The 57,025-nt window shown below is 63.1% G+C and carries 48 protein-coding genes, 1 pseudogene and 1 riboswitch; of the genes and pseudogenes, 20 read left to right on the forward strand and 29 right to left on the reverse strand.

Features of this window, described 5'->3' with window-relative positions; translation table 11 throughout:
- Positions 1-197: 197 nt before the first annotated feature.
- Complete coding sequence (pyk, locus tag NMG70_RS01225) at positions 198-1,631, reverse strand: pyruvate kinase (RefSeq protein ID WP_254022845.1); 1,434 nt, start codon at positions 1,629-1,631, stop codon at positions 198-200.
- Positions 1,628-2,116 (reverse strand): DUF1036 domain-containing protein, encoded by a 489-nt coding sequence (locus tag NMG70_RS01230; RefSeq protein ID WP_436798328.1) that lies wholly within the window; start codon positions 2,114-2,116, stop codon positions 1,628-1,630. Before NMG70_RS01230 ends, pyk begins: the two co-directional genes overlap by 4 nt.
- A 241-nt stretch (positions 2,117-2,357) precedes the next feature.
- Here NMG70_RS01230 and NMG70_RS01235 point away from each other — a divergent pair, with 241 nt between their 5' ends.
- The 3 genes from NMG70_RS01235 (at position 2,358) to NMG70_RS01245 (ending at position 4,824) form a co-directional block, all read left to right on the forward strand.
- On the forward strand, positions 2,358-3,155 hold the full coding sequence (locus tag NMG70_RS01235) for an N-formylglutamate amidohydrolase (RefSeq protein WP_254022846.1): 798 nt from the start codon (positions 2,358-2,360) through the stop codon (positions 3,153-3,155).
- Between the two features lie 25 nt (positions 3,156-3,180).
- Positions 3,181-3,489 carry a DUF1244 domain-containing protein gene (locus NMG70_RS01240; RefSeq protein ID WP_254022847.1) on the forward strand — a complete coding sequence of 103 codons (309 nt, stop codon included), beginning with the start codon at positions 3,181-3,183 and terminating at the stop codon, positions 3,487-3,489.
- A 138-nt stretch (positions 3,490-3,627) separates the two neighbouring features.
- Entirely contained in the window at positions 3,628-4,824 is a 1,197-nt protein-coding gene (locus NMG70_RS01245) for an MFS transporter (protein WP_254022848.1), read from the forward strand.
- Here NMG70_RS01245 and NMG70_RS01250 read toward each other — a convergent pair.
- Positions 4,782-5,693: a LysR family transcriptional regulator gene (locus NMG70_RS01250; RefSeq protein ID WP_254022849.1), complete on the reverse strand. Its 912-nt coding sequence runs from the start codon at positions 5,691-5,693 to the stop codon at positions 4,782-4,784. The two genes, NMG70_RS01245 and NMG70_RS01250, sit on opposite strands and share 43 nt — an antisense overlap.
- 94 nt (positions 5,694-5,787) lie before the next feature.
- On the opposite strand from NMG70_RS01250, the pseudogene NMG70_RS01255 reads away from it, so the two are divergent.
- Positions 5,788-6,744: pseudogene (locus NMG70_RS01255) on the forward strand (NAD-dependent epimerase/dehydratase family protein); the annotation flags it as partial.
- A gap of 136 nt (positions 6,745-6,880) precedes the next feature.
- Here the strand turns inward: NMG70_RS01255 and NMG70_RS01260 are convergent.
- From NMG70_RS01260 to NMG70_RS01285, 6 genes are all read right to left on the reverse strand, one after another.
- The gene (locus NMG70_RS01260) at positions 6,881-7,039 is read right to left on the reverse strand and encodes a DUF3309 family protein (protein ID WP_036267059.1); all 159 of its coding nucleotides are present in this window, start codon (positions 7,037-7,039) and stop codon (positions 6,881-6,883) included.
- 98 nt (positions 7,040-7,137) lie between these two features.
- On the reverse strand, positions 7,138-10,314 hold the full coding sequence (locus tag NMG70_RS01265) for an efflux RND transporter permease subunit (RefSeq protein ID WP_254022850.1): 3,177 nt from the start codon (positions 10,312-10,314) through the stop codon (positions 7,138-7,140).
- 2 nt (positions 10,315-10,316) lie between these two features.
- Positions 10,317-11,498 (reverse strand): efflux RND transporter periplasmic adaptor subunit, encoded by a 1,182-nt coding sequence (locus NMG70_RS01270; RefSeq protein WP_254022851.1) that lies wholly within the window; start codon positions 11,496-11,498, stop codon positions 10,317-10,319.
- Between the two features lie 121 nt (positions 11,499-11,619).
- A complete protein-coding gene (locus tag NMG70_RS01275) occupies positions 11,620-11,898 on the reverse strand; it encodes a hypothetical protein (protein WP_254022852.1) in 279 nt (92 codons plus the stop codon).
- Entirely contained in the window at positions 11,891-14,164 is a 2,274-nt protein-coding gene (locus NMG70_RS01280; protein ID WP_254022853.1) for a xanthine dehydrogenase family protein molybdopterin-binding subunit, read from the reverse strand. The genes NMG70_RS01275 and NMG70_RS01280 overlap by 8 nt, the downstream gene beginning before the upstream one ends.
- Positions 14,165-14,166: 2 nt before the next feature.
- Positions 14,167-14,628, reverse strand: a complete 462-nt coding sequence (locus tag NMG70_RS01285) for a (2Fe-2S)-binding protein (protein ID WP_254022854.1) — start codon at positions 14,626-14,628, stop codon at positions 14,167-14,169.
- Positions 14,629-14,750: 122 nt separating this feature from the next.
- Between NMG70_RS01285 and NMG70_RS01290 the strand changes: the two genes are divergently transcribed.
- Positions 14,751-15,347 carry a TetR/AcrR family transcriptional regulator gene (locus tag NMG70_RS01290; RefSeq protein WP_254022855.1) on the forward strand — a complete coding sequence of 199 codons (597 nt, stop codon included), beginning with the start codon at positions 14,751-14,753 and terminating at the stop codon, positions 15,345-15,347.
- A gap of 12 nt (positions 15,348-15,359) precedes the next feature.
- Here the strand turns inward: NMG70_RS01290 and NMG70_RS01295 are convergent, their stop codons facing one another.
- From NMG70_RS01295 to NMG70_RS01305, 3 genes are all read right to left on the reverse strand, one after another.
- Entirely contained in the window at positions 15,360-16,490 is a 1,131-nt protein-coding gene (locus NMG70_RS01295; RefSeq protein ID WP_254022856.1) for a patatin-like phospholipase family protein, read from the reverse strand.
- 46 nt (positions 16,491-16,536) lie between these two features.
- Positions 16,537-17,319, reverse strand: a complete 783-nt coding sequence (locus NMG70_RS01300) for a 3-hydroxybutyrate dehydrogenase (RefSeq protein ID WP_436798325.1) — start codon at positions 17,317-17,319, stop codon at positions 16,537-16,539.
- 170 nt (positions 17,320-17,489) lie between these two features.
- Positions 17,490-18,167 carry a TetR/AcrR family transcriptional regulator gene (locus NMG70_RS01305; protein ID WP_254022954.1) on the reverse strand — a complete coding sequence of 226 codons (678 nt, stop codon included), beginning with the start codon at positions 18,165-18,167 and terminating at the stop codon, positions 17,490-17,492.
- A 100-nt stretch (positions 18,168-18,267) separates the two neighbouring features.
- Between NMG70_RS01305 and NMG70_RS01310 the strand changes: the two genes are divergently transcribed.
- The gene (locus tag NMG70_RS01310; protein ID WP_254022858.1) at positions 18,268-18,714 is read left to right on the forward strand and encodes a hypothetical protein; all 447 of its coding nucleotides are present in this window, start codon (positions 18,268-18,270) and stop codon (positions 18,712-18,714) included.
- Between the two features lie 191 nt (positions 18,715-18,905).
- Here NMG70_RS01310 and phaR read toward each other — a convergent pair whose 3' ends face one another.
- The gene (gene phaR, locus NMG70_RS01315) at positions 18,906-19,517 is read right to left on the reverse strand and encodes a polyhydroxyalkanoate synthesis repressor PhaR (protein WP_123150291.1); all 612 of its coding nucleotides are present in this window, start codon (positions 19,515-19,517) and stop codon (positions 18,906-18,908) included.
- A 312-nt stretch (positions 19,518-19,829) separates the two neighbouring features.
- Here phaR and NMG70_RS01320 point away from each other — a divergent pair, with 312 nt between their 5' ends.
- Together NMG70_RS01320 and phbB are read left to right on the forward strand one after the other, a co-directional pair.
- Positions 19,830-21,008, forward strand: a complete 1,179-nt coding sequence (locus NMG70_RS01320) for an acetyl-CoA C-acetyltransferase (protein ID WP_254022859.1) — start codon at positions 19,830-19,832, stop codon at positions 21,006-21,008.
- Between the two features lie 125 nt (positions 21,009-21,133).
- Positions 21,134-21,859 (forward strand): acetoacetyl-CoA reductase, encoded by a 726-nt coding sequence (gene phbB / locus NMG70_RS01325; protein ID WP_254022860.1) that lies wholly within the window; start codon positions 21,134-21,136, stop codon positions 21,857-21,859.
- Positions 21,860-21,954: 95 nt separating this feature from the next.
- On the opposite strand, the gene NMG70_RS01330 is transcribed toward phbB, so the two are convergent.
- Positions 21,955-23,205 carry an FAD-dependent monooxygenase gene (locus tag NMG70_RS01330; RefSeq protein ID WP_254022861.1) on the reverse strand — a complete coding sequence of 417 codons (1,251 nt, stop codon included), beginning with the start codon at positions 23,203-23,205 and terminating at the stop codon, positions 21,955-21,957.
- A gap of 81 nt (positions 23,206-23,286) precedes the next feature.
- Between NMG70_RS01330 and NMG70_RS01335 the strand changes: the two genes are divergently transcribed.
- The 5 genes from NMG70_RS01335 (at position 23,287) to NMG70_RS01355 (ending at position 29,954) form a co-directional block, all read left to right on the forward strand.
- Positions 23,287-23,865, forward strand: coding sequence for a TetR/AcrR family transcriptional regulator (locus NMG70_RS01335; protein ID WP_254022862.1), 579 nt, complete (start codon positions 23,287-23,289; stop codon positions 23,863-23,865).
- A gap of 699 nt (positions 23,866-24,564) precedes the next feature.
- Positions 24,565-27,948, forward strand: coding sequence for a helicase-related protein (locus NMG70_RS01340; protein WP_254022863.1), 3,384 nt, complete (start codon positions 24,565-24,567; stop codon positions 27,946-27,948).
- A 14-nt stretch (positions 27,949-27,962) separates the two neighbouring features.
- On the forward strand, positions 27,963-28,349 hold the full coding sequence (locus NMG70_RS01345; protein ID WP_254022864.1) for an RNA-binding S4 domain-containing protein: 387 nt from the start codon (positions 27,963-27,965) through the stop codon (positions 28,347-28,349).
- 220 nt (positions 28,350-28,569) lie between these two features.
- A complete protein-coding gene (gene fdxA, locus NMG70_RS01350; protein ID WP_023803892.1) occupies positions 28,570-28,908 on the forward strand; it encodes a ferredoxin FdxA in 339 nt (112 codons plus the stop codon).
- Positions 28,909-29,372: 464 nt separating this feature from the next.
- On the forward strand, positions 29,373-29,954 hold the full coding sequence (locus tag NMG70_RS01355) for a CarD family transcriptional regulator (RefSeq protein WP_027152934.1): 582 nt from the start codon (positions 29,373-29,375) through the stop codon (positions 29,952-29,954).
- A gap of 98 nt (positions 29,955-30,052) precedes the next feature.
- On the opposite strand, the gene NMG70_RS01360 is transcribed toward NMG70_RS01355, so the two are convergent.
- From NMG70_RS01360 to NMG70_RS01370, 3 genes are all read right to left on the reverse strand, one after another.
- Positions 30,053-30,826, reverse strand: coding sequence for an amino acid ABC transporter ATP-binding protein (locus NMG70_RS01360; protein ID WP_254022865.1), 774 nt, complete (start codon positions 30,824-30,826; stop codon positions 30,053-30,055).
- Positions 30,823-31,503, reverse strand: coding sequence for an ABC transporter permease subunit (locus tag NMG70_RS01365; RefSeq protein WP_254022866.1), 681 nt, complete (start codon positions 31,501-31,503; stop codon positions 30,823-30,825). The genes NMG70_RS01360 and NMG70_RS01365 overlap by 4 nt, the downstream gene beginning before the upstream one ends.
- 161 nt (positions 31,504-31,664) lie before the next feature.
- Entirely contained in the window at positions 31,665-32,438 is a 774-nt protein-coding gene (locus NMG70_RS01370; RefSeq protein WP_254022867.1) for an amino acid ABC transporter substrate-binding protein, read from the reverse strand.
- A 332-nt stretch (positions 32,439-32,770) separates the two neighbouring features.
- Between NMG70_RS01370 and NMG70_RS01375 the strand changes: the two genes are divergently transcribed.
- A complete protein-coding gene (locus NMG70_RS01375) occupies positions 32,771-33,634 on the forward strand; it encodes an RNA polymerase factor sigma-32 (protein WP_254022868.1) in 864 nt (287 codons plus the stop codon).
- 226 nt (positions 33,635-33,860) lie between these two features.
- On the opposite strand, the gene NMG70_RS01380 is transcribed toward NMG70_RS01375, so the two are convergent.
- The 4 genes from NMG70_RS01380 to thiB form a co-directional block, all read right to left on the reverse strand.
- Positions 33,861-35,288 carry a M48 family metalloprotease gene (locus tag NMG70_RS01380; RefSeq protein WP_254022955.1) on the reverse strand — a complete coding sequence of 476 codons (1,428 nt, stop codon included), beginning with the start codon at positions 35,286-35,288 and terminating at the stop codon, positions 33,861-33,863.
- A 292-nt stretch (positions 35,289-35,580) separates the two neighbouring features.
- Positions 35,581-36,351, reverse strand: coding sequence for a thiamine ABC transporter ATP-binding protein (thiQ, locus tag NMG70_RS01385; RefSeq protein ID WP_254022869.1), 771 nt, complete (start codon positions 36,349-36,351; stop codon positions 35,581-35,583).
- Positions 36,348-37,967, reverse strand: a complete 1,620-nt coding sequence (thiP, locus tag NMG70_RS01390) for a thiamine/thiamine pyrophosphate ABC transporter permease (protein WP_254022870.1) — start codon at positions 37,965-37,967, stop codon at positions 36,348-36,350. The genes thiQ and thiP overlap by 4 nt, the downstream gene beginning before the upstream one ends.
- Before the next feature lie 248 nt (positions 37,968-38,215).
- A complete protein-coding gene (gene thiB, locus NMG70_RS01395) occupies positions 38,216-39,229 on the reverse strand; it encodes a thiamine ABC transporter substrate binding subunit (protein ID WP_254022871.1) in 1,014 nt (337 codons plus the stop codon).
- Positions 39,230-39,272: 43 nt separating this feature from the next.
- Positions 39,273-39,386: riboswitch (TPP riboswitch) on the reverse strand.
- Between the two features lie 118 nt (positions 39,387-39,504).
- Between thiB and NMG70_RS01400 the strand changes: the two genes are divergently transcribed.
- The 4 genes from NMG70_RS01400 (at position 39,505) to NMG70_RS01415 (ending at position 42,580) form a co-directional block, all read left to right on the forward strand.
- Positions 39,505-40,149, forward strand: coding sequence for a thiamine diphosphokinase (locus NMG70_RS01400; RefSeq protein WP_254022872.1), 645 nt, complete (start codon positions 39,505-39,507; stop codon positions 40,147-40,149).
- A gap of 1 nt (position 40,150) precedes the next feature.
- Positions 40,151-41,971 (forward strand): ABC-F family ATP-binding cassette domain-containing protein, encoded by a 1,821-nt coding sequence (locus NMG70_RS01405; protein ID WP_254022873.1) that lies wholly within the window; start codon positions 40,151-40,153, stop codon positions 41,969-41,971.
- A gap of 67 nt (positions 41,972-42,038) precedes the next feature.
- The gene (locus tag NMG70_RS01410; protein WP_254022874.1) at positions 42,039-42,281 is read left to right on the forward strand and encodes a type II toxin-antitoxin system CcdA family antitoxin; all 243 of its coding nucleotides are present in this window, start codon (positions 42,039-42,041) and stop codon (positions 42,279-42,281) included.
- Complete coding sequence (locus NMG70_RS01415) at positions 42,281-42,580, forward strand: CcdB family protein (protein ID WP_254022875.1); 300 nt, start codon at positions 42,281-42,283, stop codon at positions 42,578-42,580. Before NMG70_RS01410 ends, NMG70_RS01415 begins: the two co-directional genes overlap by 1 nt.
- Positions 42,581-42,606: 26 nt before the next feature.
- On the opposite strand, the gene NMG70_RS01420 is transcribed toward NMG70_RS01415, so the two are convergent.
- Together NMG70_RS01420 and NMG70_RS01425 are read right to left on the reverse strand one after the other, a co-directional pair.
- Complete coding sequence (locus NMG70_RS01420; protein WP_254022876.1) at positions 42,607-44,262, reverse strand: hypothetical protein; 1,656 nt, start codon at positions 44,260-44,262, stop codon at positions 42,607-42,609.
- A 74-nt stretch (positions 44,263-44,336) separates the two neighbouring features.
- Complete coding sequence (locus NMG70_RS01425) at positions 44,337-45,635, reverse strand: adenylosuccinate synthase (protein ID WP_254022877.1); 1,299 nt, start codon at positions 45,633-45,635, stop codon at positions 44,337-44,339.
- 321 nt (positions 45,636-45,956) lie between these two features.
- On the opposite strand from NMG70_RS01425, the gene NMG70_RS01430 reads away from it, so the two are divergent.
- Entirely contained in the window at positions 45,957-46,847 is an 891-nt protein-coding gene (locus NMG70_RS01430; protein WP_254022878.1) for a DMT family transporter, read from the forward strand.
- Positions 46,848-46,952: 105 nt separating this feature from the next.
- Here the strand turns inward: NMG70_RS01430 and serA are convergent, their stop codons facing one another.
- The 5 genes from serA to glmM form a co-directional block, all read right to left on the reverse strand.
- A complete protein-coding gene (gene serA / locus NMG70_RS01435) occupies positions 46,953-48,551 on the reverse strand; it encodes a phosphoglycerate dehydrogenase (protein ID WP_254022879.1) in 1,599 nt (532 codons plus the stop codon).
- A 177-nt stretch (positions 48,552-48,728) separates the two neighbouring features.
- Positions 48,729-49,904, reverse strand: a complete 1,176-nt coding sequence (locus NMG70_RS01440; RefSeq protein ID WP_254022880.1) for a phosphoserine transaminase — start codon at positions 49,902-49,904, stop codon at positions 48,729-48,731.
- 186 nt (positions 49,905-50,090) lie between these two features.
- Complete coding sequence (locus NMG70_RS01445) at positions 50,091-50,864, reverse strand: outer membrane protein (protein ID WP_254022881.1); 774 nt, start codon at positions 50,862-50,864, stop codon at positions 50,091-50,093.
- A 190-nt stretch (positions 50,865-51,054) separates the two neighbouring features.
- A complete protein-coding gene (locus NMG70_RS01450; RefSeq protein WP_254022882.1) occupies positions 51,055-51,885 on the reverse strand; it encodes an outer membrane protein in 831 nt (276 codons plus the stop codon).
- Positions 51,886-52,112: 227 nt separating this feature from the next.
- Entirely contained in the window at positions 52,113-53,465 is a 1,353-nt protein-coding gene (gene glmM, locus NMG70_RS01455) for a phosphoglucosamine mutase (RefSeq protein ID WP_254022883.1), read from the reverse strand.
- 515 nt (positions 53,466-53,980) lie between these two features.
- On the opposite strand from glmM, the gene NMG70_RS01460 reads away from it, so the two are divergent.
- On the forward strand, positions 53,981-54,643 hold the full coding sequence (locus tag NMG70_RS01460) for a hypothetical protein (RefSeq protein WP_254022884.1): 663 nt from the start codon (positions 53,981-53,983) through the stop codon (positions 54,641-54,643).
- 440 nt (positions 54,644-55,083) lie between these two features.
- Here NMG70_RS01460 and ftsH read toward each other — a convergent pair whose 3' ends face one another.
- On the reverse strand, positions 55,084-57,012 hold the full coding sequence (gene ftsH, locus NMG70_RS01465) for an ATP-dependent zinc metalloprotease FtsH (protein ID WP_023799979.1): 1,929 nt from the start codon (positions 57,010-57,012) through the stop codon (positions 55,084-55,086).
- Between the last annotated feature and the right edge of the window lie 13 nt (positions 57,013-57,025).

Below are 57,025 nucleotides of genomic sequence, written 5' to 3' on the forward strand. Positions count from 1 at the left end.
CGTCAAATCTGGAAACGCTCTAGAGCAACCTCGCTGAAATCATTCGAAGCGACGGCCAGGCTGAGCGGCCTAAGGCATGTCGCGCAGAAGCACGCCACGGGCTTGGACCGAGGGTGCGCAGCGGTTTTGCGATAACGACATGCATAAAAGCAATAACTTAAAGCGCGTCGCATGAATCCATTCACCCGCGACGCGCTTTAGCGGGCCTGCACGTCCGATCCGATATAGGCGATGCGCAGCATGTTGGTGGAGCCGGGCGTCCTCAACGGCACGCCGGCGGTGATGATGACCCGATCGCCGGGTTTGCCGAACCCTTCGTCCAAAGCGATGCGGCAGGCGCGGTCGACCATGTCGTCGAGGTCGATGGCATCGGGCGAAACCACGCAATGCGTGCCCCATAAGAGCGACAGCCGCCGCGCCGTGTTGACGATCGGCGACAGCGCGACGATCGGCACCTGCGGCCGCTCGCGCGCGGCGCGCAGGCCGGTCGTGCCCGAGGCCGTATAGCTGATGATCGCCGACAGTTTCAGCGTCTCGGCGATTTCGCGGGCGGCGAGCGAGATGGCGTCGGCGCCGGTCGCTTCCGGCTCCGAGCGCTGCGCGTTGATGATGCCGGCATAGGTCGGGTCGGTTTCGACCTTGCTGGCGATGCGGTTCATCATCGCCACCGCCTCGACCGGGTAGGCGCCGGCCGCGGATTCGGCCGAGAGCATGACGGCGTCGGCGCCTTCGAACACGGCGATCGAGACGTCAGACACCTCGGCGCGGGTCGGCACCGGCGCGGTGATCATCGATTCCAGCATCTGCGTGGCGATCACCACCGGCTTGCCGGCGCGGCGCGCGGCGCGGGTGATCTGCTTCTGGATGCCGGGCACGGCTTCGAGCGGCATTTCGACGCCGAGGTCGCCGCGGGCAACCATCAGTGCGTCCGAAAGTTCGATGATCTCGGCCAGCCTGGCGACTGCCTGGGGCTTTTCGATCTTGGCCATGATCAGCGCCCGGCCGCGCGCGATCTTGCGCGCTTCCGCCAGATCCTCGGGCCGCTGCACGAACGACAGCGCCACCCAGTCGACGCCGGTGGCCAGCACAGCATCGAGATCGCTGCGGTCCTTTTCGGTCAGCGCGCCGACCGGCAGGTCGGTGTCGGGCAGGCTGACGCCCTTCTTGTCGGAGATGCTGGTGCCGGCGACGACGGTGCAGACGATCGCCTTGCCGTCGCTCTTCACCGCCTTCAGCTCGAGCTTGCCGTCGTCGATCAAAAGGCGGTCACCGGCCTCGACCGATCTCAGGATTTCCGGATGGGGCAGATAGACCCTGGTCGAGTTGCCGGGCTCGGGATTGTCGTCGAGCGTGAAGGTCTGGCCGAGTGTCAGCGTCGCCTTGCCGTTGACAAACTTGCCGACCCGAAGCTTGGGTCCCTGCAGGTCGGCGAGAATGCCGATTGGCCGGCCGACCGCTTTCTCTACGGTGCGGATGCGACCGACAAGTGTGCGCATCAATTCATGATCGGTGTGGCTCATATTGATGCGAAACACGTCGGCGCCGGCTTCGAAGAGCTTCTTCAGCATGTCCTCGGAGGAGGAGGCCGGACCGATGGTGGCGAGTATCTTGACCTTGCGGCTGCGTCTCATTGACTGTTTGTTCCCGGAGCGGCTGGAACGCCCCCCGTTGCGGGGTCATCGGTCAGCTGGACCATCCAGCTTGCCTGCTCGCCCGTGTCATATTCCTGGAATCCGGCGCGCTGGAAGCCCCGGGCGACGCAATCGCTAACGCCGGCGATCTTGAACTCTTTTTCGGCCACGCACATGTTGATCGGACCATCCCAGCGCCCGCCGCGCTCGGCGTCTTCTGCATAAAGATAGTAAAATCTTGATGACAGCGGGCCTTCGATCAGCGTCTTGCAGCTCGATCCCTCGATGTGCCACCAGCCTTCGGTGATCCAGCCGGCCTTGGCGCGATAGCCGATGCCGACGCCGACCAGGTTCTGCGTGGCGTTGCAGACACGGAAATCGGCGCGCGCCGGCGAGGCAGCAACCATCGCCACGAAGCCCACGGCAAAGGTCAGGAGCGGCATGGCGAAGCCATAGCGCAAGCGCGGCCTGCCGGCGGAACCCATCCTGAAACCTCTCAAGAACCACATTTGCATCTCTCAACGCCCCTTTTCGGAAAAGTCGGGGCGCATGTCAACGCGCCCTTTTGCTCAATTCCAATCGATTTAGAAAGGCCTCTAGCGCACGCTCTATCGCCTTCCGCCAGATTTCCGCAGAAACCGTGGCCAAACGACGGCATTGCGTAATCGTCCCCTTCGTGGAATGACGATACCATCCTCCCCTCAGCGAACAGACCATTTCCCGCCGATGACCCGATCCACAGTTTTCGCGCCTTTCGACATCGTCGAGGGCGACCGCAAGCGAGGCATCGTGCTCCTGGCCGATCACGCCCGTCGCGACCTGCCGGAAGAGTATGGCAGCCTCGGCCTGCCGGCGGCGGAATTCGACCGCCATATCGCCTACGACATCGGTGTCGAGACGGTGACGCGCGAACTGGCCGCTTTGCTCGGCGTGCCGGCGGTACTCGCCAATTTTTCGCGGCTTCTGATCGATCCCAATCGCGGTGAGGATGATCCGACGCTGATCCGCCAACTCTATGACGGCACTGTCATTTCGGGAAACTATCCCTTGGTCTGGGAAGAGCGCGAAAGGCGGCTCGACGGCTTCTATCGGCCCTACCACGATGCGGTCGGCGCCATGATCGCCTCGGTGGCGCAGGCCTGCGCAAGCGCCCCTTTTATCTTGTCGGTACATTCCTTCACCCCGTTCATGCAGGGGTTCGTGCGCCCTTGGCATGTTGGTATCTTGTGGGATCGCGACGACCGGGTGGCGCGACCGCTGATCGACATGCTCGCCGAGGACAAAAGCCTTATCGTCGGCGACAACGAGCCCTACGACGGCGCGCTGCGTGGCGACACCATGTTCAGGCATGCCATCGTCAACGGCTTTGCCCATGCGCTGATCGAAATCCGTCAGGACCTGATCGCCGATCGGCAGGATGCGGTCGCCTGGGCCGAACGGCTGGCGCCGATCGTTGACGCGATCAACCGCCGTCCCGATATGCATCAGATCAGACGATTCGGCTCGCGCACCGGGCCGCTCTAAGGAGGCCCAAGGAGGCCAAGAACACATGACCGAACTCAGCGACGAGCAGAAACGCGATTTCGAAGCCGCCGCCTTCCGACGGCTGGTCGCGCATCTGCGCCAACGCACGGACGTGCAGAACATCGACCTGATGAACCTCGCCGGCTTCTGCCGCAATTGCCTCTCCAACTGGTATCGCGACGCCGCGGAGGCCGAGGGTGTCGATCTCAGCAAGGACCAGTCGCGCGAGATCATCTACGGCATGCCCTATGCCGAATGGCAGGCGCTCAACCAGACCGACGCCTCCGATGTCAAGAAGGCCGCGTTCGAGGCAAGACGCCCCAGGGATCACTGAGTCTCCCCGGAGAGGCGCGAACGGGACGGCCCTTTTTCGCTTTTTGGCCCAAGCACTTTCAAGAACGAGCGCTTGACTGGGGATTGAATCGATCTAATTTGCCGCGCGAGAGCTATTTTTCGCATCGGATTCTACACGATGGACACGCTAAACCGCATGCAGACCGCCATTCGTGGACGATGGGCCGTGGCGGCCATCTTCCTGGCCAATGGCTTTCTGACCGGCGCCTGGGCGCCGCAGATCCCGGTGGTCCTGACCCGGTTGGATATCAGCAAGTTCACGCTTGGCCTGCTGATCCTGCTGTTCGGCGCCGGCGCGGTCACAGCGATGACCTGGTGCGGCCACCTGATCTCGAGGCATGGGTCGCGCGCCGTGCTGCGCTGGTTCGGTCTCATCGGCAGCTTCGGCCTGCTGGTTGTGGCGCTGGCTCCAAACGTGCCGCTGGCGGCGGTCGCCATGTTCATCTTTGGCGGTTCGATCGGCGGCATGGATGTCGCCATGAACGCCAATGCGGTCACGGTGGAGCGGCGCTTGTCCCGCGCCATCATGTCGTCCTCGCACGGCTTCTGGAGTCTTGGCGGTTTCGCCGGCGGCGCTCTCGGTGGCCTCGCCATACAGAATTACGGTCATCTTGCCCATGCGACGGTGGTGACTGCGCTCGCTTTTGCCGTGATTGCAGTGGCAGTCCGCTACCTGATCGCCGAGGACAAGTCGCCCCAAGGATCATCGGGGGTCATCGGGCATCGCAAATTCGCGCTGCCTGGAAATCCGCTGGTCTATCTGGTCGGGCTGATGGCGCTGCTGACGATGATCTCCGAGGGCGCGGTGCTCGACTGGGCGGCGCTTTACCTGCAACAGGAACTGAGCGCCGATCTTGCCATCGCTGGCCTTGCCTATGCCGCGTTTTCCGCCGTCATGGCCGTCATGCGCTTCTTTGGCGACGGCGTCCGCAACCGTTTCGGTGCCGTGACGACGCTCCGGGTTTCGGCGCTCGTCGCCGCCGCCGGCATGCTGGTGGCCGGACTGGCGCCCTCGCCCTGGCTCGCCATTTCAGCTTTTGCGCTTTGCGGCTTCGGCATCGCCAATATGGTGCCGATCCTGTTTTCGGCCGGCGGCAACCAGGAAGGCATGTCGACCGGCACCGGCATGAGCGTCGTCACCACAATGGGCTATTCCGGCATCCTGGTGGCGCCGTCGGCAATCGGCTTCATCGCCGAGCATTCAAGCTTCGGTCCGATCTTCGTCGCCTTGTCGGGGCTGCTGGTCGTCGTGTTTTTGATGGCCGGGCTAGCTCACCGCGCTGAATTCGCCCCTGACGCGGCCCCGGCCGAATAGCGTTTTAGCTCCTCGTAGAGGAAATCCGCGACACGGCGGATGCGAACGCTGGTGCGCACGTCGCGGTGCATGGCCAGCCATACCGGCAGAGTCGGCAGCGCCAGGCCTGGCAGCACTGTCTCCACCAGCGGATCGCGATCGGCCAGCGGCTCCTGGCCAAAGCCGATGCCGTTTCCCGCCCGCACCGCCTCCCACACCACGATTTGGTTGTCGGTCCTGAAGCGGAAGGCATTGCGCGTGAGCGGGACACCGAATTGGGCAATGCCGCGAATGATCTCATCGCTGCGGTCGAAGCCGATCAGATCGTGGCCGGCAAGATCGCCGGGTTCGCGCAGACGGCCACGGCGGTCGAGATAGGATTTTGCCGCGCAGGCGCGGAGCGGAATGTCTGCCACTTTACGCGCCACCAGCTCGTTCTGTGCCGGCTTGACCATGCGGATAGCGATGTCGGCATCGCGGCGCAAAAGATTCTCAACCTGGTTCGACGCGACGATCTCGACCTCGATGCCGGGCTCCTCGGCGCCCAGCCGAGCCGTCATCTCTGGCAGGACATAGGCCGCCACCACCTCGCTGGCGGCAATGCGCACCGTGCCCTCGATCGCCTCGACCGATCCCAGCGCCAACAGCGAAAAGGCGCTCGCCTGCTCGCTCACCGCCCGGCCGCGTTCATAGAGCGTACTGCCGGCTTCCGTCAGGGCGTAGCCGCGCCGCCCGCGCCGGAACAGGGTGACACCGAGCGCCTGCTCCAGCTCGGCGATATGGCGGCCGAGCGTCGGCTGGCTTGCAGCCAGCTTGCGCGCGGCAGCGGACAGGCTTCCGGTTTCCGCCACGGTGACGAAACTCTTGATCAGGTTCCAGTCGATTTCCATTCAAAACTGAATATCACAACGCCAACTTCAGTCAATTTCTATTCGTTTGCGAGCGGACCATGTTGTGGCCGTAACGCAAACACGGAGACGAAACATGACCAAGATCGCAATTCTGGGTGCCAATGGCCGGCTCGGCCGCGTGGTTTCCAAGGCATTCATCGACGCTGGCTATGATGTCCGCGCCATCACCCGCAGCGGCAAGATACCGGCAGAACTCACCGGCGCCACAGCCGTCGCCGGCGACGGGCTCGATCGCGAAGCGCTTATCCGCGCCACCGAAGGCGTCGACATCATCTTCAACGGCCTCAACCCGATCTATACCGATTGGGGCAAGTGCCTGCCGATGGCCGAGAACGTCATGGCCGCGTGCCGGGCGAACGACGCATTGCACCTCGCTCCAGGCAACGTTTACATCTACGGCTCGTCGATGCCGGCGCTCATCACCGAAGACACGCCATTCCACCCGACGACGGAAAAGGGCCGCATCCGCGTCGCCATGGAAGACCTCTTTCGCCGAGAGGCCGAAGCGGGTCGAGTGCGAACCATTCTGCTGCGAGCCGGCGATTTCTTCGGCGGCACCGGCACCGGAGCGTAGTTCGATCTGGTTGTGGCCGCCAAGATGGACAAGGGCGTCTATACCGCTCCCGGGCCGGTCGATCTCGTGCATGAGTGGGCCTACCTTCCGGACTTGGCCAAGGCGTTTGTCGGGCTAGCCGAGAATCTCGACAAGCTCGGCTCCTACGAAGCGCTGAACTTTCCCGGCCACGCCGTCACCGATCTCGAGATCAAGGCGGCCGCGGAAAAAGCGCTCGGGCGCACGCTGAAACTCACGTCGATGCCGTGGTGGGTGCTGCGCGCTGGCAGCCCGTTCGTGGCAATGTGGCGCGAGATCGTCTCGATGTCCTACCTTCGCTTCGAACCGCACCGGCTGGTCTCGGCAAGGCTGGAAGGCATCATCGGCACAATCCCGCATACGCCGCTGGATAGGGCGGTGGCAGACGCTCTCGATGATATCGGTGTCGCCGCGACTGACGGCGTTTCGAAAGCTGCCTGCAACGGAAAGCCGCACTACCCAACGGATTATCCGAACCGGAGGCTCGGAAAGGACCATGCGAAAATCAAATGCTACAGCGCTGCGCCCTCAAAAGGCGCGCAGCGCTGTACTTTGTCGAGCACCAAACTGCGGGTCAAATCCTGCCCATCAGCAGCAACACCAGCAACACGATCAGGATAACGCCAACAATGCCGGAGGGACCATAACCCCAGGAACGCGAATGAGGCCATGCCGGCACCGCGCCGATCAGAATGAGGATCAGAATGATGACGAGAATGGTGCTGAGCGTCATGAAAAACTCCCCGCTGTGAGGTGTCGCATGACAAGACAATGCAAAAGGCCGCCGGGTTGTTCCCGGCGGCCTTTTCTACCTGGGCTGAAGGGACCAACCTATTCGGCGGCCTTCGGGAAGGCGATTTCCGGCTCGTCGAGCGAGCCCGGCCTTGCGGAGGTCTCCATAGTCGCATTGGCTGGCGTTCCGCGCCGGAACACCCGGCGGAAGAATGCATAGAAGCGGCTGTTCTTGCTACGCGTGAACACCATCAGCATCGACGGTGTCACCACCAGCGTCAGCAAGGTGGCGAAGGACAGGCCGAAGACGATCGCCGAGGACAGTGAAATCCACCATTGCGTCGACGGCGCGTTGATCGTCGTCTCGTGATGGAAGATTTCGAGACCGAGGCCGAAGGCGATCGGCAGCACGCCGAGGATCGCCGACACCGCCGTCAGCACGACCGGGCGGGCACGTTCGCGGCAGGTCTGCAGCACCGCGTCCATCTTGTCCCAGCCCTCTTCGCGCAGCCGGTCATAGGTGTCGATCAGCACGATGTTGTTGTTCACCACCACGCCGGCCAGCGCGATGACGCCGATGCCCGACATGACGATGCCGAACGCCTCTCCGGTCAACAGCAATCCCAGGAACACGCCGACGGTCGCCATGACCACGCAGGACAGCACCAGCCAGACGCTGGTGAACTTGTTGAACTGCATCAGGAGCACGAGGAAGATCAGGAAGATCGCCGCACCGAAGGCCTTGCTGAGGAACGCGCTGGCCTCGGCGCTGTCCTCGTTCGAGCCGGCAAGCTTCCAGCGTATACCGCTGCCGAGATCCATATCGGCGACAGCCTGGGTGACCTGCTGCTGGACAGAAGCGACCTGCTCGCCGGCGGCGACATTGGCCTGGACGACCACGGTGCGCGCGCCGTCGATGCGGTTGAGGATACCGACGGTCGGCTCGGGCTTGCGCACGACGAAATTCGAGATCGGCACCGACCCTTGCGAAGTCTGCACCCTGAGGTCATCGAGTGTCGACAGCGTGCGCCGGTCCTCGGGCAGACGCAGCCTGATGTCGACGGCGTCGTCAGCACCGGCTGGCCGGTATTCGCTGAGCTTCAGCCCGTTCGTCACCAGTTGCACCACCGTTCCGACCGAGGTCGGGCTGATGCCGTATTGCGCCGCCTTGGCGCGATCGACGTCGAGCGCCCAGTCGACGCCGGGCGGCGGCAGGCCGTCGGAAATATCGATGACGCCGGGCACCTTGGCAATGCGCGCGGCGACGGCGCGCGCCTTGTCGTCGAGGCCTTTCGGGTCGACGGCCGAAAGCCTGATCTGGATCGGCTTGCCGGTGGGCGGGCCGGCCTCGGGCACGCGAACCTCGACGTCGACGCCGGGAATGCCGGCCATGACGCCGCGCAGCTCGTCCAGGATCGCGTTCGCCGATTTGCGCTCGCGCCAGTCGACGAACTCGTACTGGATCACGCCGACCACGTCTTCAGGAATATCCTGGCCGCCGCCTTGCGTCTTGCCGACACGGGTATAGACCGATTTCACGCCTGGCCAGCCGAGAAGCCGGTTTTCCGCGGTCGTTGTGGCGGCATCCATTTCTGCGAGCGAAAGGTTGCCGCGGGCGTGCACATAGAGCAGGCCGTAGTCAGGCTCGACATTCGGGAAGAACTCGACGCCGGCGCCGTATTTCGAATAGGCAAAGCCGACACCGAACAAAAGCCCGACGGTGAGCAGAATGACGGTGAGGGGAAAGCGAACCGCCTGCTTGACCACCGCCATGTACCAGCCGTCGCGGTTGTCATTCTCGTGATGCGGCGGCGCCTTCGCGAACAAGGCGCCCAGCGCCGGTGCAAAAACCAGCGCATAAAGCATCGAGGCCGAGAGCGTGACGATCAGCGTGATCGGCATGTATTTCATGAAGTCGCCGATGATGCCCGGCCAGAACAGCAGCGGCGAGAAGGCGGCGATGCGCGTCATCGTCGCCGCAATAACCGGACCGGCCATCCGCTTGGCGGCAAGCGCGAAGGCCTCCGCCTTGGGCATGCCTTCGCTCATCCGCCGCTCGGCGAATTCGGTGACGATGATGGCGTCGTCGACCAGCATGCCGACCGCCAGGATGAGGCTGAACAGCACGATCATGTTGATCGTGTAGCCCATCATGGCCAACAGCAGGATGCCGATCAGGAAAGACGATGGAATAGCGAGGCCGATCAGCAGCGAAGCGCGGCCCGACAGCGCGTAGAGAATGACGATGAACACTAGGATCACGGCGATCATGACGTGGTTCTGCAGATCGCCGAGCAACTGGTTGACGAAGATCGATTTGTCCTGCGTGTAGGTGACGTGCATGCCTTCCGGCATGGTCCTTATGAAGGCATCGGACACGGCCCTCACTTGGGCGATCGTGTCGATCAGGTTGGAGCCGATGCGCTTCTTCACCTCGATGGCGATCGCCGGCTTGCCGTCAAGACGGGTCACCGTCTCGGCGTCCTTGAAGGTGGAGCGGACGGTGGCGATATCCTTGGCCTGCACCACGGCATTGGGGCCGGCGACGATCGGAAGCGCCGCCACGTCCTGCGGCGTTTCGATCAGCGACGGCACCTTGACCGCGTATTTGCCCTCGGACCCTTCGATGTTGCCGGCGGCGACAAGACTGTTGGAATCGCCGACCGCGCCGATCAGCTGCTCGAGCTGCAGCCCGTAGGAAGACAGTTTCATCGGATCGATGACAACTTCGACGAGATCGTCGCGCGCACCTTGCAGCGCGCCTTCCAGCACGCCCGGCACTTCCTCGATGCGGTCGCGCAACTCGCGCGCCGCCGCCGTGAGGATGCGCTCGGGCACCTCGCCCGACAGCGTCACGACAAGGACGGGGAACTCGGAGACGTTGACTTCGGAGACCACAGGCTCCTCGGCTGCCTGCGGCAGGTCGGCCTTGCCGTCCTGGACCTTGCTGCGTGTGTCCTGCAGCGCCGTCGCCAGATCCGTCTGCGGGTGGAATTCGACCAGCACATAGCCGCCACCCTGGAAGGCGGCCGAGCGCATCTCCTTGAGACCCTTGAGGCTCTTCAGCTTGGCTTCCATCGGCCGCAGCAGAAGGCGTTCCGAATCCTCAGGCGAGATGCCCTGATAGATCAGGCTGACATACATCATGGGAATCGGAACGTCGGGTTCGGCTTCCTTCGGTGTCGACTGATAGGCGACCGCACCGGCAAGGATAAGGAACACCAGCACCGAAATGGTCAGCCTGGCATTGCTGATTGCGAGTTTTACGATATCCATGATTACTGCGTCCCGGCTGTCGCTTCGCCCAGCAGCTTCTGGATGGTCGCCTGGTCAGCCTCGACCGGCTTGACCACTTCGCCTTCCTTCACCAGTTCCTGGCCGGCGACGATGATGCGCGCATCGGCAGGGATGCCGCCGAGCACCAGGCCGGTTGGCGTATCGTCGACAAGATCGATCGGGAAGAACACGACCTTGTTATCCTTGTCGACGGCGCGGATGCCGAGGTCGCCCTTGTCGCCGAGCGTCACCACGGAGCGCGGCAGCATGACAGCGTCGGTCGGCTGCGCGCTCAGCCCGATCTCGGCCGTCATCCCAGCGGGAATGGTGCCCTCAGGATTAGGGATTGCGATCTCGACCCGGAAGGTGCGGGTGGCGGACGACGCGTCGCGGCTGATGTAGCGCACGGTGCCCTCGACATTCTGGCCGCTGACCAGCCGTACATTCGCCTTGTCGCCGATCTTCAGATAGCCGAGATCACGCTCGCTGACCTCGCCGCGGGCGATCACAGGGTCTAGGCTCAGAATGGTTGCCACCTCGCCGCCCTGCATCACCGAACTGCCAAGCTCCACCGGCACCCGGTCGATGACGCCGTCGAACGGAGCCCTCACCTCATTGCGATCAAGCTGGGCTTGCATGGCTTCCAGCATCGACTGCGCTAAGGTCAGGGTGGAGCGAGCGTTGTCGAGCTGCAGCTTGGGCAGATTGCCGGTTTTCGCCAGCCGCGAGGCCGCATCAAGTTCGGCCTGACGCTGCGCGACAAGCTGCTTGGCATTGCTGAGCGCCGAAAGCTTTTCCTCGGTCGCAAGCATCAGCACGAGGTCGCCCGTCTTGACGTGCTGTCCTTGCTTGACCGGCAGCTTGTCGATGATGCCGTCGACCCGGGTCGCCAGCACCGCGCGCTTGTCGGCTTCGGTCAGTCCGGAAATCCGGATGGCGCGCGCATAGGTACGCCTGGGCGGAGTTATGGTCGCGACGGTGCGCAAGGTCGCCTTGGGCTGTTCTGCCGCACTGGCCTTGGCGTTGCCGGCGTCAGCCGCCTTTGGCTGCTCGACCTCCCCCGCCTTGGGCTCGTTGTCGGCGGCCGCGCTGCCGACGGATGAGAACTCGCCCGTCGCCATCCACGCAGCGAAACCGACAAGCACAACAATGGCTGCAAGCTTGTGAAACCTGTATTTCGGCATCGTCGTTTTTTCCAGTGCGCGGGATTCGGCCAGGCCGCGTCTTCTAACTCGGGCGCGTCGCCGATATGGGTGCGCGCAAGGCCGTGTTCAACTTGCCGTGATCGGCGAACGAGCTTCTACATCAAAGTTGCACCGCAATATAGTCAGAAATGTTGATGGGTAATACTTCGCTGGGGCAGGGTGCGGCCGCCGCCATGAGGCGCGCCGGACCAGCGCAGCCGTTCGTCTGCGATAGGCAATCGGCGCAGCGCGGATACGAAAACACCGTGTCCCACTCGGGCAGGCACTTGGCTGCATCGACCGTCATCGGTGCCGTTGCCTGGCTTTGTGCCGTCACGAAAGTCACGGCCGCAAACAGGATGGCAGCAGCTGTCAGCATGGTGGGAAATATTTCATGCAAAGGTCACCTCCTTCGACATGGGCAGTGTCCGGATGCGCTTGCCGGTCAGTGCGAAGATGGCGTTGGCGAGTGCCGGTGCCGCCGGCGGCGTGCCGACTTCGCCGACGCCGCCCATCTTGTGAAAATTCTCCAGGATAGCGACTTCGAACGCCGGGCACTGGAAAATGCGCATGGCATCGTAGTCGTGAAAATTCGACTGTTCGACCATGCCGTCGGCGAAAGTAATCTCCTGACTGATCGCCGCCGACAGGCCATAGACGGCGCCGGAGATGAGCTGCGCCTCGATGATGCCGGGGTCGAGCGCGGTGCCGACATCGGCGGCGATCCACACCTTCTCAATGCGGATTCCGGCCGGCGTGTCGGCGACCTGGACGATCTCGCCGACCCAGCTGCCGAAGGACAGCGTGAACGTCATGCCCTTGGCCTTGCCGGCGGGCAGCGCCTCGCCCCATTTCGCCATTTCGGCGACCTTCTCGACCACCTTCACCGCTGCCGGATAGGCAGCCATCAGCTTCTTGCGCAGTTCGACCGGATCGGTCTTCCCGGCGACTGCGATCTCGTCCAGAAATCCTTCATGGAAGAAACCGTTGATCGAACTGCCCACCGACCGCCAGGAGCCGACGGGGATCGAGACGGGTGCGGCGACGCCGGTCACTCGGTAGTTCGGGATCGTATAGGGCTGGTTATGGGCACCGTCGACAATGGACTTGTCGGGCCCGAGCGGCGATATCGAGGGAAACAGCCGGCGCAAGGTGCTGGTTATCATCGATGGCGAGGCAATTGTCATGTCGATGGCCACCGGCATGCCGTCGTCGCCAAGCCGCGCCTGGAATTTGCCGACAGAAGCCGGCCGGTAGGCGTCGTGGCGCATGTCTTCCTCGCGCGTCCAGATCACCTTGATTGGCCGGCCTGCCGTTTCTTTCGCCATCAGCGCGGCACAGAGCGCATAATCAACCTCGACACGTCGGCCGAAGCCGCCGCCCATGAAGGTGGTGTGGACGCTGACCTTGTCCTGCTCAATGCCGACAGCATTGGCGCAAAGCTGCCGCACCAAGGTCGGCGCCTGATTGCCGCACCAGATGTCGAGGACGCCGTCCTTCAACCGCGCCGTGGCGTTCATCGGCTCCATCGTCGCATGTGCCAGATAAGGCACCGCGTAGTCGGCCTCGACGATCTTTTCGCGCGGCGCGTCGGCGAAGGCGGTATCGACATCGCCATCGTCGCGCATCACTGACCCTTTTGTGCCGAGCGCCTGCTTCAGCACCTCTGAAATGCCGGCGCTATCCAGCGGATATTCGGGATCGGCCCATTCGGTGTCGATCGCCTCCGCCGCCTTGAACGCCGCCCAGGTGTTTTCGGCGATGATGCCGAAGCCGTGGCCGTAATTCGTGTCGATCGGCACGATCTTGATCACGCCAGGCATTTTCCCGGCCTTGGAGAAATCGACCTTGACCGGCTTGGCCCAGAAACGCGGGCTCATCTTGACCGTGCCGTACAGCATGTCCGGCAACGTCACGTCGATGCCGAAGATCGGCGCCCCGGTGACCTTGGCCGGCATGTCGATGCGTTTTTGCGGTTTGCCGAGCAGTTTCCAGTCGGCTTTGTCTTTGAGCCTGATTTCCGCTGGCGGCGCCATTGTCGCAGCGGTCGCGGCGACCGCGCCATAGGTCAGCGACTTGCCCGACGCCTTGTGCAGGATCGAGCCATTAGCCGTTTCCAGATCGGCAGCAGCTATACCGAGCTTTTGCGCGGCCGCTGCAATAAGCATCTGCCGCGCAGCGGCGCCGGCCTGCCGCATCTTGTCGAAACCGTCGCGCGTCGAGGCCGAGCCGCCGGTGCCTTGGAGAGCGAGGAATTTTCCGACCACGCCCATGCCGGCGCGCACTATTTCCGCGGTCATGCTTTCATCGAAGAAGGCGAACGGACCGCCCTCTTCCAGGATCGCTGAGTTGTAATAGGCGTAGGAGGCCGGGCCGTGCTCAACCTTGACCTGACCGAGCCCGACATCGAGCTCTTCGGCAACCATGGCGGCAAGCGTCGTCGAGATGCCTTGGCCCATCTCGGCACGCGGCGCGATGATGGTGATGGTGTTGTCGGCGCCGATCTTCACATAGGGGTTGAAGGTCGCTTCATCAGCGGCGAGATTGCCTTCCAGCGGATTCGGATAGGGTTTGCGGTAGTAATAATAGCCGACGGCGACACCGCCCGCGATAGCAGCCGCGCCGATGAGAAACGTGCGGCGGGCGATCTTTCCGATACTGGCCATGGTCAGATCCCCGCCGTTTTGAGGACGACCGCTCGTTTGATCGCCACGCGGATTTTCGGGTAGGTGCCGCAGCGGCAGAGATTGCCGCCCATGGCATCGTCGATGTCGGCGTCGGTCGGGTCGGCAACCTGGTCGAGCAGCGCCACCGCGCTCATGATCTGGCCGGCCTGGCAGTAGCCGCATTGGGCGACCTGCTCTTCCAGCCATGCCTGCTGTACCGGATGCAGTTTGCCTTCGGTGCCGATGCCTTCGATCGTGGTGACCGCGCCGGTGACCTCACCGACCGGCAGCGAGCAGGAGCGGACAGGCTGGCCGTCGACATGCACCGTGCAGGCGCCGCAGGCGGCGATGCCGCAGCCGAACTTCGGCCCGGTCTTGCCCATGAGATCGCGCAGCGCCCACAGCAGCGGCATTTCGGGATCGGCATTGACGTCGAATGCCTGCCCGTCGACGGTGAGGCGCATGGGGATACCCTTTGTTGTCGTCCACAGCCCAAGGCAAAAGGCCGGTCGGCCATTTCGTCCTCATACATCTTGACAAATTACGTCATTTTGTCAACAGAACTTTTATAGGATAAAGTCCCGCCATGATCGAGATCGAGGATATCGCCACCGACCCCAAGCGCGCCCGCATTCTGGACAGCGCGATGAAGGTGTTTCTGGCCTATGGTTTCGCCCGCACCACCATGGACGACATTGCGCGTGCCGCCGACATGTCGCGGCCGGCGCTTTATCTCCAGTTCAAGAACAAGACCGATATCTATCGCGCCATCGCGTTGATGCTGCTCTCCCGCTCGCTCGAACAGGCGAAAACGGCACTCGCCGGTGAAGAACCATTTGCCGAGCGCATGATGCGGGCCATTGACGAAGCGCTGATCTCGATGACGCGCACCGTCCACGCCTCGCCGCATGGCGCCGAACTCCTTGACATGAAGTCGAGTCTCGCCGACCTGATCGGCTGCTGGCGCAGCCGGTTTGCCGATCATGTCGCCGCAGCGATCCAGAGCGAGGCCGGACGCAATGGCGTCGATCTCACCGCCAAGGGCTTGGCGGCAAAATTGCTGGCCGACATGCTGCTCGACGGGCTGGAAGGCATGAAGATGCGCATCAGCGATCCGGACGAGCAGAGGCGGGCTGCGGCCGCGCTGATCAGGGTGATCGATCTAGCCTTGCAAAAAAACTGACAAACAAGCGCCTCAGGCTTGGCGGCGCGCGGCCTGGGGCTTCATGCGGGCAGCAAGGAACTCCTTGACCCGCCGCCCCGGTGCCGGTCCACGCACTGGCTTGAAGCCGTCGTCGAGTTCGCCTGAGAGGTCAAGCGTCGGCCGCTTGCCGACGGTGTCGTAATTCTCCTCCAGCCAATCGCTGGCTGCGGTGCGGCCAAGGTCGCGCAGATAGGTCAGGAACGCCCATTCGGCATTGACCTTGGACGATGCCGACAGATCCTTGAATGCCTCGTCGGCATCGATGCGGTGCATGCGGATGTCGCGGTATTCGCCATGCGGCAGCCGGCCGGCGGCGATCAGTTCCTTGACGAAGGCGATCGAACGGAATTCACGCAGCAGCCCGGCATTGAAGGTGATCTCGTCGATGCGGTTCTGGATTTCGTTGGCGCTCTTCGGCGTCCCCTCGCGGACCACCGGGTTGATCTGCACCAAAAGCACGTCCTCGGTGGCAGCCGTCTTGAAGAACGGGAACAGCGCTGGATTGCCGCCATAGCCGCCATCCCAGTAGGGCACGCCCTTGATCTCGACGGCGCGGAACAGCTGCGGCAGGCAAGCCGACGCCATCACCGTGTCGAGGTCGATCTCGCCATCGGAAAAGACGCGTAACTGCCCGGTCTCGACATTGGTCGCGGAGATGAACAACTCCATCGCCTTGCAGGCGCGCACATTGCCGAAATCGATCTCCTGTTCGATCACATCGCGCAGCGGATTGAGGCCGAGCGGGTTGGCGACATAGGGCGAAAACACCCGCGACATGGTGTCGAAAAAGAGATAGCCCGGCGTGTTCTCGATCGACCAGTTGCCCCAGGCCACGTCCCACGGCATGCGCTGCACCGGGCTGAACCGGCCCTTCCGCGCCACCGCGCGCCAGAAATCGTCGAGCTTCTGCCGCGCGCCCTCGACGCCGCCGCGAACCAAGCCGTCGGCCAGCGCCACCGCGTTCATGGCACCGGCGCTGGTGCCCGAAACCGCCGCGATGTCAAGCCGTCCGTCCTCCAGCAGCTGGTCGAGCACGCCCCAGGAAAAGGCGCCGTGCGAGCCGCCGCCCTGCAACGCGACGTTGATCTTTTTGGGCTCCTCCGCCTTGCCGTTTGTCGTCATCGCGTGGTCCTCGATTTGTCGGCCGGATTTGTTCGCACGCTCAAATTCACTGCGCGGTCCAGCCGCCGTCGACCGAAATTTGCGTGCCGTTGATCTGCGCTGCCGCATCCGAGCACAGGAACACCGCGGCAGCGGCAACTTGCTCGACCGTGACGAATTCCTTGGTCGGCTGCTTGTCGAGCATAACCTCGCGGACCACCGTGTCGCGGTCCATCTTGTTCGCCTTCATCTGGTCGGGGATCTGCGCCTCGACCAGCGGCGTCAGCACATAGCCGGGACAGATGGCGTTGCAGGTGATCTTGTCGCGCGCCAGTTCCAAAGCGACCGTCTTGGTCAGCCCCATGATGCCGTGCTTGGCCGCGACATAGGCCGATTTGAACGGCGAGGCGACCAGCCCATGGGCCGAGGCGATGTTGACGATCCTGCCGCCGCCGGCCTCTCTCATCAGCGGGATGGCGGCGGCGATGGTGTGGAAGGCCGACGACAAATTGACGGCAATGATGGCGTCCCACTTCTCGCTGGGAAATTCTTCCAGCGGCGCGACATGCTGGATGCCGGCATTGTTGACCAGGATGTCGACCGAGCCGAAGCTCTCGGCTGCCTTTGCGACCAGCGACCGGCATTCGGCCGGCTTTGACATATCTGCCTTGATGTAGACGGTCTTCACGCCATGATGCTTGGCGATCGCATCGGTGACGGCCTGGTCGTCGGCCGTGTCGGAAAAGGAATTGACGACGATGTTGCAGCCATCCGCCGCGAGCGCATGGACGATTGCCAGGCCGATGCCCGAGGTGGAACCGGTTACGATGGCGGTTTTTCTGCTGGGCAAGGCGAAATCCTTCATTACGGCGCTAACGGACCATATTGCAGTGCAGCATATATGTCTGGTGTGGCGCAAAAACAGCGGCACAGCGTGGCGATGACATGAAATTTTTGTCATGAATGAGGACACCCTCACTCGAAGCTGTACGCCTGACAACCAGTGCGAAGACAGTTTTGTCAGCGATCCCCGGGAGCCACTTCAGCGCGCGTTTTGGAATTTGTCATCTGGCTCATGAAAAGACGAAGAGCTTTCCGTACGGCGAGCGATGGCGGCTCGGACGGATGCCACTCCGGGAAATGACCATCGATCGCCATGCGTGCCAATCCGTAGACAAATGCGCGCGCGGCAAGCACGAGATGATCGAAGTCGGTGTCCGGAGCGAGCCGACCTTGATGTTGCGCTTGGGTCAGCAGGTCGATCATTTTCCGGCGAATGGCTTCATTCTGATCACGAAGACTATCCGACGCGTCGAAATCAATCAGCGTTCGAGAACTGATGATCTGGAAATGCGTGGGATTGTTGATCGCCCATTCCAGATACCCCTGTCCGATTGCTTCGAAGGCCACAATGGGATCTGCGCTGTCGACTTTGGACTGTGCATTGGCAACAGCCTCGGTCAGCCGGTTCATCGCCTGTTCGGCGACTGCGGTCAGCAGTGCTGACTTCGACCGAAAATGCCGGAATGGCGCGCCGGGTGAAACGCCGGCACGTTTTGCTGCCTCGCGCACAGACACATGCTCTGCTCCGCGTTCCTCGATGATCCCCACGGTTGCCGCGATCAAGGCCTCGACCAGATTGCCGTGATGATAGCGCTTGGGGTTGGCGGCTTCGCTGGAATCCCTGGTGTTGGTCATGCCTGCCAATAGCACGACTCCGACATGTAATCACCGATTATTTACTTGCGTCCAAGCGTGTCGTATGTAATCAGTGATTACAACGTCAATGGAGGTTACCATGCTTCGCATCATCGCAACGACTGCCCTTGCTTTCTCCTTACTGTCGCTCGGATCTGCCCAGGCCGAAGATCGGCCAACCCTGCAAATCGTCTGGCCGGCGGCCGGTTCGATCATCGAACTCGGCAAAGATCCCGAGAGGGCGATAGGCGTCGTCGTCAGCAGCAACTTCACGTTGCTGCCAGCGGGTGAATGCGACGGCGTCAGCCAATGCGGCCACTTGCATATGAAGATCGATCCTGCCGGAGATACCTGCAACATCCCCGGCAAGCCGTACAACAGCATGAACAGCGACTTTGGCGGCGATCTTATCAAGGCTCGTTTCGGCCATTGCCCGGATGCCGCCGGCAAGCATGTGATCGGCGTCCTACTTGCCGATGATCATCACAAGCCCATTCTTGTGGACGGCAAACCCGTTACTGCTCTGGTGACGGTGACGACGAAATAATGCATGTCGCGCAAAAGTGTGCAGCGGTCTTGCGATAACGACATACATAAAAACAACAACCAAAAGCGCGTCGGATGAGGCCGGTCAAATGCGACGCGCTTTAGCGCGGGTCGGGCGGCACTCAGCATCATTCGAGGCGAAGATTTCCGACACGGCCTGCTGATGAGCGATTTCGGCCGTCCGGCCGGCGATCACGACATCGTGTCGAGCTTGCGCTGCATGGCGGCGATCTGTTCCTTCAGTTCCTGAAGGTCGTCGGGTTTTTCCGACGTCTCTTTCCTGGCCGGCTCCGCCGGCGCTGCGGAAGAGCCATTCGAGCCTGCGGGTGGGAATGGCGTGAACAGGCGCATGGCATTCTGGAACATCTCCATGTTGCGGCGCGTCTGCTCTTCCAATGCCTTGATCGGCGTGGCGATCTTCATCATGTCCAGCGGCGACTTGCCCAAGGCACCCTTCATCTGCTCGCGGAAGCGTTCTTGTTCCTTCGAGAAGGCGATCATCGATTGCTCGAGGAAGCTCGGCACGATCATCTGCATCTGGTCGCCGTAAAAGGCGATCAACTGGCGCAGGAACGGAATCGGCAGCATGTTCTGCCCTTCCTTGTTCTCCAGTTCAAAGATGATCTGGGTCAGCACAGGATGGGTGATGTCGTCGCCGGTCTTGGCGTCCTGGACGGTGAACTCCTCGCCCTTCTTGACCATTTCGGCAAGGTCCTCAAGCGTCACATAGGTGCTGGTGCCGGTGTTGTAGAGGCGGCGATTGGCATATTTCTTGATGATAATCGGTTCGTCTTTCGCGGCCATCAGTATCCTCCCGGGACACCGGCGCATTTGAGTAAGCTGCCGGTAACGATTGCGCCTTTTCAAGGATATGCGCAAAAGCGTCGTGATTCCAAGCGGTTTGTGCAGTGCGGGATCAATTAATGCTGCACGGCCGGCTAAAAATGCTGCGCAGCAAAGGGCGCGCTGTTGCGATGACGATGCGCAGCCTGCTTGCGGCGCATGGCCGGCATGCCCATTTTCCGGTTTGACTTGGCTCATTGAAAGGGCAAGAAAAGCCCTGACGATACGACTACGACACCAAAACCTCGATACCTCGAAGTCTGGGAGAAGAACATGTCCGCTGCCATCGTTGTCGCCAGTGCGGCGCGCACGCCCGTCGGTTCCTTCAACGGCGCCTTCGCCGCCACGCCGGCGCATGAGCTTGGTGCCATGGTCATCAAGGAGTTGCTGTCCCGTGCCGGTGTCGAGCCGACGGAAGTCGACGAGGTCATCCTCGGCCAGGTACTGACCGCGGCTCAGGGCCAGAACCCCGCCCGCCAGGCATCTATCGAAGCCGGCCTGCCAAAGGAAACCACCGCCTGGGGCCTCAATCAGGTTTGCGGCTCAGGTCTGCGCGCTATTGCCCTCGGCATGCAGCAGATCGCCACAGGCGACGCCAAGGTGATCGTCGCCGGCGGGCAGGAATCGATGTCCCTGGCCCCGCACGCTCAACACCTGCGTGCCGGCGTCAAGATGGGCGACTACAAGATGATCGACACCATGATCAAGGACGGGCTGTGGGATGCCTTCAATGGCTACCACATGGGCAACACGGCCGAAAACGTCGCTCGCCAGTTCCAGATTACCCGCGAGGACCAGGACCGGCTCGCATTGGCCTCCCAGAACAAGGCAGAGGCCGCTCAGAAGGCCGGCAAATTCAAGGACGAGATCGTGGCCTTCACCGTCAAGGGCAAGAAGGGCGACACCATTGTCGACCAGGACGAATACATCCGCCACGGCGCCACGATCGACGCCATGACCAAGCTGAGACCGGCCTTCGACAAGGACGGGACGGTGACCGCCGCCAATGCCTCCGGCATCAATGACGGCGCCGCCGCCGTGCTGCTGATGACCGAAGCGGAAGCCGCAAAGCGCGGCATCACGCCGCTGGCGCGCATCGTGTCCTGGGCGACCGCGGGTGTCGATCCGCAGATCATGGGCACCGGGCCTATTCCCGCCTCGCGCAAGGCGCTGGCCAAGGCCGGCTGGTCGGTCGGCGATCTCGACCTGGTCGAGGCCAACGAAGCCTTCGCCGCCCAGGCCTGCGCCGTCAACAAGGACATGGGCTGGGACCCGTCCATCGTCAATGTCAATGGCGGCGCCATCGCCATCGGCCATCCGATCGGCGCCTCCGGCGCCCGCATCTTCAACACGCTGGTCTACGAGATGAGGCGCAGAAGTGCCCGGAAAGGCCTTGCCACGCTGTGCATCGGCGGCGGCATGGGGGTCGCCATGTGCGTGGAAGCGCTGTGAAGTCATCTGCAAAGCGCCGTGAAGACGGAGCGAGCAAGCCGTGAAACAGCCGGTGGCGAACAGGCTCAACCGCCGTTAGAGCGTTCCCATTCGTCGCCCGCCGCTCAAGAAAAAGGGAGGATATCATGACAAAGGTAGCACTCGTCACCGGTGGGTCGCGCGGTATTGGCGCCGCGATCTCGATCGGCCTGAAAACCGCCGGCTATCATGTCGCCGCGAACTACGCCGGCAATGACGAGGCGGCGCAGAAATTCAAGGCAGAGACCGGCATCCCCGTCTACAAATGGTCGGTCGCCGACTACGATGCCTGCGCCGCCGGCATCAAGCAGATCGAGGCCGATCTCGGCCCGGTTTCCGTGCTGGTCAACAATGCCGGCATCACCCGCGACGCCATGTTCCACAAGATGACGCGCGAGCAGTGGAAGGAGGTCGTCGACACCAATCTTTCCGGCGTCTTCAACATGACGCACCCACTGTGGGGCGGCATGCGCGACCGCAAGTTCGGCCGCGTCATCACCATCTCCTCGATCAATGGCCAGAAGGGCCAGACCGGCCAGGTCAACTATTCGGCGTCGAAGGCCGGCGATATCGGCTTCACCAAGGCGCTCGCCCAGGAAGGGGCGCGGGTCGGTATCACCGTCAATGTCATCTGCCCCGGCTACATCGCCACCGAGATGGTCAGGGCGATGGACGAGAAGGTGCTCAACGAGCGCGTCATCCCGCAGATCCCGGTCGGCCGCCTCGGCGAGCCGGAAGAGATCGCACGCTGCGTCGTCTTCCTGGCTTCCGACGATGCCGGTTTCATCACCGGCTCGACCATATCAGCCAATGGCGGCCAGTATATCACTTGAGGCGTCATACCACCCCTGAGGCGGCCCGTCGCCGGTAACTGTTGCACGGGTCTAACCACCCACACGGCCGAGTTCGAGGCCGGGAATTTCGGCTGTCAGGCGACAAGCTTCAGCCCTGGTTCGGCTGCCGGCTTGGTCTGGGCGACTCCACCTGGCTGGCGCGAAGGTGCCGGCAGGCGGGCAAGCGACGCCCGGCTGAAGCCCGACAGTTTCAAGGCGATGCGACGCTTCAGAAATGGATTGAGGTTCAGAGTCGAAAGCACGAGATTGCGGACGAACCGCTTCACCGAATTGCGGGTAAGCGCCATCTCGGTCATTGTGCCCGCCAGTTCAAGCACCTCCTGGGCCGCCGGGCGGCGCAGCGTTTCGTAGAGGTCGAGCTCGGCTTCCGGGCGCACGCCGTTCACCACGTCGCCTAGCAACTCGCCAAGTACGACCGCGTCGATGATGCCGGTGTTCATGCCTTGGCCTCCCGCCGGGCTGTGCACGTGCGCGGCATCGCCCATGAGGAACAGCCGGTCCTTGCGATACGAGCGGACCAGGCGGTGATGTACGCGAAAACGCGAGCTCCACGCCAGGTCGAGCACCTGGGTTCTTTTCTTGGTCGGCCCACGGCTGTCGAGCAGCGCCTGGATGTCGGCGACCGCCGGCTTTTCCGGTGCGTCATCCATTGTTGCGACGACCCGGTACGAACCGTCCGGGAGCGGCGCCACCACCACCAGCCCGGCCGGTGCAAAGAACAGCGATACTTCCGTCGGCCCAACCGGCCAGTCGAGACGAACATCGGCGAGTACGAACGAAGCGTCATAGGCGTCGCCGTCGAACTCGATGCCGGTCGACCTGCGCACCAGGCTGTGCATGCCGTCGGCACCAACGACGTAGCGTGCCGATATCAATTTCTGGCGGCCGTTCTCGGTCACCGTCACCTGTGCACCGTCAGCCTCCTGAACGACCGCCTTGGCCTCGACCACGCGGTGAATCACGCCGCCCAGGGCGGCGATCCGTTCGGCGAACACCTGCTCGGTCAGGTTCTGAGGCAGCATCATCAGATAGGGATGCCTTGACGGAAGCTTGCTGAAATCGAGATTGAGCAGCGCCCGGTTGCGGTCGCGGATGGTGAAATTCTGCAGCTTCAGGGCAAGTTCGCTCAGCCGCTGCGCGACGCCGAGAGGCTCCAGCGTTTCCAGCGTCTGCGCGTGGATGACGCCAGCCCGCGAGGTCTGAAGGCCCTCCGCCAGCCTATCGATCAGGACATGATCGACGCCGGCCTGGTGCAGCACGATGGACAGCGCCATGCCGGTCGGGCCGGCGCCAACGATCAGGACTTCCGTGGTTTCGGGTAACATTTCTCTCTCCATTTATCAACGACCGTTGACTTTCTAGACGAAGCCATTGCATTTGTCAACGACCGTTGGCATATGGCTTTCATGACCGAGAACCAGCCGAAAAAACCCAGCAAGTCGGACCGCACGCGCGCCCAAATCCTGGAGGCCGCGAGGCTCCTGTTCGCCGAGCACGGCTATGAGGGCACCTCCATCCGCGACGTCGCGGCGCATGCCTCGATCGATCCGGCTATGGTGATCCGCTATTTCCGCAGCAAGGACGAGCTGTTCGCCAGGGCGGCGGTCGTCGACCTGCAATTGCCGGCACTGCGGGTGATCGACCGAAACGCCATCGGCGAAACGCTGATCAGGCGTTTTCTCGAAATCTGGGAAGGCCCGGCCAGCGGCCCCGGCATGGCAATTCTGCTGCGTTCGGCGACGTCGAACGAATTCGCCGCGGAAAAATTGCGCGACGTATTTGGCAACCAGGTGAGGCCGGTGATTGCGACGGTCGCTGACCCCGCCGACGCGGGTCGACGGGCCGGGCTCGTTTCGAGCCAGCTGCTGGGTCTGGCGATGTGCCGATACCTGCTGCGGCTTCCGCCCGTCGTCGCCCTGTCCCACGACGAAATTATCCAGAACGTCGGCCCTACTTTGCAGCGCTATGCCGTGGGAGAGGCTTGAACCAAGCCGTTCTGCATTGCTGGCAGTCTGGTCCTCGTGCAGCGACTGCGAGGACCGATGGACGTGGCGCCGCTTTGTGCCAAACGGCACGCAAAAATTAACGGCGGCCGCCCGGCCTGTGCAAAACCCTGTTCGCCGCCTGTTGATAACAGGTGGAAAACCTGTTGATGACCCAACATATTGGGGTGAACAAACCGGGAAACAGGCGCAGGCACCGATTCGTCGCCCTTTCGTTCCGGCTTTGAGCGCGGTGTTAAACGACAAAGGCTGAAAACATCCCCAAATGGTTAAGGCGCGTTAGGAAAGATTAATAATTTCAAAATGTTGGATGACGCCCGCCGACCTGCGTCGATCGTTCAGCGGCAAAGGTTAACGGCGACGTCAACCCTGCATGAAACGGGCCAGTTCGGCGATTCAGCATGTGGTGAGACTCGCCGGCGAAAAATCCAGATGTAGCCGTGAACAAACCCTGAATCCGCGCGAGTCAGCGATTCGTAGCCGATTCGTTCCAGACTCGTTCCAACTGTTAAATCGGAACGGCGGAACGGATCATCGACGCCGACGGAAGGCCTTCGAGCTGGCAGCGGAATATTCTGCTTTCGCTTCGCGCCCAAAATCCCTATGTGTCGGCTGTCACCCGCGCCGCCACCGGGCGCGCTCCCGACAACACGAGGCAGAGAGCCTTTAATTTCCAGGTCGATGAACATCCAGCCGAAACACACTGAGCCGCTGATCCTGTCAGGCCGCGACGTGACAGCTGTGCTCGGGCCGACCAACACCGGCAAGACCCATCTCGCCATCGAGCGCATGGTGGCGCATGAAAGCGGCATTATCGGCCTGCCGCTCAGGCTGCTCGCCCGCGAGGTTTACTCACGCGTCTGCGAGAAGGTCGGCGCTCACAAGGTGGCGCTCATCACCGGTGAGGAGAAGATCCAGCCCGACGGCGCCAGATATTCGGTCTGCACCGTCGAAGCCATGCCGCGCGAGACCGACGCCGCCTTCGTTGCTGTCGACGAGGTCCAGCTGGCCGGCGATCTCGAGCGCGGCCACATCTTCACCGACCGCATCCTGCATCTGCGCGGCCGCCAGGAGACGCTGCTGCTCGGCGCAGCGACCATGCACGGCATCCTCCAACGTCTGCTGAAGGGGGTGTCGGTGGTGACGCGGCCACGGCTGTCGCATCTCGCCTATGCCGGCTCGAAGAAGCTCACCCGCCTGCCGCGACGTACGGCGATCGTCGCCTTCTCCGCCGACGAGGTCTATGCCATCGCCGAACTGATCCGCCGCCAGCAGGGCGGTGCGGCAGTCGTGCTCGGCGCGCTATCGCCGCGCACCCGCAACGCGCAGGTGGAGCTGTTCCAGTCGGGTGATGTCGATTATCTGATCGCCACCGATGCGATAGGCATGGGCCTCAACCTCGATCTCGATCATGTCGCCTTCGCCCAGAACCGCAAGTTCGACGGCTACCAGTATCGCAACCTGACGGCGGCCGAGCTCGGCCAGATCGCCGGCCGCGCCGGCCGGCACTTGCGCGACGGAACCTTCGGCGTCACCGGTCAAGTCGATCCGCTCGACGAGGAACTGGTCAAGAAGATCGAAGCGCATGATTTTGACCCGGTGAAGGTGCTGCAGTGGCGCACCGCGCGTTTCGATTTCGCCAGCCTCGACGCGCTGAAGCGCTCGATCGAGACCAACGCGCCGGTTGAAGGCCTGACGCGCGCGCTGCCGGCGGTCGATGCGCAGGCACTCGAGCATCTGTCCCGCGACGAGGACATCCGGGCGCTTGCCACCAACGCCAGGCGCGTGGCGCTGTTGTGGGACGCCTGCGCCCTTCCCGATTACAGGAAGATCGCCCCGGCTCAGCACGCCGACCTGATCGCCTCGATCTACATGGACCTTGCCAGGCATGGCCATGTAGACGAGAATTACATGGCCGAGCAGGTGCGCCGTGCCGACACCACCGAGGGCGACATCGACACGCTGTCGCACCGGATCGCCCAGATCCGCACCTGGACTTTCGTTTCCAACCGGCCCGGCTGGCTGGCCGATCAGGCACACTGGCAGGAAAAGACGCGCGAAATCGAAGACAGATTGTCGGATGCGCTGCATGAGCGGTTGACGAAACGCTTCGTAGACCGCAGGACTTCCGTCCTCATGCGGCGCCTTAGAGAAAATACCATGCCTGAAGCCGAAATCAGTCCAACCGGAACCGTCCTCGTCGAAGGCCATCATGTCGGCGAGTTGCAGGGGTTCCGCTTCACCGCCGACCAGAGCGCCGGCGGCGAGGACGCCAAGGCGGTGCGCACAGCAGCCCAGAAGGCGCTTGCAGCCGAATTCGAGGCGCGGGCCGAACGCTTCGGCGCCTCGGCCAATGGCGATATCGCGCTCGGCTCAGACGGCACGCTGCGCTGGATCGGCGCGCCGATCGGCACGCTGGTCGCAGGCGACGAGCCGTTGAAGCCCCGCCTGGTGCTGCTGGCCGACGAGCAGCTCACCGGTCCCGCCCGCGACAAGGTCGCGGCGCGCGCCGAGCGCTTCGTCAATTTCCAGATCGAGTCGCTGCTGAAGCCGCTGGTCGACCTCAAGAACGCCGAGCAGATCACCGGCATCGGCCGCGGCATCGCCTTCCAGCTCGTCGAGAATTTCGGCCTCATCAACCGCCGCGACATCGCCGAGGAGATGAAGTCGCTCGACCAGGAGGGCCGCGCCGCCCTGCGCCGGCTCGGCGTGCGCTTCGGCGCCTACCACGTCTTCGTGCCCGCGCTGATCAAGCCGGCCCCGGCCGGACTGGTGACACTGTTGTGGGCGCTGCAGAACGACGGCAAGGACAAGCCTGGCTTTGGCGACGTGGTTCACGCGCTGGCCTCCGGCCGCACCTCGGTGGTCATCGATCCCACCTTCGACAAGACCTTCTACAAACTGGCCGGCTACCGCAATCTCGGCCGTCGCGCGGTGCGCGTCGACATCCTTGAACGGCTGGCCGACCTGATCCGGCCCGCGACCAACTGGAAGCCGGGCCTCGGCCAGCGCCCTGACGGCGCCTATGATGGTCAGTCCTTCATGGTGACGCCGCCGATGATGTCGATCCTCGGCGCCACGGCCGACGACATGGAAGAGATTCTGAAAGGCCTCGGCTACCGGGCGGAGCCGAAGCCGGCGGTCGAGGTGAGGGCGCGGATCGAGGCACAGGACAATGCCGCGCGTGAACCCGCCGCGGCCAAGCAGGCGGCGGAGGCACAAGCCGAGCAGGCCAAGGCGGCGGAAGCCGCGATTGCCGACGCAGCCGCCGAGGCGCCGGCCGACAGTTCGGAACCGGATGCAGTGGCAGAAGCCACGGCGGTGGCTCTCGCGGAACCCGCTACCGAAGCGGAACCTGTCGCAGAAGCTCAGCTGCAAACTCCGCCTGAGGTCACGGTAGAGGGACTGCCTGCAGCTGAAGCCGCAGATCGAGAGGCAGCACCCGAAACCGCCGAGGTTGAGGTCGCACCGGCGGAGCCTGCATTCGAAGCCTCTGCCGCAACGGAAGCAGTGTCGGCCGAACCTGCCGCGGCGGAAGCCGCCACCGGCAAGGCTGCTCCAGAGGCCGCGAAAGAGGCCGAAGAACCAAAACCCATCCTGTTGTGGCGGCAGGGCCGCTTCGACCAGCGCCCACGCCGCCGCCACCACGACAACCGGCCCCGTGATACGGACAATCGCCCGCGCAGCCCACAAGTCACGCGCGATGGCCGCAGCAACGCGCCGGCAGAGGCCGGGCAGCAGGCCGGCGCTCCAGGCGGCCGGCCAGCCCGTGAAGGACGCCGCGACGGCGACGGCGCCGGCAAGCCGCGCTTCGACCGCAGCAAGTTCAAGCCCAAGCCCCAGGGCGAGGCAGGGGAACAGCGCGACGGCAAGCCGCAGGGCGAACGTCCCGATCGTCGCGAAAGCCGGCCCGACTGGAAAGGCGGCAGGCCGGACGGCAAGGGTGGCGCGCCTGGCGGAAAGCCCGCGTTCCAGCCGAAGCCTCGCGAGGAGCGTCCGGTGCGCTTCGACCCGGATTCCCCCTTCGCCAAGCTCGCCGCGTTGCGCGACCAGCTGAAGAAGTAAGTTCGTTCGCTCCGATGGTCTCCGAAGGCCGCCAGCGCATCGACAAATGGCTGTTCTTTTCGCGTGCCGTGAAATCGCGCTCGCTGGCAGCGAAGCTGGTGGTGGCCGGACGCGTTCGCATCAATCGCGACAAAGCAGCGCAGGCCTCCGATCTGGTCCGCGCCGGCGACGTCCTGACCATCACTCTCGAGCGGCGCATCTTCGTCTGGAAGGTGCTCGGCACCGGGAGCCGGCGCGGTCCCGCCGAGGAAGCGCGCCTGCTCTACGAGGATATCTCGCCACCGCCGACGCCAAAGGGCGAGGCCGTTCGCGATGCGATCCCCGCACTGCGCGATGCCGGCAGCGGCCGCCCGACCAAGAAGGAACGCCGGGAGACCGACCGGCTGCTCGGCGACGACTGACGCATGACCGGCGTTCGTCGCATCGCTCGGCCGGAATTCCATTCCGGAAACACCGGCATCGCGGGCAATGGCTGCCCTTGCAAGCGGCGGGCAAAGACGTTACCTCACCAAAAAAGCCTGCCGCATTGGGAAACACGATGCGTGGGTTCAAAGTGTTAGAGCGTACCTTATGCGTCCGTTTGGACGCACGTCGCCCTGAGGGACGTCCCGGAGCCGACCGATGACCTATGTCGTGACCGATAATTGCATAAAATGCAAATACATGGACTGCATCGAGGTCTGTCCGGTCGACTGTTTCTATGAGGGCGAGAACATGCTCGTCATTCATCCCGACGAGTGCATCGACTGTGGCGTCTGCGAACCGGAATGCCCGGCCGACGCGATCAAGCCGGACACCGAGCCGGGGCTCGACAAATGGCTGCAGATCAACACCGAATATGCCGATAAATGGCCCAACATCACGGCCAAGAAGGAGCCTCCGGCCGACGCCAAATCCTTCGATGGCGAGGCCGGCAAGTTCGAAAAATATTTCTCCCCCGAGCCCGGCCAGGGCGACTAGCGCCCTGACCCGAAATCGGGACCGATTTTCGGAAGGACTATGCGCAAGATCAAAGCGTCACAGCACTTGCGCGTCCAAAACGGGAGCGTGGCGCTGTAATCGCGACGCCGGTTTGATCGGCATGACGCGTCATGATAGGCACCGCACGTTAACTGCCTTGACAGGCGGAGATCGCGCTGACCTTCGCGCGTGCAGCAAAACCTTGATTCTCCCGACTTTTTGTGCTAAATCAACAAAACATGCCGGTGACACAACGTCGATTTATGGCGCAAACGCCCCAAATCACTGAAAGGTGAATTTCTCAATCCGGACCAGAGCGATCTGGGGCAGGCAGTCGCAAGTATGCGGTTTGCCGGCCTTGGCTTTTCCGGTGGTTTAATCGTTGTGCGGCTAATGATCGGTCAACCGATCGCGCGAGTTCGGCCGGCAGAATGCCGGTTCCACACCAAGGAGTTCATGGCGTAATGGCAACAATCACCCCGCAGAAGAAGTCCAGCGCAGCGCGTCACGGTTTTAAGACCGGCGAGTACATCGTCTATCCGGCGCATGGCGTTGGCCAGATCGTCTCGATCGACGAGCAGGAAGTTGCGGGCCACAAGCTGGAACTGTTCGTCATCGACTTCCAGAAAGACAAGATGCGTCTGAAGGTTCCGGTCGCCAAGGCGACTTCGATCGGCATGCGCAAGCTGTCGGAGGAGGATTACGTCGATCGCGCGCTGAAGGTCGTGCAGGGCCGCGCCCGGGTCAAGCGCACCATGTGGTCGCGCCGCGCCCAGGAATATGATGCGAAGATCAATTCCGGCGACCTGATCTCGATCTCGGAAGTTGTGCGCGACCTCTACCGCGCCGACAACCAGCCGGAGCAGTCCTATTCCGAACGCCAGCTTTATGAGGCGGCACTCGACCGCATGGCGCGCGAGATCGCGGCCGTCAACCGCATGTCGGAAACCGAAGCGGTGCGCCTCATCGAGGTGAATCTCAACAAGGGCCCGAAGCGCGGCGCCAAGGCCGACAACGAAGAAGCCGAGCAGGAAGAAGCAGCCTGAGCGCTTCTCGCCTTCGAATTTGGAAAAACCCGGCCTCGCGCCGGGTTTTTTGTTTTTTGGGACCGTCACCCCGCCACGCACTATTTGGGCGACACCCCTTAAGCTTCGCCGCCGGCTTCCTTCTCGCCCTCCTGCTTCAGCGTCGCGATAAACTGCTTGGTTCGCCGGCGCTCCGGATTGCTGAACAAAACGGCAGCGGGGCCTTTCTCAACGACGCTGCCGGCGTCGAGGAACACCACTTCCTGCGCGATTTTGGAGGCGAGGCGCAGATCATGCGTCGCCATCACCATGGTGGTGCCCTCGCTGGCGAGCTGGCCGAGCACGTCGACCACCTCCTGCGCCAGTTCCGGATCGAGGGCCGAGGTCGGCTCGTCGCACAGCAGCACCTTCGGCGATGGCGCCAACGCCCGGGCGATCGCCACGCGTTGCTGCTGGCCGCCTGACAGCGTCGCCGGCCAGGCGTCGGCCTTGTGCGCCATCCCGACCTTTTCGAGCAGAGCGAGCGCCCGCTCGCGCGCCCTCGCCGTCGGCCATTTCAACACCGTCACCAGCCCCTCCATGACGTTTTCGATCGCCGTGCGGTGCGGGAACAGCTGGAAATTCTGGAACACCATGCCGGTCTGCAGCCGCAGCCGCTGGATGGCCCTGCCGGGAACCTTGCCGCCGGGATGGAATTCGAGCGCGTCGTCGCCGATGCGCACCGTGCCCGAGGTCGGGATCTCGAGCAGGTTGATGCAGCGCAGAAGCGTGCTTTTCCCGCCGCCCGAGGGACCGACAAGGGCGGTGACGCTGCCTTCCTCGATGGTGACGGTCACGCCCTTCAGCACCAGGTTGTCGCCGAAGCGCTTCTCGATGTCGGTGAGGCCGATCATGAGCGCGCCTCCAGGAAGCCGCCATAGCGGTTGAGCCGGTTTTCCAGGCGCGTCTGCAACGCCGACAGCACCGAGCTCAGCGCCAGATAGAGAGCCGCAGCCTCGACATAGAGGATCAGCGGCTCATAGGTGGTGGCGACGATGCGCTGCGCCGCCTGGAACATCTCCGGCACCGTGATGGCGGCGGCCAGCGATGTATCCTTGACCAGCGAGATGAAGGTGTTGGACAGCGGCGGCACCGCGACGCGGCCGGCCTGCGGCAGTATGGTGCGTCGCATCGCCTGGCCCCAGGTCATGCCGATCGAATAGGCCGCCTCCCACTGCCCCTTCGGCACCGAGCCTATGACGGCGCGGATGATTTCCGACGTATAGGCGCCGATATTGAGGGTGAAGCCGATCAACGCGGCTGAAAAGGCGTCGAGCAGGATGCCGACCGAGGGCAGGCCATAGAAGATCAGGAAGAGCTGCACCAGAAGCGGCGTGCCACGGAAGATCCAGACGTAGAAGCGCACCACGGCGACCAGCGGCTTCGGGCCGAACAGCCGGACGAGCGCTGCGACCAGTCCTACGAAGAGACCGAATGCGAACGACAGCAGCGTTAGCGGCACGGTGAAGATCAGCGCCGCCCATAGCAGCGTGGGCAACGAATCCAGCATCAATTGCAGCCAGTGCGGCACGAAAACCCTCCTTGCGAGATTGCCGCCCAAAAATCGATCCGGCAGCATCGAGGCGCGAACATAGGGTCGTCATATCACGCCAAAAGCGGCGGCCGTCAAAGACGGCTCGCCGCGATACTTTGCCATGCGGGCCGGGCAACAGTCCCGCTCCCGTGAAAAGGCTACTTCGAAACGTCCTGGCCGAAGTAAGTGTCGGCGATCTTCTGGTAGGTGCCGTCGGCCTTGATATCGGCCAGCGCCTGATTGATGGCAGTGACCAGTTCCGGATCGCCCTTGCGCACGAGCACGCCGGAATAGTCGGCGTTTTCTTCCTGGGCGGCGATCTTCACATTGGCGTCGGGCTTATGCTTCTTGAAATCGAGGAAGGACAGGCTGTCGTTGATGGTGGCATCGGCGCGGCCGGTAAGAAGCAGCTGGATCGATTGGTCGAAACCATCAGTGCCGACCAGCTCGGCGCCGTTCGCTTCGGCGAGCTTGCCGAAATTCGAGGTCAGCGACTGCGCCGCCTTCTTGCCCTTGAGATCGGCAAAGCTCTTGATGTCGGTACTGTCGCCGCGCACGATCAGCACCGCCTTGGAGGCAATATAGGGATCGGAAAAATCATACTTGGCCTTGCGTTCCTCGGTGATGCCGACCTGGTTGATGACGGCGTCATAGCGCTTGGCGTCGAGGCCGGCGATCAGCCCATCCCATTTACCTTCGAGGAATTCGGCCTTGACGCCGAGGCGCTCGGCGATCGCCTTGGCAATCTCGACGTCGAAGCCGACCAGTGCGCCCGAGGCATCATGATAGGTGAAGGGGGCATAGGTACCTTCCGTGCCGACCTTGAAGACACCGGCCTGCTTGATCTGATCGAGATTGGCGCCGGCATGGCCTGATGTGCCTGCCAGTACCTGCAGTGTTGCGGCAACGATAAGCGATTTGAGCCATTTCATTTTTCTGTGATCCCGTCATTGGCCGGCGTCCGGCGCATTTGTCAGCGCCGGAAACTGACAGATGTAGGCTGGCGAAATAAGGAATCAGATTTCAAAAATGAGACGCTTTCGGAATCCAATTCTCAAAACTACAGTGAGTCACGCCAGCCGGCCGAGGAGCGACCGCCGCATCGAGCTGTCGGACAGTGCAATCCACGCGACATCAGCGGCGGAACCATTCGCGCGCATGGCACGTTTGTTGGCTGTTGTAGGGCGCGGCGTCGCCAATTCAACCACGATGCCAGCGCAGGGTCGAGCGATCGCACCGCAACGCCCGGAAGAGGGAGCGTGGCATGATGGAAGATACGGCAGGGCGAACCATGGTCCGCGCGGCGATGAAAGCCCCCTATCTCGAGCGCGACGAGGAGCATGTTCTCGCGCTGCGCTGGAAGCAAAACAACGACCAGCAGGCACTGCACCAAATCGCCATGGCGCATATGCGGCTGGTCATTTCCATGGCCTCGAAGTTCCGCCACTATGGCCTGCCGCTGGGCGACTTGGTGCAGGAAGGCCATGTCGGCCTGCTGGAGGCAGCAGCCCGTTTCGAACCGGAGCGCGAGGTGCGGTTTTCGACCTATGCGACGTGGTGGATCCGTGCCTCGATGCAGGACTATATCCTGCGCAACTGGTCGATCGTGCGCGGCGGCACCAGTTCGGCGCAGAAGGCGCTGTTCTTCAATTTGCGGCGCCTGCGCGCCCGCTTGGCGAACGGTGCCGAGCCGATCTCGAACACCTCGCTCTACCGCGAGGTGTCGGTGGCGCTCGGCGTCTCCGAGGCCGACGTGGCGATGATGGATTCGCGCCTTTCGGCCCCTGATAGTTCGCTCAACCAGCCGCTCGCCGATGATTCGGGCGCCACCGAGCGGATGGATTTCCTGATTTCCGACGATCCTTTGCCGGACGAAGTCGTGGGCGACACGATCGATGTCGAACGCCGCTCTAACTGGCTGAAAACCGCGCTCGGCGCGCTCAACGCCCGCGAGCTCAGGATCATCGAGGAACGCCGGTTGAGCGACGAGGGCGCGACGCTCGAAGCCCTCGGTGAGGCGCTCGGCATCTCCAAGGAACGCGTCCGCCAGATCGAGGCACGCGCCATGGAAAAGCTCAAGGTGGCGCTGGTGAAGCAAAACCCCGAGTTTCTTGCGACCGCCGCCTAATCAGGGTGTGTTGAGATTCAGGTTGGGCCGAGCCGGAGTCGAAGACGGGCGCGAAGCGACCAAACTAGGTGGTTTCCGAGAACCGGAGCGGAGCGTACTCAAAGTACGTGAGCACCGGCCTACGCCGGCCGTAGCCTTAACTGCCGCGACCACTCATGAGCGCTTCGGCCGGCGAAGGCCGGAAGCGCAGGAAACTGCCGTTTGCAGGCCGGCATATCGACATACCCTATCTGTCGGTGATGATCTTGACCTTATCGCCGGCCGAAACGGCTGCGCCGGGCGACATCGCATTGAGCACCCTGAACAGGTCGAGCTTGCGGTCGACGCCGACCATCTGCGCCGCGAGCGAGCCCATGGTCTGTCCGGGCCGGACCGTGACGACGCGGATATGCAGCGGCTTCAGCGCCGCTTTTTCGGCCGCACTCAAGATACGGAATGAGCCGCTGACCGAGCGCGCCACCGCGTCCAGCGAGGTGCTGGCGGAGGGGGCTGCCGTCAGCAGCCGGTAGACCTGGCCGCCGGCGCGGATCACCGCAATTCCGAACTGCCAGCCCTCGGCGCTGGCATGCGCCGTCGCCGCCTCGTTGCCGTTGATTGTTTCCTGGCGCACGCTGCTTTCGTCGAGACCGGCCACCCAGCCGCTGCGGATGTAGTCGGTCAGCGAGCGGTTTTTGTCGATCGAGACGCCGTCGAAGCGGATCGCTATGTCGCCCGGCCCGGTTGCCGTCACAGCCGCGGCCGAGTTGTCGATGATGAAGCCGTCGGGCACTGAGAACGACACGCCGAGCCCTGGATGCAGGAAGGTTTCGCCACGCACATAGCCTTCCTCCGGCGTGTCGCCATAGAGCAGGCCGTCTATGCCGGCGAGGAAGGCGGCGCGGTCGCGCGTGCCGACGCCGGGCGCGCCGAACTGGCGGGCATGGCGCTGCGCCAGATCGATGCGCTGGGGGGTGTTGGGGTGCGTTGCCAGGAAGTCGAGGCTTGCGTCGGTGGCGCCGCTGATCGAGCGGAAATCGGTGTAGGCCGACATGGATTGCAGGAAGCGGCCGGCGGCAAACGGATCGAAGCCCGCCTCGCCGATCGACTTGATGCCGATGCTGTCGGCCTCCAGTTCCTGATTGCGGGAGAACTGGGCAAGCCGCAGCTTGCCGCGGATCAGTGCCGCCTTGGCGGTCGGACTGTCGCCGAGCACATCCGAGACGACCTTGGTTGCAAAGCCCTCCTCGGCCTCGAGCTGCTGGCGCTGCAAGCCGTGGTTTGCGGTGACGTGGCCCATCTCATGCGCGATGACCGCGGCGAGCTCGGCCGAATCGTTGGCCAGGGCCAACAGGCCGCGCGTGATGTAGAGATAGCCGCCCGGCAATGCAAAAGCGTTGACGTTGGGCGAATTGAGGATCGTAATGCGGTAGGTCTGGCTCGGGTTGGCCGACACCACGGTCAGGCTGCCGACGACCTTGGCCACCATGCGCTCGAGCTTGGGGTCGGAATATTCGCCGCCATAGGTCGCCAGGATGCGCGGATGCTGCGCCTTGGCCATTTCGGCGAGCTTGCTGTTGGCGGCAACATTGTCGACGGTGACCGGCTTGCTGGAAGGCTGGAAGCCGGATTCCTGAACGTCCGGAGGCGTGAACATCTGGCAGCTTGCCAGCGCCATGGCAAAGCCGGCCAGCGCCAGGAAGCGCGCCAGCAGTTTCCTTCTCACTCTGTCGGTGCCGGTTGGCAGAACAGCTTCCTTTCGGGTCTAAGCACATGGCCCCGAAAATCGGGCATCGATTTTCAGAACATGCGCAAAATCAACTGCCACAGCGTCCTTCGCGCCCACGAGCACGGATGGCACCGTAGTGGCAAATCACAACCTATGCCGGAACAGTATCCAAGGACCTAGCCACACTACTTTGACCATGGCAAGCAAACGCCACATCGCCTGGAGCCGGTTTGGCCGTAAATTATGTCCGCTTCCGGGCAATATCTTGTGATCCTGCGCCAAACGGACCTGCACCGATATAGCGCCGGAAGGCCTCCGGTCCAGCCTTGGTAAAAAAATCGGCGACAGTCCCGGTTGCGGCAACCGTGCCATTGTCCAGGAACACCATGTCCTGGCCGATACGGTGGGCATCCTCCGGCTGATGCGTGACGAACAGCACCGTCATGCGCCGCTCCGCATGCAGGCCGGCTACCAGATCGAGCATGTCGTCGCGCAAGGCCGGTCCGAGCGAGGCGAACGGTTCGTCGAGCAAGAGCACCGGCCGGTCGCGCACCAGGACGCGAGCGAGCGCGACGCGCTGCCGCTCGCCGCCGGAGAGTTCGCGCGGCAGCCGCTGTTGCTTGCCGGCAAGGCCGACGCGCTTGAGCGCCGCGGCGATTGCAGCGTGGTCGGCCTCGGTCAGCCTGAGCGACGGCGAGCGGCCAAGGCCGGCATTTCGTTCGACCGAAAGATGGGCGAAGAGATTGTTTTCCTGGAACACCATCGACACTGGCCGCGCCGAAGGCGATTTGGCGCCGACATCGCCGCCACCGATCAGCACACGGCCCGATCGCGGCGTCTCGAAGCCGGCCACCAGGTTGAGTAGCGTTGATTTTCCCGAGCCGCTCGGCCCCATGATGGCGGTGATCTTCGAGGCGGCAAACTCGACATCGAATAAAAACGGCGCTTCGCCATAGCTGAACGAGACCTTTTCCAGCCGCACAGCCGTACCGTTTTCGCTGTTGAGCGTCATGATTTTTCCCCCCGCCCCAGCCAGTCCGCGGCCAGGACAAGCGCGAGACAGACCAGCCCGAGCAGCAATGCCAGGCCGGCCGCGTCCATCGTGCGATAGCTGCCCATGCGGGCCAGCAAGAGATAAGGCAGTGTCTGCAGGGAGTCGCTGCCAAACAGGGCAATGACGCCGAGATCGCCGAGCGACAAAGCCATGGCGAACGCGAAACCGGTGGCGAGCGGCCGCCGTAGCGACGGCCAGTCGACCAGCCGGAAACGGTTCCAACCCGAAATGCCAAGCAGCAAACAGAGCCGTTCGTGGCGTTCACTCGCCGCATCATAGCCGGGGCGAATGGCGCGGATGGCAAACGGCATCGCCATCACCGCATTGACCGCGACGACCATGACAGGGGCGATGGCAAAGACGTCGCTGACGGAACGCAGGAGCAGGAACCAGCCGGCGCCGATGACGACGGGCGGCACGACGAGGACGAAGCCGGCGCCGGTATCGGTGGCGTATTCGAGCAGCGTCTTGGCGCCGACGCGACGCCTCAAGGCCAGCGCCCGTCGTGCCATGACCAGCGCCAGCGACAGCGCCACTGAAAGCAGCGCCGCCAGCAAGGCGAGCACGGCGCTGGTCAGCGTCGCTTGCCGCACCGCGCTCTCGCCCGCCAGCCGGCCGAGATCGGCCTCAAGGCCGGACGTCACCGTGGCCGCCATCGGCCCGGCGACGAACAGCAAAGCGAGGAGGATCAATGCTGCGTTCAGCACGGTCTCGGCGGCGCCGGCCGAAAGATACCGGCGCGAAGCCACCGGCAGGTTGGCGTCGCCGACGGTGTTGGCGCCGAGCCGCATCAATGCCAGCACGACGACGAAGGTCAGCGCGATCTGCAGCACTGTCAGCGTCACCGCGCGGGCAGGATCGAAATCGAAACGCAGCGCCTGGTAGATGGCGACCTCCAGCGTCGTCGCGCGCGGCCCGCCGCCCAGCGTGAGCACGATGGTAAAGGATGTGATGCAGAGCATGAACACAAGCCCGGCGACCCCCGGCAGCGCCGCGCGCAGCGCCGGCCATTCGATCAGCCGGAAGGCGGGTCTGGCGCCCATGCCGAGCTGGCTCGCCAACCGCCACTGGTCGTCCGGCACTGTCCCAAGCGCTTCGAGGAACAGCCGCGTGGCCAACGGCAGGTTGAAGAAGACATGGGCGACGAGTATGCCGGACAGGCCGTATATGCCCGGCCAGCCCTGACCGCCAATCGCGCTGAGCACGCCGGCGAAATAGCCGGCACGGCCATAGAGTGCCAGAATCCCGAGTGCTGCGACGATGGCCGGCAGCGCGAGCGGCACGGCGAAGAGCTGCAGGATCAGGCCGCGACCAAAGAAGCGCGGATGCCGCGCCAGCGCCCGCGCCACGAACAGCGCCGGCACGACGGAAAGCAGTGTCGACAGCAATGCCTGCCACAGCGTGAAGCGGGCGACGCGGAAGAGGTAGGAATCGAAGGCCGACGCGGCGCCGGACGGATCGCGTGCGCCTTCCACGATGAGCCCGGCGAACGCGCCGCCGACCAGCAGCGCAACAGCGGCAAGCGCAATGGTGCCGGTGGTGACGCGGGGATCAGAAAGGGGTGCGTGTAGCACTCTGCACCACATGACTGGGGACTGTTATTTGACCGGATGAAGGTCGCGTTCCTTCGCGCCCCCCTCTGTCCTGCCGGACATCTCCCCCACGAGGGGGGAGATCGGACGTCACCTCTGCATTCGCCAATCGCCAACGTTGCAGGAAGAGTGCCGTCCACGAAGCTGCCAATCTCCCCCCTTGTGGGGGAGATGTCCGGCAGGACAGAGGGGGGCGCCGTAGGGTGATCACCTTGATCAGCTCGCCACGATTACTTGCTCATCATCGACAGCCATTCGTCGACCCAGGCCTTGCGGTTGGCGGCGACCTCTTCCGGGCTGAACAGCAACGTCTTGGTCGGCTTGACGAGCTTGTCGAAAGCCGGATTGAGCGGCTTCTCGGGCTTGCCGGCCGGGAACATCCAGTTGGTCTCGGGAATGACATCCTGGAACTTCGGCCCGGTCATGAAAGTCAGGAACTGTTTCGCCAACGGGTTCTTCGCACCTGACGTGGTGATGCCGGCAACCTCGATTTGCAGATACTGACCCTCCTCGAAGGACGCCGCCTGATAGCGTTCGGTGTTTTCGGCGACCATGTGATAGGCCGGCGACGTGGTATAAGACAGCACCATCGGCGCCTCGCCCTTGGTGAACAGGCCGTAGGCCTCGCTCCAGCCGGGCGTCACGGTGAGCACCTTTGCCTTAAGCTTGGCCCAGGCTTCCGGCGCCTTGTCGCCATAAACCGACCTCACCCACAGCAGCAGGCCGAGACCGGGCGTCGAGGTGCGCGGATCCTGGATGACGATCTTCTCATCGGCATTGCCCTCGACCAGTTCCTTCAGGCTCTTCGGCGGCGTCTTCAGCTTTTCAGTGTCGTAGACGACGGCGAAATAGCCGTAGTCGAACGGCACGAAAATATCGTCGCTCCAGCCGCCCGGCACATTGACATCGATGACGGCGCCATGCGGCGAAAACAGGCCGGTGGCCTTGGCTTCCGCCGTCAGATTGGTGTCGAGGCCGAGCACGATGTCGGCCTTGGTCGCAGCCCCTTCCAGCCTGACGCGGTTGAGCAGGGCGACGCCGTCGGCGACCGCGACGAATTCGAGAGTACAGCCGCATTCGGCCTCGAACGCCTTCTTGACCGCCGGGCCTGGACCCCAATCGGCGGTGAAGCTCTCATAGGTATAGACGGTGAGTTTTTCCTGCGCGAATGCCGGCCCGATGCCGGCGAGAACGGTTGACGCAAGCAGCACTGCCGAAACAACAGTGTATAAAAAAGTGCGCATCGGCGCCTCCTTCGTTGGCGTTGAAAGGAATTGAGGCGTCGGGCTGTCCGAAACGTCTAATCCCTCCGCCGGTACAAACCGGATCAGGTTCAGCGGGTTGGCAGGTTGCCTCTCAGCTGGTCCGCGAAGATCGCGTCCAGCACCCCGTTAGAGCGTTTCGACACATAGGCCCGGCCCAACTGCCGCGCAAGCGTAAGTTTGTCGGGCGGAAGTTTGCCGGGCATCCGGAACTCGGCCTTCCGTTTCGCAGGCAGGGCTGGTAAGGGCCACGCATAATGAGCAAATTCACCATCCTGCTTGGCGGCGACCTTATCCGCACGCCGCTGCTCGACCGCCAGGTCGAAGGCACGCGTGTCATCGCTGCCGACGCCGGCATGAGCCATGCCCGGACGCTGAGCCTGACGCCGGAACTCTGGGTCGGCGACTTCGATTCGGTGCCGGCGGATCTGCCGGACGAGCTCGCCGCCGTGCCCCGCCAGGTGTTTCCGGCAGAGAAGGACAAGACCGACGGCGAACTGGCTATCGCCGCCGCGCTCGAACGCGGCGCGACCAGCCTCGTGCTGGCCGGCGGGTTCGGCGGCAAGCGCACCGACCACGCCTTCCTGCACCTGGCGCTCAGCGTCCGGCTGGCTGAAGCCGGCGTAAAGGTGCTGATGACCAGCGGCGCACAGGAAGGCGTCCCCTTGCTTCCCGGAAAGGCCGGCTTCGACTACGCCGACGGCATGCTGTTTTCGATTCTCGGCTTCTCCGACCTTGCCGGTCTGACCGTGTCCGGCGCCAAATGGCCGCTGAACCATGTCGAAATGGCGTTCGGCTCGTCGCTGACCATTTCCAACGAGGTCAAGGGCCGGCTCGAAGTCGCGCTGGGCAGCGGCCGCGCGCTGTTGCTCGCCCACCCATTTCCCTTACCTGAAAGCTGACATGGCGCCGCCACATCTCAATCTCGACGGCATAAAACTGACTTTTGGTGGCACGCCGCTGCTCGACGGGGCGGAACTGACGGCCTCGGCGGGCGACAAGATCGCTCTGGTCGGCCGCAACGGCTCGGGCAAGTCGACGTTGCTGAAGATCGCTGCGGGATTGATCGAGCCGCAGGACGGCGAGGTGTTCCGCCAGCCTTCGGCAACGGTGCGCTACCTGCCGCAAATGCCCGACATGGATGGTTTCGCCAGCGTCCGCGCCTATGTCGAGGCGGGGCTCGGACCCGCCGACGATCCCTACCGCGCCACCTATCTGATGGAGCATCTCGGCCTGACCGGCGAGGAACGGCCGAACGATCTCTCCGGCGGCGAAGCCCGCCGCGCTGCCCTTGCCCGCGTCATGGCGCCGGAGCCCGACATTCTCCTCCTCGATGAGCCGACCAACCATCTCGACCTGTCGGTCATCGAATGGCTGGAGGAGGAGCTTGCCCGCACCTCTTCGGCGCTTATGGTCATCTCGCACGACCGCCGCTTCCTCGAGCGCGTGTCGCGCGCCACCGTCTGGCTCGATCGCGGCCAGACCCGCAGGCTGGACAAGGGCTTTGGCCATTTCGAGGAATGGCGCGACACCGTGCTGGAAGAAGAAGAGCGCGAGCAGCACAAGCTTGGCCGCCAGATCGTGCGCGAGGAGCACTGGTTGCGCTATGGTGTGACGGCTAGGCGCAAGCGCAACATGCGCCGGCTCGGCGAATTGCAGACCATGCGCCAGCGCTTTCGCGGCCATCGCGGCGCCGAGGGTGCGGCGACCATGGTGGCCAGCGACGCCGCCGAATCCGGCAAGCTGGTGATCGAGGCCAAGAACATCGAGAAGAGCTTTGGCGACCTCACTGTGGTCAGGGGCTTCTCGACCCGCATCCAGCGCGGCGACCGCGTCGGCCTGGTCGGCCCAAACGGCGCCGGCAAGACGACGCTGCTGAAGATGCTGACCGGCGAATTGAAGCCGGACTCAGGCACGGTGCGACTCGGCACCAATCTGGAGATCGCCACGCTCGACCAGAAACGCGATGCGGTCGACCCGCAAGAGACGCTGGCGCAGTATCTCACCGACGGCCGCGGCGAGAACCTCGTCATCAACGGCGAGCAGCGCCATGTCGTCTCCTACATGAAGGACTTCCTGTTCAAGCCGGAACAGGCGCGCACGCCGGTGCGCGAGCTTTCGGGCGGCGAGCGGGCGCGGCTGCTGCTCGCCCGCGTGCTGGCGCGGCCGGCAAATCTTTTGGTGCTCGACGAGCCGACCAACGATCTCGACATCGAGACGCTGGAACTGCTGCAGGAACTGGTCGCCGGTTTTGCCGGCACCGTCATCCTGGTCAGCCACGACCGCGATTTCCTCGACCGCACGGTGACCAGCCTGATCGCGCCGGACGGCGGCGGCCGCTGGATCGAATATGCCGGCGGCTATTCCGACATGCTGGCGCAGCGCGGCGGCACCAGGCTGGACGACCGCAAGGCACGGGCGAAGGCCGAGACCAGCGAAGTGGCGGCGGCAGGCAGGACCGAAGCAGCTGCGCCGAAGGGCTCGGCGAAAAAACTGTCGTTCAAGCAAAAATTCGCGCTGGACTCGCTGCCCAAGAAGATCGAGGCGGTGACCGCCTCGATATCACGGCTGGAGGACAACATCGCCGACCCGGCCTATTACGAGCGCGACCCGGCCTCATTCCAGAAGACTATCGCCGCCCTCGACAAGGAGCGCGCCACGCTGGCAGCGCTCGAGGAGGAATGGCTGGAACTTGAAATGTTGCGCGAGGAGATGGAGGGGTAGGTTGCAAAGGTACTTTTATGCGCCTATCTTATGGGCAAATTTAATGCGCATGAATGGGAGTTGCTCCATGCTTCCATCGACTCCAAAAGCCCAACGAAAATCGGTCAATACCTCCATTGACTCCAGATTGATCGAGGACGCCAAGGCGCTCGGTATCAACATATCTCGCGCCGCCGAGAAGGGCATTGCCAGGGCAATTTCAGCCGAAAAAGCGCGTCGGTGGCAGGAGGAAAACAGGGAGGCGATCGAGAGCTCTAACGACTATGTCAGGCGCAACGGATTGCCACTAGCCAAGTACCGGCCGTTTTGATGGCGCGTTACGATTTCTACCGGAGAACAGAAGGCGACGGCTATCTCCTCGACGTTCAGGCTGATCTTCTTGAAGGTCTAAACACAAGGGTCGTCATCCCGTTGATGCCGCCCAACATGGCCCCGGTGCCGGGCCGCCGGCTAAACCCCACCTTTCCTATCAACGGCAGTGACCATGTCATGGTCACGCAATTCATTTCAGCCTTGATGGCTTCTGAATTGCCTGCTGCCGAAGGGAATCTTTCCAGTCGTCACGACGACATCGTGGCCGCGCTCGACATGCTGTTCCAGGGCTTCTGAGCCGAAGGGAGCCTGGTGAGCCGGCCTCAACCCGCCTCTTTTGTTTGCCAGGCCTTCAGCGCCTCGTCGAACACCTTCTCGCCGGGAATGCCCTTTTCCATGGTGAGCAGCGCCCGCCGTCCGGTCTTGTAAACCACCGGCACGTCGATCCATTTCTGGCCCCGGAGCAGGGTCAGATTGGCGTCTTCGTCAGCCTTTGTGTCGTTGAGAGCGACCAGGAAGAAGCCGTCGGCGATCTTGGCCGGGATGCCGATCAGCGGACTCCCGGCATCCTGTTCAGAGCCCTTCATGGCGACGCGCAGGATGTTGTCGACACCGCCGCCGTCGAAACCATCGGGCGTCAGGAAAATCATCTCGATGATGTGGCTGGCCGGCAGCGTTTGGTCGGTGTTGCGGCGGATGGTCATGCGCAACTGCACGTCCTTACCCGGAATGCTCGCCTCGGCGCGGATTGCCGGCTCGGGCGGCAGGTTGCCGCCGGGGGATTCCTGCACCAGCGACCAGACGATGCTGCCGGGCTCGGCCGAGCCTTGCGCGGTACTGGTGCGCTCCTCGTAGAAGATCGCCTTTTGGCCGACCGCCAGCGCGGTTTCCGCCGGCGCGGCTGTCGGCGCGGCCGGCGCGACACCCGGGGCCGGCGCTGCCGGCGGGGCTGCGCTATCGGTCGGCGCCGCCGGCGCCGGCGTGGTGCCGTCGGCAGGCGGTGTTGCGGGGGCCGCACCCGGTGTCGCGGGCACATTCGTGGCTGGCGTGCCGGCAGGCGCTGCAGGCGCAGGTGCGGCCGGCGGCGGCGTGGTCAGCGCTGCGACGGATTCGCCCTCTCCGATGCCACTTTGTCCTGAAGCGGGGCCGGGATCGACCTCACCGCCCTCAGGTGTCAGCCGCTGGGTGAACTTTGTGCCCTCGGCATCGGCTGGAGCCGCTGCGGCCGGGGGCCTTGCCACGGCATCGGTAGCCGGCCGCTCGGCCGGGCTCGGCTTCACCAGCGGTTCTACGGTTGCGACCGTCGTGCTGTTGAGACCCAGCATGTTGCTGAACGCGTCCTTGTTCAGCCAGATGCCGTAGCCGCCGCCGGCGATGACGAGCAAAGCGACGACAGCGGCGATCAGCCCGCCATAGCTGCGCCTGCGCTCGGCGGGACGCTGACGTTGAAAAGTGTCCTGCGCCGGCTCCTCGTCGTTGGGGAGGACGTCGTCTCTAAAGGTATCGCTCTTCTCGTACGCCGCTGGAAGATCCGCGTCCGAAGGCACCGAATCGATGTGCTCTGGAGGAGAAGCAGCGGATGGCGGTTTCTGCCAATTCGGCGCGGCTTGCGCGGCAGGTGCCGGCTGCCATGCCGGCTCGGTCTTGGCCGGTTGCCATGCCGGCTCGCTCTTTGCCGGCTGTCGGACATGGCTGGGTTGATTCTTGTTGCGGTCGATGGAGGAGAAGATGTCCTCCAGCTCCGACAGCGGATCGGATGCCGGCGCAGGCTTGGCGTAGCCCCGCTCGACGCTGGCGATGGCATCTTCCAGGGTGCGCTTATGCTGGGCAACGACTGACGGCGCCAGCGGCGGTATGTTCTTCGCAAGCTTGTCCGCGATTGTCGAACGGGCCTTGTCATAGACCCTGGCGCGTATCTCCGGCGTCGGATTGCCAAGGCCGTCGAGCGTCTTTTTCAGAGCACCAACAAAATCTGCCATGCTTCAGTCGACCTGCATTTCGTTTCTGGGCCGGCCCCCGCAAATCGGCCGCGATGCCCGGAACAGCTTGGAATCTAGTCTTGAAACGGATCGGTCACAAGTATTGTGTCGTCCCGTTCAGGGCTGGTGGAAAGGAGCGCGACCGGCGCGCCGATCAACTCCTCGATGTGACGGACATATTTGACTGCCTGGGCCGGCAGATCGTTCCAGCTTCTGGCGCCGGCGCTGGTGCCTTTCCAGCCCTCCAGCGTCTCGTAGACCGGTTCGACGCGCGCCTGCGCACCCTGGCTGGCCGGCAGATAATCGATCGCCTCGCCATCAAGGCGGTAGCCGGTGCAGACCTTGATCTCGTCCAGCCCGTCGAGCACGTCGAGCTTGGTCAGGGCGATACCCTTGATGCCGTTTACGGCAACGGCTTGGCGAACCAGCACGGCGTCGAACCAGCCGCAGCGGCGCTTGCGGCCGGTGACGACACCGAACTCGTTGCCGCGCGTGCCCAGGAACTCGCCGATCTCGTTCTTCTGTTCGGTCGGGAACGGACCTTCGCCGACACGCGTCGTATAGGCCTTGGTGATGCCGAGCACATAACCGATGGCACCCGGGCCGACGCCGGATCCAGCGGCCGCTTGACCGGCGACCGTGTTGGACGAGGTGACGAACGGATAGGTGCCGTGGTCGATGTCGAGCAGCGTGCCCTGCGCGCCCTCGAACAGGATGCGTTCGCCGGCGCGGCGCTTGTCGTCGAGGATCTTCCAGACGCGGTCCATATAGGGCAGGATCTCGTCGGCGATCGAAATCAGCTCACTCATGATCGCGTCATGCGTGACTTCGGCGTGGCCGAGCCCGCGTCGCAGCGCATTATGATGCGTCAGCAGCCTGTCGACCTTCAAGGGCAGCGTTTCCAAATCCGCCAAATCCATCACCCTGACCGCGCGCCGGCCCACCTTATCCTCATAAGCGGGGCCGATGCCGCGACGGGTCGTGCCGATTTTCGTTCCGGAATTGGAGGCGGCGTCTTCGCGGAATCCGTCTAGCTCCCGGTGCAAGGACAGGATAAGCGCGGTGTTTTCGGCTATTTTCAGGCGCTCCGGCGTCACCTCGACGCCTTGCGCCTGCAATTTCGCCACTTCCGCGACGAAGGCATGCGGATCGAAGACGACGCCATTGCCGATGATGGACAGCTTGCCTTGCCGCACCACGCCGGACGGCAGCAGCGACAGCTTGTAGACCTTGCCGTCGACGACCAGCGTATGGCCGGCATTGTGGCCGCCCTGGAAGCGCACGACGACGTCGGCGCGTTCCGACAGCCAGTCAACGATCTTGCCTTTGCCCTCGTCGCCCCATTGCGAGCCGACGACCACCACATTGGCCATGTTTCTTTTCCCTTGAGGCGCCGCTCCGAGCGGCTTTAAATGGTTCGAAACGACAGGCTTCTATCGCATCGGCCCGAAAATCGGGATCGATTTTCGGAAAGCACGATGCGAACGTCCAAAGCCTTGAGACACGTACTTTGTGCGTCCAGGGGACGTACGTCGCTCTATAACGTCAAGACCCGGCGAGCGCGACCATTCTTTGCCGCCGAAAGCGCCCTCAGGCACAACAATTTTCGCCTTTGACATCATTTACTTGGGCGAACCGCCACAATAGGTCGGCAAAGACCCTTCGCCTGCCCCTCCCCGGCTGGACATTTCGAGATGCATCGAACCGCCTATCTGTTCCTGCTGTCCACCACCTTGCTGTGGGGCGGCAACTCCGTGGCCGGCAAGCTGGCAGTCGACCATATTTCGCCGATGACGCTGGTCTTCCTGCGCTGGGTCCTGGCCGTTCTGATCATGCTGCCGATCGGCTGGCGAACGCTGCGCGAGGACTGGCCGGTGGTGCGCAGGCATTGGTTGCTGCTTGGCGGGCTCGGCGCTTGCGGTTTCACCTTCTTCAACGCGATCTTCTACACGGCGCTCAACTACACGACGGCAATCAACGTCTCGATCGAGCAGGCGGCAATCCCGGTCGTGATCATCCTCGCCAATTTCGTGCTGTTTCGCCTGCGTGTGAACCGGGTGCAGATCGCCGGTGTCGTGCTGACGATCATCGGCGTCGCCGTGACCGCCAGCCACGGCGATCTGCGCCAGCTCCTCAAGCTGAATCTCAACTTCGGCGACGCCATCATGCTGATCGCGGTGCTTTGCTACAGCTTCTACTCGGTCGGGCTGCGGCTGAAGCCGGCCATACGCTGGCAGAGCCTGATGCTGGCGCTGTCGATTGCCGCACTGGTCACCTCGCTGCCTTTCCTTCTGTGGGAAGTGGCTGCAGGCAAGGTCATCGTCCCCGATGCGCGCGGCTGGGCGATAGCGTTCTACACTGCGATCGGCGCTTCGGTCGTATCGCAGATCTTTTATATCAGGGGCAACGAACTGATCGGCGCCAACCGGGCCGGCCTGTTCATCAACCTGGTGCCGATCTTCGGCACGCTGCTGTCGGTGCTGATCGTCGGTGAGACATTCCAGCTCTATCAGGGCGTTGCCCTCGTGCTGGTGCTCGGCGGCATCAGCCTGGCCGAATACAGCGGACGTAAAATGGCGATTTGACAGCCCGATCCTGTAACGGGCCGTGAAGGAACTCTGTCGATATTTCGACGCCATTGTCGAAACGCCCCGTGGGCTTACAAAGCCCGCGGGGCGCTCGCGCATGATTCAGGCGACGCCGACGTCGAAATGCAGCCGCTTGGCGGAGTCGATCGACTTGTGCCCCCGCACCTGTTCCAGCACCTTCTCCGGGAACGGCGCATCGAGGTAGAGCAGCGCGATGGCATCGCCGCCAGGCCGATTGCGGCCGAGCTGGAAGTTGGCGATGTTCACGCCGTTCTCGCCGCAGACCGTGCCGAGCAGGCCGATGATGCCGGGCGCGTCGGCATTCGTCGTGTACAGCATGTGCTGGCCGACCTCGGCGTCGAGGTTGATGCCTTTGATCTGGATGAAGCGCGGCTTGCCGTCCGAGAAGCAGGTGCCGGCGATCGAACGCGTCTTGTGCTCGGTCTTGACCGTCAGCTTGATATAACCGTCGAACACGCCGGATTTGTCGCGCTTGACCTCGGCGACGATGATGCCGCGCTCCTTAACCATGATCGGCGCCGACACCATGTTGACGTCGGAGACCTGCGGCCGGATCAGCCCGGCAAGTGTGGCGCTGATCAGCGCGCGCGTGTTCATCGTCGCGGTCGAGCCGTCGAACAGGATCTCGACCTCCTTGATCGGATCCTCGGTGACCTGGCCGACAAAGGCGCCGAGAACTTCGGCCAGCTTGACGAAAGGTTTCAGGCGCGGCGCTTCCTCGGCGGTGATCGACGGCATGTTGATGGCGTTGGAAACGGCACCCTTGATCAGGTAGTCGGCCATCTGCTCGGCGACCTGCAGGGCGACATTCTCCTGCGCCTCCATCGTCGACGCGCCGAGATGCGGCGTCGCCACCACATTCTCCATGCCGAACAGCTCGCTTTTCTCCGCCGGTTCGACCTCGAACACGTCGATGCCGGCGCCTGCCACCTTGCCGCTTTTCAACGCCGCGATCAGGTCGGCTTCGACGATCAGCCCGCCACGGGCGCAGTTGATGATGCGCACGCCGGTCTTCATCTTGGCGATCGCCGCGGCGTCGATGATGTTGCGCGTCTTGTCGGTCAATGGCGTGTGCAGGGTGATGAAATCGGCGCGGGCGAACAGCTCGTCGAGTTCCACCTTCTCGACGCCGAGCTCCTCGGCACGGCTGTCCGACAGGAACGGATCGAAGGCGATGACGTGCATCTTCAGGCCGACGCCGCGCGTGGCGACGATCGAGCCGATATTGCCGCAGCCGATGATGCCCAGCGTCTTGCCGGTGATCTCGGTGCCCATGAAGCGGTTCTTTTCCCACTTGCCGGCATGGGTCGAAGCATTGGCTTCCGGTATCTGGCGGGCCAGCGCGAAGATCATGGCAACGGCATGCTCGGCGGTGGTGATCGAATTGCCGAAAGGCGTGTTCATCACGATGATGCCCTTGCGGCTCGCCGCCGGGATGTCAACATTGTCGACGCCGATGCCGGCGCGGCCGACCACCTTGAGCCTTGTGGCGGCGTTGATCAGCTTTTCGGTGACTTTGGTCGCCGAACGGATGGCGAGGCCGTCATACTGGCCGATCACTTCGAGCAGCTTTTCCTTGTCCTTGCCGAGATCGGGCAGGTAGTCGACCTCGACGCCGCGATCCCTGAAGATCTGCACGGCGGTGGTGGAGAGTTTGTCTGAGACGAGAACGCGGGGCATGGGCTTCATCCTTTGCGATTGGCGCCCCTCCCCCTTGAGGGGAGGGTCGGCGCGAAGCGCCGGGGTGGGGTCGTTGCGGCCGGACGCGGCCGAATCTTTTTCTTCTGGAAGGCGAACCGTTGAGTTGGGTGGAGGCGACCCCACCCGGCCCTTCGGGCCACCCTCCGAGGGGAGGGATCAGGCGGCCGCCTTGAGCGATGCCTTTTGCGCGGCAAAGGCCCAGTCGAGCCACGGCAGCAGCGCTTCGAGGTCGGAAGTCTCGACCGTCGCGCCGCACCAGATGCGCAGGCCCGGCGGCGCATCGCGATAGGCGCCGATATCGTAGGCGACGCCTTCCTTGTCGAGGGTCGAGACGATGCCCTTGGCGAACGCCGCTTGTCCGTCGGCATCGAGCGCGGCGACATCCGGGTCGGTGAAGGAAAGACAGACGGACGTGTTCGACCGCGTCGCCGGGTCGGTCGCCAGATGGCCGAGCCATGCGGATTTACCGACGAAACTGTCGATAACGGCGGCATTCGCGTCGGCGCGGGCAATCAATGCGTCGAGCCCGCCGATCGACTTCGCCCAAAGCAGCGCGTCGAGATAATCCTCGACGCACAGCATCGACGGCGTGTTGATGGTTTCGCCCTTGAAAATGCCTTCGATGAGCCTGCCGCCCGAGGTAAGGCGAAAGATTTTCGGCAGCGGCCAGGCCGGCTTGTAGCTTTCCAGCCGCTCGACGGCGCGCGGGCTGAGGATCAGCATGCCATGCGCACCTTCGCCGCCCAGCACCTTCTGCCAGGAGAAGGTGACGACGTCGAGCTTGGCAAAATCGAGCTTCTGCGCAAAGGCCGCCGACGTGGCGTCGCAGATGGTCAGGCCCTTGCGGCTGGCCGGGATAAAATCGCCGTTCGGCACACGCACGCCTGACGTCGTGCCGTTCCAGGTGAAGACCACGTCGCTGTCGAAGTCGATCTTTGTCAGATCCGGCAGTGCGCCGTAGCCGGCTTCGATCCTGCGCACATCGGCGAGCTTCAGCTGCTTGACCACGTCGGTGACCCAGCCGGAACCGAAACTCTCCCAGGCGACCATGTCGACGCCGCGTTCGCCGAGCAGCGACCACAGCGCCATCTCGACCGCGCCGGTGTCCGACGCCGGCACGATGCCGATGCGATAATCTGCCGGAACCTGGAGAATTTCCCGTGTCAGCTCGATCGCCTGTTCGAGCTTGGTCTTGCCGATCTTGGCGCGGTGCGAGCGTCCGAGCGCGGCATTGGCCAGCGCCTCGACCGACCAGCCGGGGCGTTTTGCACAGGGACCTGAGGAAAAATTGGGATTTGCCGGACGCGATCCGGGCTTCGTATGGGTCGTCATCGTGGTCTATCCTTCCAGATAGTGGCCCCTCGTTGGGGAGGGGTGGCCCACGGACGGCGATATGCGTTCAGGCCCCCGGCGTCAAGGGGAAAGTTTTTGTCGCTGGCAGGATACTGCCGCGTCCTCACCGAAAAACAGAACGGCCGACCGAAGCCAGCCGCTGCCATTCCGAGGATGGCTCCGTGCCTACCAAAGGTCGTAGCGCAGCCCGACCTTGATCTGATGATTGCTGATCCCTTTGTCGATCTGGTAGGAATCCAAATCCTTTGCGATGGCATATTCGGCGTCGGGTGCGGAAAAATATTGATAGCCCAGATCAACTGAAACGTTCTTGGATACTTGGTAGGCTAGGCCGGCGTTTAGCGTATAGGCGAATGAGTACTGGGTCTTGTTGTCATTCAGGACGAAATCGTCGGCGGGGTCGGCGTTGTCGGTGAAGTAGCTCGCCGAAAGGCTGCGTTTGCTTCGGAGGATACCGATGCCGGCGCCGAGATAAGGTGTGATTCCGACATATGTGCCAAGATCGACATAGCCGTTGAGCATGCCCGAGAACGCGTAGTTCTCCAAGGATGCTGATGCCACGGTCGCCGTGGCCGGCAGCACCACGATCGCTGTATCGTCATAGCCGACGCCGACCTCGTTGCCGGGCAGATAGCCGAGATTGAGATCGGCGCGCAGATAATCGTTGAAATGGTAGCCGAAGCCGATGCTGGCGAAGATGCGATCTTCTTCTTCGTCGAAGTCCGCTGGCGCGAAGGCGAAGTCCTCATTGTCGAAGCTCTTCTGCATCAGATAGGAGACATCGCCGCGCAGATACCATCCTGAACCGACTTCGATCGGCACATAGTCCGGCGCCTGGTCGACATAGATCGGCGGATCATAGTCGGCGCCAAGCGCTTGAGACAGCGGCATCAAGGCGATTGCTGCAAGCGCCAGCGCTATGCGCGATTTGACTGTCATTATCCCCGGCTCCCGAACTTGGCGCCATCGCGATCGCATGCGCCGTCTCAGCAAGCATTGTTAACCATAGTGGTTAAGTGGCGGTTAAGGATAACAGGGCGTTAGCAAATTGATTTTGATGCGCTTTCCCGTTACAAACGGAAACCGCCCGGCATTTGCCGGGCGGTCCGCAAACCTGCTCTCGAAGCGATTACTTGGTGTAAACCGGTTCGGGTTCGTAGGCGATCGGCTCCGGCTGGACGCAGTCCGAGTTGCCGAACTGGTAGCGCAGGCCGCCGCGCACTTCGTGCACATTGATACCCTTGTCGTGGCCGGGACCGACATCGCTGGCGAAGTCGAACATCTTGCCGCCCTCGATATGGCTGAAGCGGTAACCGAGATCGAGCTTGACGCGATCGGTCAGGCAGTAGGAGGCGCCCGCCATGGCCGCATAGGCAAAACGCCAGCCCTTGCCGCCATCGTGGGAGAATTCGCCGTCTTCAATGGTGTTGTGGAGCTTATCCCACTTGACCCAGGCGCCGCCGATGCCGGCGCCGACATAGGGCGTGATGCCGTGCCAGGTGCCGATATCGACATAGGCGTTGGCGAGGAGCAGCAGCGCCGAATAAGACGACCTGTCGGTCGAAGTACAGGGATCTCCATCGAGGCAGATGCCGGTCGTCGAGCCGCGGAAATCGGATTTGCTCATCCAGTCCACGGTCAGGTCGGTGCGGAAATGCCGGTTGATCTGGTAACCGACGCCGGCGCCGGCCGAGAAGGCGCCGTCCAGCTTGCCGTTGTCAAAGCGGCCGGTGCCTGGATCCGCCCCGTAGGTGATGTAGTCGCCGCCGCGAAACTTCGACCAGTGATAGTCGATGTCGCCGCGAATGTACCAGCCGCCATATTCGACCGGCTGCTCGTAGACGGGCGGCGGCGGGGCCGGCTCGACCACGGGCGACTCGACGAAGTCGGCGGCGAACACTGGTCCGGCCACGCCCGCGAGCAGCGCGGCAAAGAGAGCCATTCTTGCTGTATTGAACATGCTTGTCACCCCTGAGAACCCTCGGCACAGCGAACGCGTCCGAATCTGATTGGCTTCAGTCGTGGATAATGAATTGGAAAAGTTAAGGGGCGTTTAACCGTATCGCTTAACCATGAATCTCTTAATCTTTCAGGATTTTCGCGTCATTTCGCAGAGAATTAGGCGTGCAACCCCGCGAAAAAAAGCCCGCCGGGAGGCGGGCTTTCAAGCTGGCAAAAGCTCGAGGATCAGGCGGCGCTGCGCGTTTCCGAAATGACCTCGACGATGTCGTTGACGACGGCCTCGACCAGTTGCTGATCGTCGCCTTCCGCCATGACGCGAATAAGCGGTTCCGTGCCGGATGGCCGGATAACCAGGCGCCCGGCCTTGCCCAGCCGGTGGCGTGCATCCTCGATCGCCGCCTTGACAGGAGCTTCCTCGAGCGGCTTGCCGCCGGAAATATGGACGTTCTTCAGCAGCTGCGGCACCGGCGCGAACTTCTTCGACAATTCGCTGACCGGCCGGTTCTGCCGTTTGATGCAGGCGAGCACCTGGAGCGCCGAGACGAGGCCGTCGCCGGTGGTGGAAAAATCCGACAGCACGATGTGGCCCGACTGTTCGCCGCCGACATTCAGGCCGTGCGCACGCATGTGCTCGACGACATAGCGGTCGCCGACCTTGGTGCGGTGCAACTGCAGGTTCATGTCGCCGAGGAAGCGTTCGAGGCCGAGATTGGACATCACCGTCGAGACGACGCCACCGCCGGCCAGCCGTCCGCTCTGATGCCAGGACTCGGCAATCAGCGCCATGATCTGGTCGCCATCGACGATCGCGCCATTCTCGTCGACGATAACGACGCGGTCGGCATCGCCATCGAGCGCGATGCCGATATCGGCGCGCACTTCGTGCACCTTCTTCTGCAGGCCGGCCGGATGGGTCGAGCCGCACTCCTTGTTGATGTTGAAGCCGTTGGGCTCGACGTTGATGGCGACAACCTCGGCGCCGAGTTCCCACAGCGCCTCGGGCGCCACCTTGTAGGCGGCGCCGTTGGCGCAATCAACGACGATGCGGAGGCCCGACAGCGACATTGACCGTGGCAGCGTGCGCTTGGCAAATTCGATGTAGCGATCATGAACGCCATCGACGCGCTTGGCGCGGCCGAGCCCGTCCGAATCGGCGAGCGCCAGGTCGATATCCTTGTCGAGCATCCCCTCGATGCGCTCTTCGATCTCGTCGGAGAGCTTGTAGCCATCGGGGCCGAACAGCTTGATGCCGTTGTCGTAGTAAGGGTTGTGCGAGGCCGAGATCATCACGCCGATATCGGCGCGCAACGAGCGCACCAGCATCGCGACGGCGGGCGTCGGAATCGGGCCGAGCAGGAACACGTCCATGCCGGCGGCGCACAGGCCCGAGACCATCGCGTTCTCGATCATGTAGCCGGAAAGCCTGGTGTCCTTGCCGAGCACGACGCGGTGACGATGGTTGCCCCGCTGGAACGAAAGCCCGGCGGCCATGCCGACCCGCATGGCGACCTCCGCCGTCATTGGAAACCTGTTAGCGCGCCCGCGAATGCCGTCCGTGCCGAAATAACTTCCTGCCATGCTAGTCAGCTTCCCGATGGTTCTTTTCCGGGCAAGTCATGACACAAATTGGCCCGAGCCTATCATCACAATGCATGATTATAGGTCACCAATCCTTAGAAAACTGTTGTTTTGTGTGTTTTATGTCACGTCAGTGCTGTGAATTTGCCTGCCCTGGTTGCAGCACAGCGTTTAGGAACTTCTGACCGCATCTGGATTCTTTCATGTGCCAGTCGATAGGCATTGAATTCGGAACCCACAAATCGTGTTGCTCAGGACGGGGCATTCAGGTCCGCCGCACTGGCCGACCCGATCTGCCCGCCATGTGAGGCAGTTCCTGAGAGTGGTCCGCTCTATGCAATTTTTCCGTGCAAATACGCCCGGGAAATTGCCTGGCGGACAGGAGCTGGCAACGAGTTCATCAAAAATAATGCACTTTCCGACAGCTTTCACGCCATTTAGCCTCTGGCGCAACCATTCGTTGAGTGCTATTGCTTGCTTGGTACATAACGTGAACATCAGAGGGAGAAAGACACATGCTCATCCATCGACTTGCCATTTTGACGGGTCTCGCCGTCGCGACTTCATTCCTGGCGGCGCCCGCCAATGCGCTGACCATGGCCGAATGCAGCACCAAGTACAACGCGGCAAAGGACGCCGGAACACTTGACGGGCAGAACTGGAACCAGTTCCGCAAGGCAGAATGCGGCATGGTGGCCGCCGCAACCGACGCCACGCCAGCCAAGGCGGACAGCACCAGCGCTGCAACACCCGATGCGGCCGCCGCAGCGACGGCCAAGGCAGCGGTAACTGCCAACGCAGGCAACGGCCTCAGCAGGGCGGATTGCGGCGCCAAATATCGGGCGGCCAAGGCCGGCAACACGCTGAACGGCATGAAGTGGAACGACTTCCGCATGAGCCAGTGCGGTGCCGTTGGTTCCGACGACACCATGTCGGCAGCCGATCAGGCAAGCCTCACCAGCCAGCCGGAAAAGCCGACCGTCACCGCTCCTCAAGGCGTGACGTTTCCGAAAGCGATCTCCACCAAGTATAGCAGCGAAACCCCGTCCAAGGCCCGTATGCACACCTGCCGCGACCAGTATCACGCCAACAAGGAGGCCGGGACGCTGGGTGGCCTCAGGTGGATCCAGAACGGTGGCGGCTTCTACAGCCTGTGCAATGCCGCGCTGAAGAGCTGATCGGCATTTACATTCGAAAATAGCAAGGCCCGCGAACCGCAAGCTTCGCGGGCCTTTTTGTCGGCCGGTGGCGGCGGACACGCCAACGTCACCGCTGAATGCCACGCCATTTTTTGCGGAACTTGACGTACACAACTGGCGAAGCCACTGCCAATCTCGCCTTTGACGGGAGATTGGCAGGACAAGGGGAAGGATCGCGGCATCATTCCAGCTTGGGTTCCTCTCCCCGCTTTGCGGGGGAGAGGAACCCAGACCTTGAGAGGTCGGCAGGACAGAGGACAGCGCCCCTGTAACTCAACATTTGCCGAATCCAGTTATGGGAGCGGATGCGATGTGGGGTGAAAGCTCTCGCGCCGTGATCGGCCGTCGGGCACCTCCTGAACAGAAAACGCCGCGGTCAACACCGCGGCGTTTTCGAAATCGTTCTCCTCAGCCGGACCCTAGCTTGAAGGCTGAGGCTCCATGCCGCCTTCGGGTTCCGGACCCTTCTTGCGGCGGCTGCCGGACTTCGGCACGGCCGAGCCGCGGCTCGGCGGCGTGTCGTCGCCGAGATCGCGGGCCGGCTTGTGGCCGGCGATCAGCTGCTTGATCTCGTCGCCGGACAGCGTCTCATATTCCAAAAGTCCCTGCGCCAGCGCGATCCATTCCTTCTTCTTCTTGGTCAGGATGGATTTCGCCGTGGAATAGGCCTCGTCGATCAGCCGGCGCACTTCGGCGTCGATGATCTGCGCCGTCTCTTCCGAGACGTTCTGCGTGCGCGCCACCGAGTGGCCGAGGAACACTTCCTCCTGGTTGTCGCCATAGGCGACGTGGCCAAGCTTGTCGGAAAAACCCCAGCGCGTGACCATGGCGCGCGCCAGCTTGGTTGCCTGCTCGATGTCCGAGGAGGCGCCCGAAGTGATGTTCTCCTTGCCGAACTTGAACTCCTCGGCGACGCGGCCACCCATCATGATGGCAAGCCGCGAGATCATGTATTTGTAGCTCATCGAATAGCGGTCGCCTTCCGGCAACTGCATGACCATGCCAAGCGCCCGGCCGCGCGGGATGATGGTCGCCTTGTGCAGCGGATCGGCCGACGGCACGTTCAGCGCCAAGATGGCGTGGCCGGCCTCGTGATAGGCGGTGAGTTCCTTCTCGGCCTGGGTCATCGCCGACGAGCGGCGCTCGGCGCCCATCATGATCTTGTCCTTGGCGTCCTCGAACTCGGCCATGGTGACAAGGCGTTTGTTACGCCGCGCCGCCATCAGCGCGGATTCGTTGACGAGGTTCATCAGGTCGGCGCCTGAAAAGCCCGGCGTGCCGCGCGCGATCACCTTGAGGTCGACATTGGGGGCCAGCGGCACGTTGCGCACATGCACCTTCAGGATCTTCTCGCGGCCGACGATGTCTGGGTTCGGCACCACCACCTGGCGGTCGAAACGGCCGGGCCTGAGCAGCGCCGGATCGAGCACGTCCGGCCGGTTGGTGGCGGCGATCAGGATGATGCTTTCGTTGGATTCGAAGCCGTCCATTTCGACCAGCAACTGGTTCAGCGTCTGCTCGCGCTCGTCGTTGCCGCCGCCGAGGCCGGCGCCGCGATGGCGGCCGACCGCGTCGATTTCGTCGATGAAGATGATGCAGGGCGCATTCTTCTTGGCCTGGTCGAACATGTCGCGGACGCGGCTGGCGCCAACGCCGACGAACATCTCGACAAAGTCCGAGCCGGAAATGGTGAAGAACGGCACGTTGGCCTCACCGGCGACCGAACGGGCAAGCAGCGTCTTGCCGGTCCCGGGAGGGCCGACGAGCAGCACGCCGCGCGGAATCTTGCCGCCAAGCCGCTGGAACTTCTGCGGATCGCGCAGGAATTCGACAATCTCTTCCAGATCTTGCTTGGCTTCATCGACGCCGGCGACGTCCTGGAAGGTGACGCGGCCATGCGCTTCGGTCAAAAGCTTGGCCTTCGACTTGCCGAAGCCCATGGCGCGACCGGAGCCGGACTGCATTTGGCGCATGAAGAATATCCAGACGCCAAGGATGAGGATCATCGGCAGCCAGGAGATGAGATAGCTGAACAGCGAATTGGAACCGTCGGATTCGGGACGCGCGTTGATGGTGACGTTCTTGTCCTGGAGTCTCGAAACCAGCGACGGATCACCCGGCGAATAGGTCTGGAAGCCGGTAGAGGTGTCGGTATAGGTGCCCGAGATGCGGGCGCCCGCGATCGTCACCGTCTTGACCCGGCCGGCCGCGACGTCCTGCAGGAACTGCGAATAGGGGACGTCACTCGCTGCTCCGCGCGTCTGCGGCGTCTGGAACAGATTGAAGAGAGCGATGAGCAGGACCGCTATGATCGCCCAGAGCGCGAGATTGCGATAATTCGGATTCATCAATTGTCCCGTT

Source organism: Mesorhizobium ventifaucium, assembly GCF_935822925.1.
Classification (GTDB): Bacteria; Pseudomonadota; Alphaproteobacteria; order Rhizobiales; family Rhizobiaceae; genus Mesorhizobium; species Mesorhizobium ventifaucium.

What these genes read in the sequence shown, in the direction of transcription:
- NMG70_RS01230 (WP_436798328.1), bottom strand. Translation starts at nt 2,116, where the DNA reads ATGGGTTCCGCCGGCAGGCCGCGCTTGCGCTATGGCTTCGCCATGCCG.
- NMG70_RS01305 (WP_254022954.1), bottom strand. Translation starts at nt 18,167, where the DNA reads ATGACCAACACCAGGGATTCCAGCGAAGCCGCCAACCCCAAGCGCTAT.
- fdxA (WP_023803892.1), top strand. Translation starts at nt 28,570, where the DNA reads ATGACCTATGTCGTGACCGATAATTGCATAAAATGCAAATACATGGAC.
- NMG70_RS01370 (WP_254022867.1), bottom strand. Translation starts at nt 32,438, where the DNA reads ATGAAATGGCTCAAATCGCTTATCGTTGCCGCAACACTGCAGGTACTG.
- thiQ (WP_254022869.1), bottom strand. Translation starts at nt 36,351, where the DNA reads ATGACGCTCAACAGCGAAAACGGTACGGCTGTGCGGCTGGAAAAGGTC.
- NMG70_RS01445 (WP_254022881.1), bottom strand. Translation starts at nt 50,864, where the DNA reads ATGACAGTCAAATCGCGCATAGCGCTGGCGCTTGCAGCAATCGCCTTG.
- NMG70_RS01405 (WP_254022873.1), top strand. Translation starts at nt 40,151, where the DNA reads ATGGCGCCGCCACATCTCAATCTCGACGGCATAAAACTGACTTTTGGT.
- NMG70_RS01290 (WP_254022855.1), top strand. Translation starts at nt 14,751, where the DNA reads ATGATCGAGATCGAGGATATCGCCACCGACCCCAAGCGCGCCCGCATT.
- ftsH (WP_023799979.1), bottom strand. Translation starts at nt 57,012, where the DNA reads ATGAATCCGAATTATCGCAATCTCGCGCTCTGGGCGATCATAGCGGTC.
- glmM (WP_254022883.1), bottom strand. Translation starts at nt 53,465, where the DNA reads ATGGCAGGAAGTTATTTCGGCACGGACGGCATTCGCGGGCGCGCTAAC.
- NMG70_RS01415 (WP_254022875.1), top strand. Translation starts at nt 42,281, where the DNA reads ATGGCGCGTTACGATTTCTACCGGAGAACAGAAGGCGACGGCTATCTC.
- NMG70_RS01245 (WP_254022848.1), top strand. Translation starts at nt 3,628, where the DNA reads ATGGACACGCTAAACCGCATGCAGACCGCCATTCGTGGACGATGGGCC.
- NMG70_RS01380 (WP_254022955.1), bottom strand. Translation starts at nt 35,288, where the DNA reads ATGGCGCTGGCAAGCTGCCAGATGTTCACGCCTCCGGACGTTCAGGAA.
- NMG70_RS01335 (WP_254022862.1), top strand. Translation starts at nt 23,287, where the DNA reads ATGACCGAGAACCAGCCGAAAAAACCCAGCAAGTCGGACCGCACGCGC.
- NMG70_RS01285 (WP_254022854.1), bottom strand. Translation starts at nt 14,628, where the DNA reads ATGCGCCTCACCGTCGACGGGCAGGCATTCGACGTCAATGCCGATCCC.
- NMG70_RS01345 (WP_254022864.1), top strand. Translation starts at nt 27,963, where the DNA reads ATGGTCTCCGAAGGCCGCCAGCGCATCGACAAATGGCTGTTCTTTTCG.
- NMG70_RS01270 (WP_254022851.1), bottom strand. Translation starts at nt 11,498, where the DNA reads ATGCCGAAATACAGGTTTCACAAGCTTGCAGCCATTGTTGTGCTTGTC.
- pyk (WP_254022845.1), bottom strand. Translation starts at nt 1,631, where the DNA reads ATGAGACGCAGCCGCAAGGTCAAGATACTCGCCACCATCGGTCCGGCC.
- NMG70_RS01260 (WP_036267059.1), bottom strand. Translation starts at nt 7,039, where the DNA reads ATGACGCTCAGCACCATTCTCGTCATCATTCTGATCCTCATTCTGATC.
- NMG70_RS01265 (WP_254022850.1), bottom strand. Translation starts at nt 10,314, where the DNA reads ATGGATATCGTAAAACTCGCAATCAGCAATGCCAGGCTGACCATTTCG.
- NMG70_RS01360 (WP_254022865.1), bottom strand. Translation starts at nt 30,826, where the DNA reads ATGATCGGCCTCACCGACATCGAGAAGCGCTTCGGCGACAACCTGGTG.
- phbB (WP_254022860.1), top strand. Translation starts at nt 21,134, where the DNA reads ATGACAAAGGTAGCACTCGTCACCGGTGGGTCGCGCGGTATTGGCGCC.
- NMG70_RS01425 (WP_254022877.1), bottom strand. Translation starts at nt 45,635, where the DNA reads ATGGCCAATGTGGTGGTCGTCGGCTCGCAATGGGGCGACGAGGGCAAA.
- NMG70_RS01240 (WP_254022847.1), top strand. Translation starts at nt 3,181, where the DNA reads ATGACCGAACTCAGCGACGAGCAGAAACGCGATTTCGAAGCCGCCGCC.
- NMG70_RS01250 (WP_254022849.1), bottom strand. Translation starts at nt 5,693, where the DNA reads ATGGAAATCGACTGGAACCTGATCAAGAGTTTCGTCACCGTGGCGGAA.
- NMG70_RS01440 (WP_254022880.1), bottom strand. Translation starts at nt 49,904, where the DNA reads ATGACGACCCATACGAAGCCCGGATCGCGTCCGGCAAATCCCAATTTT.
- NMG70_RS01450 (WP_254022882.1), bottom strand. Translation starts at nt 51,885, where the DNA reads ATGTTCAATACAGCAAGAATGGCTCTCTTTGCCGCGCTGCTCGCGGGC.
- NMG70_RS01420 (WP_254022876.1), bottom strand. Translation starts at nt 44,262, where the DNA reads ATGGCAGATTTTGTTGGTGCTCTGAAAAAGACGCTCGACGGCCTTGGC.
- NMG70_RS01340 (WP_254022863.1), top strand. Translation starts at nt 24,565, where the DNA reads ATGAACATCCAGCCGAAACACACTGAGCCGCTGATCCTGTCAGGCCGC.
- NMG70_RS01295 (WP_254022856.1), bottom strand. Translation starts at nt 16,490, where the DNA reads ATGACGACAAACGGCAAGGCGGAGGAGCCCAAAAAGATCAACGTCGCG.
- thiB (WP_254022871.1), bottom strand. Translation starts at nt 39,229, where the DNA reads ATGCGCACTTTTTTATACACTGTTGTTTCGGCAGTGCTGCTTGCGTCA.
- phaR (WP_123150291.1), bottom strand. Translation starts at nt 19,517, where the DNA reads ATGGCCGCGAAAGACGAACCGATTATCATCAAGAAATATGCCAATCGC.
- NMG70_RS01280 (WP_254022853.1), bottom strand. Translation starts at nt 14,164, where the DNA reads ATGGCCAGTATCGGAAAGATCGCCCGCCGCACGTTTCTCATCGGCGCG.
- NMG70_RS01320 (WP_254022859.1), top strand. Translation starts at nt 19,830, where the DNA reads ATGTCCGCTGCCATCGTTGTCGCCAGTGCGGCGCGCACGCCCGTCGGT.
- NMG70_RS01310 (WP_254022858.1), top strand. Translation starts at nt 18,268, where the DNA reads ATGCTTCGCATCATCGCAACGACTGCCCTTGCTTTCTCCTTACTGTCG.
- NMG70_RS01235 (WP_254022846.1), top strand. Translation starts at nt 2,358, where the DNA reads ATGACCCGATCCACAGTTTTCGCGCCTTTCGACATCGTCGAGGGCGAC.
- NMG70_RS01355 (WP_027152934.1), top strand. Translation starts at nt 29,373, where the DNA reads ATGGCAACAATCACCCCGCAGAAGAAGTCCAGCGCAGCGCGTCACGGT.
- NMG70_RS01375 (WP_254022868.1), top strand. Translation starts at nt 32,771, where the DNA reads ATGATGGAAGATACGGCAGGGCGAACCATGGTCCGCGCGGCGATGAAA.
- NMG70_RS01430 (WP_254022878.1), top strand. Translation starts at nt 45,957, where the DNA reads ATGCATCGAACCGCCTATCTGTTCCTGCTGTCCACCACCTTGCTGTGG.
- NMG70_RS01410 (WP_254022874.1), top strand. Translation starts at nt 42,039, where the DNA reads ATGCTTCCATCGACTCCAAAAGCCCAACGAAAATCGGTCAATACCTCC.
- serA (WP_254022879.1), bottom strand. Translation starts at nt 48,551, where the DNA reads ATGCCCCGCGTTCTCGTCTCAGACAAACTCTCCACCACCGCCGTGCAG.
- NMG70_RS01330 (WP_254022861.1), bottom strand. Translation starts at nt 23,205, where the DNA reads ATGTTACCCGAAACCACGGAAGTCCTGATCGTTGGCGCCGGCCCGACC.
- NMG70_RS01400 (WP_254022872.1), top strand. Translation starts at nt 39,505, where the DNA reads ATGAGCAAATTCACCATCCTGCTTGGCGGCGACCTTATCCGCACGCCG.
- NMG70_RS01460 (WP_254022884.1), top strand. Translation starts at nt 53,981, where the DNA reads ATGCTCATCCATCGACTTGCCATTTTGACGGGTCTCGCCGTCGCGACT.